Origin of the sequence: Carnobacterium gallinarum DSM 4847, assembly GCF_000744375.1 — a bacterium.
Classification (GTDB): Bacteria; Bacillota; Bacilli; order Lactobacillales; family Carnobacteriaceae; genus Carnobacterium; species Carnobacterium gallinarum.
Map to the genome: position 1 here is coordinate 865,072 of NZ_JQLU01000005.1, position 57,671 is coordinate 922,742.

Below are 57,671 nucleotides of genomic sequence, written 5' to 3' on the forward strand. Positions count from 1 at the left end.
CATTTGCATAGTGCGGCAATTCAAGAAAATATCGATGTTAAAGACAATACAAAATCTGTTTTCTCACCTGTTATTCAGCCAGAAAATGGTTATTTCTACCCACTTGAAGAAGCTGGAATTGGCGTGACTTTTGACGAAGAAAAAGCGTTGCAATTCCCAATCGAGTATCGTCCACATGAATGGACTCAAAGCCGCATTCCTGATGGAACAATTATTACACCCTAAAACCAGATAAAAACAGTCGACAAAACACCCTTAGTAGGATGTTTATCGACTGTTTTTTGATAGCATTTGTCTTGAGCGATGTTGTTCTTCATTAAACGGAGTAATATAGGTACATTTGTAATCAAGAGCAATGATTTCACTCATTTCAAAAATAGAGCCATTACTTAAGATACCACGATTGATAATCTTCATAGCTGCCGTTCCTTTTTTTTGCATTAATAATTCAGCTAACTTTTTATCAATCGATAGTGGCTCATACGTAGTTAAATAATGAGAAATCTTGTATTTCTGCGCCTTAACATAAGATTGAATCGACTGCTCCACATCCTCCAAAGTTAGATGAGCAAAGAGTTTTTTCGGCATCCGTGACGTTTCTACTTGGACAATCTGATAGTTCACTATCCGAATTCGCTGAAACACCCAAACTTCATCCGTTCCAACTAATCCAAAAACTTGTTGATCCTCTTGCGTAGCCAATTCCTTCTCTAAATAAATGACTTTTGATTTGATATTCTCGTATGGGTTCTCCGTCAATGAATTATAGATAAGCGGATTATTGCGAATATTCTTCTTAATAAAAATTCCAGAGCCTTGCACAACTTTAATAATCCCAATATTCTTCAATCGCTTCAATGCTTCATGCACTGTATGACGTGAAACATTATACTGGGTTGCTAGACTACGTTCAGTAGGCAATTTTAAATCTTCAAAAGTAAATTGATAAATCTTACTCAGCAAATCATGGACAATAAAATCCTTTTTCTTCATTGACTCCCTCCTAACAACATCGCTAAGGCTTCAAATTAATCTCTATATTTATACGTTAATCCTTTTAAAAAATTACGGGCATAACGATCGCCACATTCTTTATAATTTCGATGTCCTTCTTTACGTAAAACAGCACTCAATTCACTATTTGATAGAATCACTCCTGTTGAATCCAAAATGTCCAGTATATCATCACTAGTTAACGAAAGAGCAATTTTCAACTTTTTAAGCATCACATTATTAACATTGCGATCATTTTTAATCATTGCTTGCGGCTTTTCATTGTTTTCTGCACTCTCAGGTCTAGGACCTCTTTTAAGTGTAATTAGCCCATTTAAGAAGGCCTCAAAGGTTTGATTATCACACTTCTTCAGGTAATCATTTTCAGCAAATTCATCTTCATTATTTTCATTACTACCCTTTACCTTCGTCAGCATTTGGCTAACCTCATCTTTACTCAAGTCCACATCACTTAGTGCAAATATTTCCACCATTTCTTCATCTTTAAGATTTAAAGCATAACGCAATCTCGTTAATCGATCATTATTATTCATCTAATTCCTCCAAGTGTCAACTGTTTTAAACGCAAATTATTTAGTTAAAATTTGCGTGGGATGTGTTTAGTATACCATATTCTAAATTGAGTGTTCTATGATTCTATAATGTAAATCCTATTCATTAGCTGAAACTCCATCAAGTTTTATTTTTTCCTTAATCAGTGAATCTAGTCAAATATTAATAAATATCTATTTTGAAACGGATACCACATCAAATGAACCGAATCAAATCAGTTCATTTGATCCAGAGATTGCTACACTTCAAGAGGAACTCAATGTAAAAACAAACAAATTGACGAACTACAGAATTTACTTAATCAGCAACAACAACTGCATCTCATGGAACAAAAGAAAATGCACCTTTTGTTGGACGAAACCAACCAAGAATTCGAGAAAAAAATGATGATGATGATCATTTTTTTGTTGCAAAGTTTTAAAAATTATCAACTTTAAAACATGGGATCAATGTCCCCTTACAGGTCATGGTTCTTGATAAAATAGGGATTATGCAAACCTTATAGACATTCCCTAGTTTTTCGTTATTTAATAAAAATATAATCTAAACTTAGAATGAAATTTTGAGCCATAAGCATTAATTCGTATAAAAAAGAACAACGAGCTTCTTTATAAAAAAATATTTCCGTGTTAAAATACTTATATATTAAGTACTTGGCCCCATCCTCAATAACAAAAAAGAGGAGAGATAATCCATGTTAAAATATATAATTGCTAGCGGGATTGCCCTAAGCTTTTTCTATTTACTATCCGAACTATTTCTCAATGTCTTATCAAATATGCTAAAGACTAAGAAAGAACTAGGAATTTCACTAACAACTCAAATAGTAAATAAAAAAAACAGACAAGGATAACTACTCCTTGTCTGTTTTTTTAGGTTAAATTTTTTTGTGCATAATAGTAAAACCCTTGAAGAATATACCCTTGCTTCTTATACATAATTCTTGGAGTATCCTCTGAATCAGAAATTAAAAAAACTTCTTTTCCATTTTTTCTCATAGCATATTGCATTGCGAAAATTTGCATACTTGTCCCTACTTTTTGATGCTGATATTTTTCATTTACATTAAATCCATCAAGTTCAATATAATCGTCTGTTTCATGAAGGTATAATATACCAATAATTTTATCATTAAATTTCGCAATAATTATTTCTGTCCTTTCGTCTAAAAATTGCTTTGGAATAAAATTATTTTGTTTAAAATTAGCATAATTGATTCCAAAGGGTAAAGCAATTTCATATCCATATTTTCCTGCTTCTGTTAAAGTTTTATTGTTTACAAAAGAAATAGATATATCTTCTCTTATTACTTTATTCATAGTTAAAAAAACTTCTGGCTTAACTGAGTAGACTTCTTGTACCTGTATATCGTATCCATTTTCTGAAAGGACACGATATATGTTTGGATCAATTGGAATATTGAAAGGAAATGTTAATAGACTATTTAATTGATTATTTTTTTCAAGTCGTTGAACATACTCTTTTTCTATTTTTATTAATTCTTCAGTGCTTATATTTTGATTGAAGGATAATAAATTATTAAAATATTGTAGTTTTGCATCTTTATCATAATAGATATCAAATCTATCATTTGTTTCTTTTTTTGAAAATCCATAATAAAATATATTTTTCATTTTTTTCTCCATATCTTTTTAGTTTAGATTTTTTAGATTGCTTTTATAATTTAGTTACCATTCGAACAAATAAACCTAAGTCGTATGATTTTTCAAAAATAAGAGATAGAATAAGCTAGTAAATAATACAAGAACAACACCTAAAATAACAAAAACAAAAGAAACATTAAAAATTGAGAATAGGATTGTTATTATTGACGTACCAACAAACATTATCAAAGCTGTTAAAGTATTTACCCCAGAAATTAAAGTCGTTCTTATTTTATCATTTGATAACTCTTGAATTACAATATTTAATGATGTGTCTACAAATTCAAAGCTAAATCTTATTATAAGTAATGACAATACTATTAATGTGAAATTTGAAAATGAAAGCAATAAAAAACCTGAAGATAACAATAATAAAAACCATCTAATAGCAGTATTTCGACCCATTTTTTTAGATATTCTTTCAATTGAAAATGATGAAATAATAGCAGAAAGAAGACCTAATGAAATTACAATAGATGAACCAAAAGGAGAAAAACTCTTATTCGCTAACAATAACTGCGTAAAATTTAATAATACTGACATAATTCCTTGGAAAATTGCGATAGTTATTAGTAAGTATCTTATGTTCTTCTTTTTCAAAACTTCTTTAAGATTATCAAACAAACAACTTATTGTTATGGTTTTGTTTATTTTATTTTTATTTTCTTTGGAAATTTTTATTCCCACTAAAATGAAAATAGATATTATTTGAGTGAAAATTCCAAGTATAAAAATACTTGACCATGATATTGTAGTCAAATATCCTCCAAAAATCGAGCTCAAAGTCATACCTATTATTGAATAAGCGGTATATTTACCTATTTTACTCTGATACGTTTGCTTAGGATTATGTTGATGAAGTAAAGTTTGGTCGCTTCCTGAAATTAGTGCTAATCCAATTCCATATGACATAAATCCAAACATAAGAAATCCAATATTAATATTAAATAACATCATTAATAAATATAGAGATATAAATAAGTGTCCAACATACATCACTTTTTTTGCTCCAAATTTGTCTGTAAGTACTCCTGAAGGTAATTCTGAAATAAACATAACTAAAGTTAGTATTGTTTGTAAAAAACCTATTTGTACAATTGAGTAGTTATTATGTTTCAAATAATTTAACCATATAGTTCTCTCAAAAAACAAAGAAGCCCAAAATCCATATATATATATATTATTCATAAGTTTAATATTCAAGTAGAAAAACTCCTTAAATTTTCTTTTGTACTTTTTATAAAATCTGTTAAATCAATATTTAGAAAAATTGTTAAAATTTCTTCATCACTATATTGAGCCCCTATTTTAGCAACCTTTAATAAATCTTGATAGCCCGTTTTCTTAGTCTTTATATATTTTGCTAGTAAAAATGTAACAACGTAACTACTATCATAAAATGGCTTGAAAATATGAGCTTGTTTTACCCAATTAACGCTATTTTTGTTATTAGAATCAAAATCTTCACATTTTCCATATACTAGCTTTGATATTTTTTCGTAATTATTAGAGAATTTCTTTGAATTTAACAATCCAGGACTAAGGTCACGAAAATTTTTAATTTCAAATTCTGTATTCATTATTGGTTTAATAATATTATCTTTGAATCTAACTAACTCTCTTTCTTTAATAAAACTATTCATGTTTGGTTCGTCTGAATAGGTATTAATTAAATATTCATTTACTTCATTTTCCATAATTTGAGAGTAAAGTTCAGTGATAAGTACACTATGCTGCGTATTGAGAAAATTTACGTTGCGAGATTGATAATTTATTATTGCACCGATGCTTTCATGTGCTAATGTATATAATCCATTTAAATCATTAGTCCAGTTTAAAAGAATATAAGGGTGAACCTCATACACATTTATAGAGAATCCTCCTGTCCTTTTTTCTTTTTTTGAATGCCAATCTATCCAACGTTCATTAATCATTTTTCTAAAAATAAGTGCCCAGTCATTACTGATTTTTCTGTAAATTTTTTCAAGTATTTCAATTGCTTTTTCTTTAGAAATAATATAATCACTATATTTTTTTTCATAATACAAATCACTGTAGCTTATTTTTTTTAATCCTGTCATTTTTTTTTGATAATTTACAATTTCTTGACTAATCGCAGTTTCATATAGTATGAAACTACTTATTTCTTTATAAAAAATACCAAGACTACTAGATAAAAATTTTTCATAATAATTTGAGAAACCTTCATTTTGACTATCTAAATTGAACTTTATTACTACAATTTTATATAAATATGCTACTTGATCTTTAATGTCTAAGTAAAAATCTAAAAATTGATTATACGTTTTTTTTCTAATTTCTTGATTGTCATGCATCAAAAAAAACAATTGATTAGTGTGATATAATTCTATCGTAGATTCATTACTTTGAATACTACCAATACTATTCTTTGTATACATTATTTTTTGATATTCGGTATACGGAGAAATCTGTTGAAATAGTGTATTTCCATCTTTGCTCTCAGTTAACAGTCCAGTTAAAAATTTTTTATAATATTTAAAGTATTCAACTTTTTTTAACTCTGTAATGTAATCATATGAATATTTTGTAAGTATATTTTTTTTAAAGTCTACTACAAGCTGATCAAAAATATCATAGGATTTTGTTGCTAAATCAAATTTTCGTTTCACAGAATTTTCGTTGTTACTTATTGAAAACTGAAGAAATGCAAAGCAATAAATTTTATTTAATTTACTGTATGTTTTCTCAATATTTTTAAAATTATCTAGAAGGTCTACTTCTAGGTAATTTGATTTATGTTCCCAATATTCAAAAGATTCATTGCATTCATTAATCGCATGATAAAATGAATCAGTGGAGTTAAATATATCGTTTAAATTCCAATCATAGTCTATTGTCATAGTAATACTCCTTCATAACTATAGGTTTTAAAATTTCTAAAACTAGTTGTAAATCTTTATTTCTGTTAAAAGTATTTTTCACTACATCAATAAAAAAAGTTTCTGTTAAATTTGATTTATCTCCAATAATATTTAAATAACCTTTATACTCTTCCCACATAATATGTCCTAATAAATTTGTAGCTGTCTCGAAAACTGATTTTTGATCACTGTTGTGATCAATTAATTTAAGAAGATTTTGATATCCACTAGTGTTTTCGTAATCTACATGCTGATTTTCAATCATTCCTAAACTTGATACAAATGGATGTTCTACAGCCATAGCACTTCTAATAAATAATAATTTTTTTTCTTTTTTTAAGAAGTGATTGTATAATAATTTAGTGCCTCCAATCCCACGAATTTTAGGATGTAATATGATTCTGTATATAATTCTTAGTGAGTCATTAATATTAATTAAGTCAGTTTCAGTTACTGTATCAGTATATGGCGAAGTAGTAATGGCAATTCCCATTAACTTTTTTTTATAGTAAAGAGAATAGAACTTTGCTTTTCTTCTTATTAAAGTACCCTCTTTAACATCTCCAAAGTAATGATATCTTTCTAAAAGCTGTAGATCATCATAATTGCCTTTCAAAATTTCAAAATCTCTTTCAAAAAGATTAGAGTTAGTGTCTTTCTTCTTTTTATATATTTCAATTCTATTAAAATCATCAAAGCGAATTACTGTATCTGGTAGTATATAATCTTCAATATCATCATTTGCAGTTATGATAACAACCCTTTTTTTACTCTTACTAATAAATTTTTGAAACATATAACTCACAATTTTTGCTGTATCTCTATCTAAAAATGCTGAATACTCATCTATTAATATTTTTTCATGTTCTCTAGTCATTGCAAATGCTAGCTCAAATCTAAATTTTTGACCCGTAGATAAATATTTGTAAGGTGTTAAATATAGATACGCTTCTGATAATCCTGCCATATTTAATGTAGCTAGTGCTTCTGAAAAATCTAGTTCGAGTGCATCAATTATTGGAATATTTCGGTTAAAAGTATTCTCAATTTCTTTATATTTATATGTTTTTTGAATTAATCTGCCTAGGATGCTCTTTCCAGTTCCAGAAGCTCCTGTTATATATCATATTTGGGAGTCTTCCAAATATGATAAATCTGGTTTTTTAAATATTTCTTTTTCTTTAGGAACAACTCCAAACATTTTTTCTATTTTTTCTGTATTTTCTGACTTTAAATATCTAGTAATTTTAAAATTCATTTAAATGCTCCTTAAAAAATAAGTATCATTCTCATCTACTTCTAATTGTCTATTTTCATATTTGCAGTTATATCGGTGATATAGATTACCAATCGGAATATACTGAGAGTGTGCTTTCAAAAAATTATTAATTTCAATTTTTTCTAAAATATTTAGTGCATATATATCAAAATTATTTAATAATTTTAAATAATCGTCGATTATTTCTTCTTCAAAAAAAGGTATATAACTCATAAGTAATGAAAAGTCATTTAAAACTGTTGTTGTAAATAAATTGTAAAACAAGTCTATTTCTTTGTTTTTTTCAATTGATTTATTTATGTTTTCTAATTCTATTGCAATTATATTTATATTATAGTCTTTAAAAATACTTGATATAATCTCAAAATTAGGATAAAAATCAACAACTCCAATAGTAATATTTTTTTTCTGATATTTACTCTCATCCCCAATTGACTTTTTGGGATATTGTTTTAATTTGTTATCCATTAAAAAAAAATAGTTATCAGCTTTGTTAATATTAAATTCATTAAACTCAAATTCGTGAAGTAAATTTTGAAGGGTAATCTTCATTTTTTTAGCTCTATTACTTACCAGTACGATTCCAGCATGTATATTAGATTTTCTATAAATCTGTGTACCTACAAGAGTATCTAATAATATAGGGTTAAATAAAGTCGTAGGAGTTACTTCAATTACACTATTTTCGTATTTTTCTACAGCATCGATTGGTGAATTAGTAAGTATTAATTGTAATTTTTTAGAAAAAAAGAGAGGATACATTTCATTATTGTTGTAGCAAAATAAATCCGTTTCTAAAGGTACGAAGGGCCCAGTCCCAATAGGAAGTATTTTTTTTTTGCAATCTAGATACACTGGGGTATAACCTATATTTGAAAGTAACATTTCTACATCAACGGGATACTGCAAAGTTATGTTAATAATATTTTTCTTTATAGATAAACCTATTTTATTAAATGAGCATTTTTCATTTCGAGCATCTTTCCAGTTTTTAATCCAATCAAATTCTTTAGAAAATAAGGGACAATGATAAAATATATATTTCCAAGTATCAATAATATCTCTTGGTTCTACTTCTTTTCCATTTGACCATTTTATATCTTTTTTTAAAACAATACTCCACTCTAACTTATTATGTTTATAAACTCTTGCTAGAGATTGATTTTCTTGTTTTGAAACAATAGGTATATAAAAAAGTCCAACCAAGCTTTTTGTTGCATAATCAAAGGATGAAAAAGGGATTAAATTAACTGGAAATACATCTACGCCAATATTCATTTACAATTCCTCACATTCAAGATGATAGTTTTCAAAGTTCAAATAATTGATTCTACTTTGTTCACATTGCTTATTATTGGTCCAAAAATTTAATATTTCATTTGCCATAATAGAGCCAATTATCATATTGGTAGAACTTATAGAACCAATCATTGGTTTTCCACGGTCATTATTTTCTTGATATTTAATCAGATTTGCAATTTTTTTATTTTCTGACAATATGTTTGTAAAATGTCCAGTTCTAAGTCCCACACCTCCTGTTATGAAAGGAATATCAAGACTTATAGCTCTTTTTGCAATAATACTAACTATATTAGTTGGAGTGTCAGCAGCATTAACTATCAAGTCAAATTCTTTTCCAAAAAAAATTTCATCGATTGTCTCATCTGTAATGAATGTTTTTGAAATGTTTACATTAATTTTAGAATCATATTTAAATAAATATTTCTGTACAACTTCAACTTTGCTATTGTTTATATCTTTTGGTGTGAAATATAACTGCCGATTCAAGTTGGAAAAATCTACTTTGTCTTTATCAACTAAAGTAAATTCCATAACCCCCATCGCAACTAAATTTTGCAATATGATAGTACCTAAACCGCCCAGTCCAATTATAATAACATGCTTTTTCTTTATTGAGTCTTGGTATGTACTTTTTTTATAATGTTTATTAATGTCTTCGAAAAAATACTCATTCTTAATAAATCTATCATCCACATATTTGACACTTTCAGTAATTAAATTTTCTTTTTTTAAAAAATTAACATATTCTTTTTCTGTTTTTTTTTTTGTATTAATATCAATCAAATTACCATTAGTAATGTATTTATAAAATTGTGAAAATTCATCAACTATTGTAAATTTCTTTGTTCCTAATTGAACAATGGTTTTGTTTTGGTTTCTGTATACTACTACTGCTTCTTTCAATCTATACATTTTATTAACTCCTTACGTAAATAAAACAATGAGTCAATTAATAAATACTAATCGACTCATTACTTTCATTTGATACCATAACACTTAATAAAAAAATTAAGAGCGCTCAATCATTTCACGTACATCTTCGCGTTCGATTTCCATATTGCATACCTCCTTTTATTAAATAATATGTAATAGAAAACTTAAAATAAAACAAGTTTTTTAATGCAATTCTAATTTTACAGAAAATTCGCAACATTGTCAATATCATGTATGCCCAATCACAAGACTATTTGAAGGAAATGGGGATGACCGCTGTCACACTGACTGGCGAATTAACCGGTGCATATGATGTTTACCGTCTATTCACTGGAAAAGATCCAGTAACTGGTGATAAAGTAGGTCGTTTAGAAGCGGGACTTTAGACAGCAATCTTATTATTACCACAAGCCAAAATGGTGATGGCAGCAAAGGAATTAAAAGCTGGAAACAAAGCACTTAAAGGGTTAAATTTGACAGAAAAAGAATTGAACCTGTTGAATAAGGTTGGGTATTTTGAGGATGTTGGGAAGCTTGAAAAGTTAGTGGGACTGATTTTCAAAACCAAATGAACTCGTGATGTATAGAAGCTTATTTCAAGTGGTAAAAGAAGGCAAAAAAACTATGAATGAAACGAAATCATTTCATTCATAGCCACTCTCATTTTAGCTCATCAGTCCTTATTGACAAAGAGTCTTTTTTTGTGGAGTATACCTTTTAAATTAAATCTCTTCTATATTTCCTCAACTTTTAACTCATAACAACAATAACAAAGCTGCTGCTGCGCCACCTGAATCATCGCCATCATAACTACCTATGGCTTTTTTATTAAATAAACCTGTTCCTTTGTATATCTTCCCATCTTCATAGCTACCAACTGCATCTTTCCCAAATAGCCCCTTGCCTTCATAAATCTTGCCATCTTTATAACTACCGACTTCTTCCTTACCAAACAAGCCTGATCCTTTGTAAATCTTGCCTTTTCCGTAAGAACCAATCACATCTTTGCTGAAAAATCCTGTTCCTTCGTAAATCTTATGATCGTCATAAATACCAATCGCATCTTTATTAAATAGTCCCGTTCCCTTATAAATCTTCGCCATAATCCACACTCCTTTTCACTTACATTTACTTTCTTAAGTTTAGCATAAAATAAGTGAAACGTTATAGTGGAGATTTATGATTTTTACTATCTCTTACAAGACTCACAGAAAATCCTAAAAAATTTAGCCTTTTAAATGAGTATCAAAACCAACTAGATACTCTTTGACTACGAAAATATTTAGTTAATCTTTATTTACATATTTTCTGTATTAATCACAACGTAATCAGAATTACGAACGGTATATTTTGCCGTTGGACTATCAGGATAAGACGCATTTCCATCAAAATTAATAATCTCAGTGGTTTCAGGTCCTTTAATAAATTGAGTATAGCTTCCACCAGCTCCACTAATATTAGTAAAGTGTAAAGTCATTTTATTTCCAGTTGTTCCATCTGCAACAACACTCCATAGATCACGACGATAATTATCCCATGAAATATCTTTGCTAATGTCATTATTTGTATTTTTATACGTGCTTTCGTAAAAATCAATTGCTTCATCAATACCACTCCATGTAGACGCTGTGGCTTTATTTATTGTAAATCCAATAACTTGTTGATTTGTCGGAACGGTTTCATTCTTCAGATAGTCTTGATATGCAGCATCTTCTACTGTTACTCCATCCATACCGGTGTCTGTTTTTTTCAATAAAAGAGCATGGGCAATTCCATCGTTATTGCTGATTGTTACAACTGTATAGCCGTTTTTGTCAACATTTTCACTAACTACATAAGTGAAATTCGTTTCACCATTCACTATTAGTTTTCCATTATTGAAATTCCAATCACTTTTCTCTTGATCCTCTTTTCCAGCCGCACTCCAAGATCCTTCAACACTCAACTCATTTTTAATAGCTTTTGCTGTAACACTACTTTCAACTTGACTCGAAACAGAACTACTCATCTCTCTTGAACTTTCTTTACTTGTTTTCATTTCTGAACTACTTACATTTCTATCCTCTTTTGTTCCATTATTACATGCAGCTAAAGTTACTAATGTTCCTCCCAAAAAAAGTACTGATGCCAACTTCATTTTCATTACAAACACTCCTTTTATTAAAGTATCTTATACCCATAATTATAACAAGTTTAAGTGAGATTAAATATAGACTATCACTTTGTAAATAGTTAAATTTCCGGCTTATTTCTTAATAAATGCAAACGTTTTATAAACAAAATCTTTCATCACGTTTTACTACTCCGATATTCACTTGGGGATTCTCCCATCTCTTTCTTAAAAACTTTTGCAAAATAATTGCTAGTTGAGAACCCAACTCGCTCCGCAACTTGGTTAATTGCTAATTCTGGATTATTTCGCAACAGGATTAAAGATTGAAAAATACGATATCTTTTCAAAAAAGCCATTGGCGATTCACCATAATAACGATCAAATTCCCGAATAATTTTGTACTTTGATACATGAAAATATTTCGCCAGCTCATCCAAATAAATATCCGAAGCAAAATCATCGACTAAATATTGATAGACTTCTTCTATAAATTCTGGTCTTTCACGCCTCCGCGCGTCCATGCTGCACTTCATCACTTCAAGAACCAATTCATAGGCAATTTTGGCATTTTCAAAAATTGGCAAATCCTCTTGGCTTAACTGTCTTTTGATAAAATGAAGTAACAGCTTCTTTAAGGAATTATCTGATGGTAATGTAACAAGTGGCTCAATTGAATTTAACAAAAATGTGCCGATTTCTTTGGAAAATTCAATATAAATAAATTCCCATTCATCCTCAGATTGCTTGTAGTAACTGTGATGACTCGGTACAGGAACTAAAAAGAAAGAATCTTGCTCCTGACAATAACGCTTCCTCCCCACATCTAAAAAACCTTTTCCACTAAGAGTATATTGCAAAATATAATGGGTATCTTGTCTATTCATGCCTTCCCAATAATACTCTTCTTTTTGTTGACTGTAGCCTATTCCTTTAATGAAAGGCAATCGATGTGTATCTAAATAATGAAATAGTTGATTAAATATTTCTGGAAAATCCTGCAATTTTTTACCCTCCAATAAAATTACTTACTCTTGTTCCTATCCTATATTTCTTTTATGCTTACGTTAATAAATAAAACTAAGGAGATTATTATGCCTATTACAGTCGAAAAAAACGAGACTTTATTTCATTTAAAAAACTCATCTGTCAGTTATGTTATTGAAATCCTTCATAATAAATATATTACCCATCGCTATTGGGGAAGTGTTCTTTCATCTTATCATGGTTCCAACGAAATTCAAATGATTGACCGCGGCTTTGCGACAAATCCAATTCCAACGTTGCGAGATTTCTCTTTAAATAGTTTGCCATTAGAATACAGCACACAAGGAAATGGCGATCACCGAATTGCAGGCTATCAAATTCGATTAGAAAATGGAACAAACGTGACTGATTTTTCCTATGTTGATTATCAAGTGATCCAAGGCAAACCTAAGCTCACAGGACTCCCCGCTACTTTTGGAAATCAGCAAGATGTGACAACCTTGGAACTGACGCTGGAAGATGCTATTAGTCAGTTAAAAATGATTTTGTCTTATCATCTTTTTGAAAATCTTCCGGTCATCACCCGAACCGTTCGTTTTGAAAATCAAAGTCAACAATCTGTCTTTTTAGAAAATACAGCTAGTTTGATGATAGATCTACCGTCCCAACAATTTGATTTGATTACCCTTGATGGCTCTCATACAAATGAAGCTGGAATTACCCGCACCCCAATTCGTTCAGGCATTCAAAAAATAGAGAGTTCTAGAGGAACAAGTAGTCCACAACATCAACCATTTATGGCGTTAACTGCTCCTGAAACGACTGAATTCTCTGGTGAGGTTCGAGCCTTCCATCTTATTTATAGTGGAAATTTTTCAGCGCAAGTCGAGGCGGAGCAGTATGGTTCTAGTCGAGTGGTTATTGGGATTCACGAAGGAACTTTTGAATGGCAATTAAACCCGCAAGAAACCTTCCAAACCCCTGAAGCCGTTCTTGTTTATAGTGAAACTGGGTTAAACGCGATGTCACAAACTTTCCATCAACTGTATCAAAATCATCTTGCACCTACTTATTTTAAAGAGAAAGAACGTCCGATTTTACTAAATACATGGGAAGCTAACTATTTTGATTTAAATGAAGCCTCTTTAGACAAGCTAGCAAATGCTGCTGCGGAAATGGGAATTGAATTATTCGTTTTAGATGATGGTTGGTTTGGAAAACGCCAAGACGACACAAGTTCTTTAGGGGATTGGACAACGGATTTAACAAAATTACCTCATGGAATTGAAGGATTAGCCGAAAAAATTAGACAAAAAGGAATGGAATTTGGTTTATGGTTTGAACCTGAAATGATTTCTAAAAATAGCTATTTATACGATTTACATCCTGATTGGGCCTTGCAAGTTCCTCATTATCCTATGACGGAAGGACGTCGTCAATTTGTTTTAGATTTATCCAGAATTGATGTACAAGATTATTTGATTGATGTCTTGTCTAGTTATTTAGACAGCGGGAGAATCAGTTATATTAAATGGGATATGAATCGTCATTTAACTGAAGTTGCCAGTCAATTGTTGACTTCGGTACAGCAAAAAGAGGTCTCTCATCGTTATGTATTAGGGCTTTATCGAATCTTGGAAAGCCTGACAACCAAATACCCTCACTGTCTTTTTGAAAATTGTTCCAGTGGTGGTGGACGTTTTGATCCTGGGATGATGCATTATATGGCTCAAACTTGGACTAGCGATAATACCGATGCCTTGAGCCGAACCTTGATTCAGTATGGCTATAGCTTCCTTTATCCCCCAATTATGATGGGCGCCCATGTTTCTCAAGTTCCCAATCACCAAGTTGGACGAATCACGTCACTAGAAACTCGCGGACATATTGCTATGAGTGGAAATTTAGGGTATGAATTAGACTTCACCCAACTTGATTTAAACGAAAAGCAAGAGATTCACTCACAAATAAGCTTTTATAAACAGATGCGTCCACTATTTCAATTTGGACAATTCTTTCGACTACAAATGCCAAATACCTTTTTTGCCTCAAGTTGGCTATTCTTAAATGAAGATGAAGCAATCATTATCTATTTTAACGGATTAGCTCGCCCCTCTGTTCCAGTTCAGTATCTACCATTACATTATTTAGATGAGTCTTCTGACTATGTAAATCAGGCAACGGGTGAGACTTTTAGTGGGAGTGAATTAAATAAAGCGGGCCTTACGATTCCAAGAATAAAAGAAGATTTCAAAACATTGCTTTTTCATTTTAAAAAAAAAGGATTAACCGAGTATAAGCCCTATAAAATCCAATTAAATATGGATTTTATAAGGCTTTTTTATAAACTAAGACCTCTTTATCTTCTATCTTTGTAGTGACCCCTTCGCTGGTTTGTGAATCGGAGTTTATCCCCAAGGTGCATTTCCAAATGGGGAAATAACAATAATTTCAAACTCCATAAATAATCCTCCTTATCAAAACATATTATTTTAAAAATTTCTATATTATATGTTATATGATACAATATAAACAATAAAAATAATAGGGGGGGTAACTTGATAAGATGAATTCTTTAGGAGATAAAATACGATTAAAACGTTTAGAAAAAAGTTTAAGTCAAGAAGAGCTAGCATTTGGAATTTGTACTCAAGGAAGCATTAGTAATCTAGAAAACAATGCTCGCATGCCTAGTTTAAGTATCTTATTACAGGTTGGTCAACGATTAAATATGGACTTAACAGAACTTATGAACTATATAATAGATATAGAAACACCTAGCAATCGATTATTTACACAACTGCAGATTTTGCGAAGTCAATTTAAAAATGAAGAAGCTTATGATTTTGTCCGAAACCAGATAATCGTTAGTAATTTAAAAACAGATTATGAACTTAAACGCTACTATTATTATTACGCAATAACCGACTTGACTTGGACTAAAAACTTTTCAGATATTCACTATAATTTTCACTTAGCATTGGACATTAAATTAGAAAAAACGCTTGATTTTTTAGATATTTTAATAACGAATGGAATCGGATTGGCCTATTATATGGAATCAGAAAAAGTGAAGGCACTCACTTATTTTGAAAGATCACTTGAACAGCTGGATGATTTTTTCCTGACTACTCATTCAAGCTCAAATATGGATACAATTGAAATTTGTAAGATTTATTATACAACCGCTAAATTTTATTCAGACATTAAAGAATACCAAAAAGCATTAGATCTGTGCCTATCGGGAATTAATTTGCAACAAGAACGACACTTAAATTACGACTTGGATAGACTCTATTATGAAAAAGCCTTTAATTTGTTTAAAATCGGAAATCATGCAGAAGCCAAAATAAATTATTCTTACGCTCATACATTAGCAGCGATCAATCAAAATGACATTTTGTTAACAGTGATTGAGCAAGATAGAACGGATTTCCAACTTAAGAATTAACTCATTTACGTATGACAAAAATAGATAACTGAATTTTTTATACTTCAAAACAGATGTGGTGAACATTCCTTATCTGTTTTTTCTGTCTGTAACTCAGATAGAAAATAACAGAAATATATATATTATATAATTTAGATTGTAGATAAAAAATAACAAATATCCTGCCTTTTTATAGCCATGTGGCTAATTTTTTAAATTTGTAGCAGTAAACGTAAGCACGGCATGAATTCCTTGTACATCTGCAACTATTTATCCAATCGTTTCTTATCTCTTTTTATACCACTCTTTGTTACAACTTTATGAACATATAATTAATTATATTAAATAATTAAAAATTATACAAAAAAATAACAATGTATCGTTTTTAAAATATGATATTATTATATATGAACAAATCACTATATTATAGAATTGGAGGAGAAAAAATGAAAAAAGGTATATTTTATTTAGTTGTTATGTGTATGTGTTTAAGTGTTGGGGTAATGCATGTACAAGCCCAGACTCCAGATACCCTATTAAAAGAAGTAACTAGCATACCAAAACCTACATGGATTTTTAATTCTGGTATGAGTAAAGGAATGTATCATGATCGTCAAGATTTAGGTTTTATATTAAAAGAAAATACTGTTTTATCGGTAAGGCAGGTCAATCCAAATTTTAAAGAAAATTTGACTGTCCGATTGTTAGGCAATGACTCTAAAACTGAAAAAAGTGTAAGTGTTGGACTTAATTGGACTCAGATTAGTAGTACGGAGCCCTTGATTCCATTTGTTGATACTCCTTATGGAAGTGCTTCGCCCAAATTAGAGTATAAAATAGAAAGTTCAATACCTCAAAAACCTTTACCTATATATCAATATAAAACGAGCGAAGATGATTTTTTTAACGCTTGGGATCAATTTGATGGTGATTATGCTTTAGTTAAAGGAAATGACTTCCAACTATTAATTCCCAAAAGAGATAAAGAAATGGTACGAAATTTAAATAATTTTGCTTCTTTAGATGAGCTTATTGACTATTACAATGACATATTTGCATATTATAATCAGATGGCTGGATTTGATGATTCTTCAGTGGAAAATCAAAATGGCCAAAATCGCTATTTTTTAAAAGCAGATCTTAATGGTCCTGGGGGAGCTTACTATGGACCAAACTGGACAGCCAATAGTTATGCTACCATAGACATGTGGCTAACCAAAAACCATTGGGGTACTTTACATGAAATTGCACATGGATATCAAACCGGATTTGACGGTATGGGAATGTATACAGGAGAAGTTTCAAATAATTTATTTGGAGCTCAGTATCAATACGAAAAATATGGAAAAGAAGCAGATCAAACAGGCTGGTTATTTGAGTATGGAAATAAAGAAAATGTAGAAAATGATTTATATAAAAAAATGATTGTCAATCAAGGAACGTATGATTCAGCCAATTTACGAGAAAAACTTATTTTACTGACAATGTTGAAACAAAAAGCAGGCAATGATGCGTTCACAAAAATGTATCAAGGATACCGTAAATTAGCGAACCAACCTGATTTTGATAAAGCGGATTATTTATTACCTGATTTACTAAATAAATATTATAGCGAAACGAGCAGACAAGATTTTACCCCAGCCTTAAAAAAATGGGGATTAACTATTGATGAAAGCCAATCTGCAAAAAATCGTTTTGCGGGCTACCCTGCAGTGGCTTCACTAGCTGACCTTGTTCCTGAAAGTCAACTAAGTCGTGCTCGTGAGTTATTGGACGATTCTATTCTAATTAATTCAAATTTTGAAATGGTACAAAATCAGGATATAGCAAGTCTTAACTTGAGTGGAAATCTAACGCTTCAATTAAAATCTAACGATATTCAGGATTTAAAGGGAATCAAAATTACCCTGAAAGATGGAACTAAGGAAGTGGCTTCACAAATAATTGATGGAGAACAAATTAGTTTTAAAGATATTCCAAATGGAATTTATAGCTTGAAATTCTCAGGTGGGAAAATGTCAGATTATGTTCCTGATAATTTTTATGTTTATGTAAAAGAGAATGAAAATGAAACAACAATTGCATTGAATGAAATTAAAATAAGCAACCTAGCAAATCAGACAATCCAATTTTTAGGATTAGGAGATAAACTATTCGGAACATTTTCTACAAATTTAAATAATCAAGAAGCTTTATTTTCTATAAATGATACTAGTCCGCATAGTTATTTTAGTGGGAAACTCTATTCACAACTAGTTGTATATAAGGATACTGGGCTTGTAACATATGAAAAATCAGTAGAAGGAACCAATGCAGTAGTTAGTAATGATCAACTTTCTCTAAGTGAAGGAGATTATATAAAAATTTATCATGCAGAATCAGATGATAGACTTCTTTCATCAGACAATATTATAGATATAAATCAAAGATCGAACCATTGGATAATGACAAAATGGGGATTACAAAATCAAACATTGCAAAATGATCCACAGCAAGATCTTATAAAAAAAATTGATTCAAAGGGAACTAGTTTGCTAGAGGAAGAAGAAAAGACCCCTATTCCTTATGAAGAATCAACAGATAAAAAACAACTTTTGTCTGCCATTAAACTATTGGACGAACCGTACAAAACTCAATTTATGAATAAATTTTCTTCTTTATTTAAATAGAACTAGTAGGTAATGTAAAAAAGTAGAAGATAGATTTATAATCTATCTTCTACTTTTTATGTAGGATTATAACCTATACAGCATTATGCCACATACATATATAATTGAAAAAAATAGATAACTGAATTTTTTATATTGCAAAACAGATGTGGTGAACATTCCTTATCTGTTTTTTCTGTCTGTCAATCAGATAGAAAATAATACAAACCTATATATTATATATTTATTACACATAGAAACAATAAATTTATTTACAATTTATAACAACCGTGGTTTAATTTAGTTAAACAGACAGAAAAGGAGTGAACACATTGGGAGAAATTACAACTCATTCTGAAACGGCTGAAAGCTTTTCTACTCGATTTACAAACCATTCCACTACAATGAAAAATAAAGGAACGGATTTAACGAAGTTGCCTTCATTTGGTTATTAATCTGGTCGTTCATGTAATGATTTAGGGTCACTGCTCTCTAAATTTGCAAGTGCAGTGAATCATGTGAGTGGCGCGATTCAGAATGATGCGGAGAATATTTTGAAGATTAACCAGACATTTATTGAAAAAGATCAAGAAAATGAGAAGCGTTTTGACGGATAAACAACAGCTACAGAAAAAAATAGTTGATTCTTCTGAAAAATTAAGTCAATTGCTCCGCAAAACCAATGACTTAGATCAATTATATGAAGATATCGAAGGACTCAAAATCAAAGAATTTGAGTTGTTAGACGAAGAACAGCAAATTTTCAGAGGGACTGAATATGCAAGTATTATTGACCAAACAATCGCTGAGATTGAAGTTGAAACGCAGTATGCACAAAAGAAGATTAAACAGTTGATCGCGGATACAGAAGAGGACTATTATCGAGAAAAGAAAGCTTACAGTCAATTAGAAGATGACCTTCATTTTGTGAAGAATGGAGGGACACTAAAATGACTAAAATGGATATTGGGGAATACAAACATTTACTTGGCCAAATGAAAGAGTTAAAATTAACATTAGGCTTGAGTTTTACTGGAACCAACGGAACAATTGAAGAATTTTCAGGAGATACGAAGTTAAAGGGCGTTGCCTGGTCTTCCACGAAGTCTTATTTTTCAGCAGGGTATACACCAATATTGGATGGCTTAAGTGATGTATTTTATACAACGATTACAAGGCTAGAAAATTTTATCCGTGCCTTTGAAAGTGAAGTCACCACTTCAGGAGTAAAGTTAGATTTGGACCATTTACAAGATTTACAACGTAGACGTGATGAGTTACAAAGAGATAAAACGAATTGGTTGCATCAAATTGCTGAACAAGCTTCAAAAATACCTGGGTTAGGTCATTTATTTAATGATTATAGCGTTCTACAAGCCGAGAAAAAAGTTCAGTTAATGGAAGATTTTCAAGAGTTCATTCATCGACATGATAGTGACTTTTCAGAACTAAATGGGTTGATTGAGCAAGTATTGTTAGGGTTGGATGAACTAGGTAAACAACGTTCATTTAACGGAGACAGACAAGGATATAGTCCGATTCATTTTATGAATCTAAATTGGTCAAAAAACTTAGATCATTACCATAAAAAACATAGGGATGATGTGAAAAAGACCCAGCAGAAAGATAGGGAAAACTTTAAGAATATGGCAGAGGTTGCTGGTGGTGCGGCGGCGATGGAGTCGTTTGGGACAAATGTTGCTCTTGCAAATACGGGACCGTCATTATATTCAGCTGGGGAAAACTATTACTCCGGACCAAGAGTAAAAGGTGGAAACAGTGGTAAAGTAAACAATGAACCAACAGCACCTAAAAAAACAACTCCAATGAATAATTTTAAGTTTAGCGCAAATGCCCAAAATCATTTGAAAAATGTTGAAAAAATCACAACTAGAAATGGTGTGAGTGGTGGCCACAATGGAAGTGAATTTAATAAAGTTTTCACAGAACAAGGTTTGGAATTAGAAAATGTAATTGTGAGTAAGAAGAAACATCCTTTTATTGAGGGAATTTATGAAGTTGTTTATCAAATTCCTAAAAAAGGACCAACAGGTGAAATTGCTGATCCAATATCATACAAAGTAATGAGAGATCCTAAAACCCTTTATGATCCAAATGTTATTAGTGATGAACTAATCTTCCATTGGGGTTCAGAGGCGATTCAGCAAGGAGTAATTCAGCCTGACGGGCGTTCTATTATTGGAAAAGCACCAAACGGGTTAAGATTTAAAGGTTACCTAGATACTAATGGAATTGTTACGAATTTCTTTCCAATGCTTGATTAAAAATTTAAGGAGTGAAATGAATGGACGCAGAATATATCCTAATAACTGATAAAAATGAAGTTGATGCTTTAATGTTAACCTACTTCATTATGGTAGACCGAAGTTATTTAAAACGAGCATTCGAGAATTTTTCAAAAAAAGAAGGGTTTGGGATAGAATTTATAAGTATTCTTTTTAAAGATGATTTAGATGAATATGATCATAGTAAATTATCAAAACCTTTAGATGATAGACATGTACTGTTAACGGCTGATAAACCAGCTGCAGATGAAAACTGTGAAGCTTATATTAGTTTTGAAAATTTATACGAGTACCTTCAAGAAAGAGTGAATGTTGTTATTGCTGAAGACAGTAGTGAGAAGGAAGAATTGTTAGAACTTTTATTATCTGTTAAAGCAACCTTGGAGGTCTAGTAGATAAAATTAAGTAATGTACCTAAAGAAGTATATATTTATTTAGTGGATAACAGTTAAAAAACCTGACAACTAGAGATAATTATTCAAATTTAAGTTTCCCCTTTGGACACTGGAAAGAATAAAAATGAAATTATATATGGATAATTATTATGAAGGTTTTGAAGGAAAGCCAGAGATTGATATTTATGCGTTTGTAAGCAATGAAAAAGTAGGTATCGAAATGTGGGATGGTTATTTTGATGAAATAATGAGAAAAGTACAACCTGTGAATGATAAATGGCAATCTTTAGCATATTATTATAATTTATATGAAGGTTGGTATGAACAAAGTTTCTGAAATAAAATACTTTGTTGATAATATTGGTATACTTAGAGTAGGTGAAATTGATCCTATTACTAACGAAATTATATTCATTCCTATAAAAATTATAAATCTTAATAATTAAGGAGAATGAAATGTTTGAAAATTTGAGTAATTCAGAAATAGTTTTAAACACAATCAAAAATAATGAAGATCGATTTTTATTTAAAGAGATAGTAGGCGTAGAGTACAAAATAGATTTAGATTATGATAATGACTCGAAGCATTATTTAATATTGTCATTTATTTACAGTAATTTGGATCAAAGTATTGAATATTTAGCTAAAATTAAGTATACCGAAGTCAGCGAATTAGTATTGAACAAAGTGAACAGAATTCCAATTGGTGGTAGGCTGATTGTACAAGATAACAAGAAAAATGGTTGGGCAAGTAATCAAAGGTTTCATATTCATGATGATAGCGGCTATGGGGAAAATGATGGTTTTCAGTATCTTAACTTTTACTGTTCAAAAATGGAAGCTACATCAATTGAACCATTTGCGAGAAAAATAGATTTAGACTCAGACGAAGAAGTGTAGTTTGCGTAGATAGAAAGTTGAATTGTGTACGCTTTGAATCGAGAATAATCACAAATATACATTATTCTTATGAATCAGTCCTGAGAATATTTAGGATTGGTTCTTTTTATCCATCAAAAAGAAGGAGGAAATTAAATGAATGAAACTTGGAATAAGTGGTATAAAGAAGATATTCCAGACGGACCGTACGAATTAAATAAAATAATTTATGATTCAGAGGGATTAACATTAGAATTAATAAATAAAAAACATAAGATAACAGCAGTATTCAAAGATCATGTTATTTCATTTAGAACATCAGATGAAGGCGATAGATGGAAGACAATTGATGAAATTATAGGTACACATGAAGAAAATATTTTTGAAAACAACTTATTTTATACAGTAAATAATTCTAAATTTAGCGAGTGGATAGAACATGATTCATTTGGAAGTAGATCAAAATCAAGTTTTACCCATTTCGTAATACTTACTCATAATGATATTACGGATGTATTGACTGTCGGCGAACCTTTAGTATCTATTAAAGAGTTAGGATAGACTTATTAATAGTTATTTTGAAAATAGTAGTGAAATTGATCAAAAATCTAGACGAACTAATTGATGCAATTATCTCGTTTTTGCAAGATAATAGCTTAACAGATATATATCTATTGAATACAATTAACTAAAAATAAACTTAGTCTGAAAATCAATATTTTTTTGTATATTCAAATGATTTTTCAAATATACCTAATATGTCAAAAAATGAACTATTAAATAGTTTACCTAAGGGTTGGGGTTATACTGAAAATAATGGTTTTGTTCATGTTAGAGATCAGCAGGGTGTTATACGATTACGTATAGATCCCCCAGATAATCAGACTTTATATGACCATGTTCACTTATTTAAGTCAGATTTTAAACCACTAGATATTAATGGAAATGTAGTAAATAAAAAAAGCTCAGAAGCTCATATTCCATACAAAAAATAGGAGGATTCACTTATGAAAATTAGTACTTTACAAGAACAAATTAATCAAATGGACTATTGGGATAGCCAAATTTTAGATTTTTCTATCAATTATTTTGGAGATGAAGTGTCTATTGCAATTGAAAATGATGATGAAACCGACTATGTTTTAAAACTTTTAACTTGTTATAGTGTTAGTTATGAAAATGATGCTAGAAACCGCTGGAATAATTTAGATGTGAGAAATATGTCAAGAGAGCAACTAGGTTATTTTGCACATGATATAAGTGTAAAAGAAAGCTCAATAGAAAACTTTATTGAAATTGACTTACAATTACCATCTCTTTTTGCTAAAGTAACGTGTAAAAATATTGAAATAACTAAGATAGAACATGCTGATAAAAATTATTTTTGGAATAACAACACTAAATAATATTAAAAGTAAATTCAGATTTTAGTTATGAAAAATGAACTTTTTCTAAATGTGAGAATGATGTAGCTTAAATAACGATGAAGAAAAAAATGAGTGAAGAATATCAAGTGATTAAAAATAATACTGATGTTGATAAAATTGCGCTAACCTATTTTAGTTTTATTGATGGACAATAGTTGATAGAGCAAGTGTTGATGGACATATCTCTTACAATAACTAAAATTGAGGAAAAGTTGAAATGAAAATTGAGAAAATGCAAGAAGACATAAATGCTACCAATTACTGGGATGCTGAAATTTTGGATTTCAGAATCAACTTTTTTGGTGATGAGATTGAATTAATATTTGAAGATACTAAAGATTTTGATTACAGTATCAAATTTATTCATTGTTACAAATTATCTTATGAAGATACTGATCAGCTTGATCGCTCTACTGACAGATTGACTCGTAATTTTACAAGAGGGCAATTAGGCTACTACGCTCATGATATTTCCATTTCAGACAGTAGTATAGATGAATTTATTGATGCAAAGCTAACTATAGCACCGTTGTTTGCTAATATAACTTTTAAGATGATGGAAGTTAATCGTATTCCACATGTAGAATCAGATTATTTCTGGAATAAGAATGGCGCCTAATTAATAATGAGAATAAACTATGATTTAATAGAGATAAAAAAAAGGAATACAAGGAATGAAGACAATGATAAATAATAAATTGTTTGATGGCTATGAGGGTGAAGCAGAACTTACTTTTACAGCTAATGAGAATAAACTTATTATTTGGAATGGGTATTTTGAAACTATTTTAGATAATTTATTAGATTGTGAGGTAGAAAAAAGAGGAATAATAACAGAATATTTTGCTCATGAAGGTTGGTATGATGATTCACCTTGGTTAATTGAGGATGTAAATTTAACTATTGGTCAGTTGAAATATTTCGATAGTAGTAAAATTAATCAAAATTCGTTGAAAAAAGATTTAGATGAACTAATTGATGTGATTATCTCATTTTTGCAAGACAATAGTTTAACGGATATATATATTGAGTACAATTAACTAATAATATGGTTAGTCTGAAAATCACTATTTTTTTGTACTATTCTCAATAGTTACTAAAGGTAAAATAGCAATGGATACTATCGTTGTGATACATACTGCTATTTTGTGAATTTAATTTCTGCTTTTTTTATAATGCTTGATTAAAAATTTAAGGAGTGAAATGAATGGATGCAGAATATATCCTACTAACTGATAAAAATGAAGTTGATGCTTTAATGTTAACCTACTTCATCATGGTAGACATGTACTGTTAAGGGCTGATAAACCAGCTGCAGATGAAAACTGTGAAGCTTATATTAGTTTTGAAAATTTATACGAGTACCTTCAAGAAAGAACTAATGTTGTTATTTCTGAAGATAGTAGCGAGAAGGACGAATGGTTAGAACTTTTATTATCTGTTAAAACAACCTTAGAGGTCTAGTAGATAAAATTAAGGAATGTACCTAAAGAAGTGTATATTTCTTTAGGGGATAACAGTTAAAAAACCTGACAACTAGCGATAGTTATTCAAATTTAAGTTTCCCCTTTGGACACTGGAAAGAATAGAAAGGAAATTGTATATGGATAATTATTATGAAGATTTTGAAGGAAATCCAGAGATTGATATTTATGCATTTGTAAACAATGAAAAAGTAGGTATTCAAATGTGGGATGGTTATTTTGATGAAATAATGAGAAAAGTACAACCTGTGAATGGTAAATGGCAATCTTTAGCATATTATTATAATTTATATGAAGGTTGGTATGATGATAGCCCTTGGCAAATTCCAAACAATGAAGAAGCATTAAGTCAATTTAAATCAATTGATAGATCAGATTTAGATACTATACCTCAAGAAATATTAACAAAAATAATGAAGTTACTAGAAAAAAATAGGAATCAAGTTATCTTTATAGAGTATAGTTGAAAATAATGACTTGTAATGTCGGTTCATTAAAGCTTCACAATTTATACTTTTCAAATGAAAAATGGTTGCTATCCCCCACTTGATTGGAAAGGATTGAATTAATTATGAAAACAAACTTAACAAAAAGAGAGGCCTATACTATTGCGAATGAGTATATTGAAAAATATAAGTTAACAAAAAATCTATCAACTGATAGTGATGAATGTGTTGTTTTTTATGAAAATGTGTTTGGTATTATAGGTTATGCATGGGTTGTCGCAGTTAAATATCCAGCTTCTTTTATGCCAGACGAATTTGATGAAACCTCTTATTTTATTTCAGATGAGAGTAAACAAGTTGAATTTGTAATAGGGCACGGCGGAGTCTACCTTACTAATCATCTTACAGAAAACGATACGGGTAAACCTGATGAGTGGGATTTGTTGGATGAGGACTTTTATGTTTAAAAATTTAAAAAACTACAAGAAACCCATTTTTACAAATGCTGATTTCTTGCAGTTTTTTATTTTTATTTAACTGATTTCCATCTAAACTAGCAGTGTTATCCACTCACATTCTTACTTTATTACAACATTGCACCACTATTCGTTTGGGTTAAAGCAATTAGCTGATCTCCTGCCTTAACTTCTTTTCCAGTTATTCGCTCCACATTAGCATAAGACAATGTATTTGTGATTATCACCATAACTGTTGAATCGTAGCCTTTATTAGCTAATAGAGCTAAATCAAAAGTTCCTATTTGGTCGCCTTTTTTCACTCTTTGACCATTAGTAACAGCAGTAGTAAACCCTTCTCCTTTTAACTCAACTGTGTCCAGTCCAACATGAATCAACACTTCACTGCCCTTGTCTGTCTTCATCCCGTATGCATGCGCTAAGGTCACAGTTATGACACCATCTGCCGGCGCATAGACAATTCCCTCACTTGGTTTAACTGCTGCTCCTTTACCCATTAATTCAGCAGAAAAGATCTTGTCATTCACTTGTTTTAAACTTTCAACTTCTCCTGCAACAGGGGCATAAATCATTTCATCTCGGACTACTCCTGCTTCACTTGTTGGATCTTCATTAATTTCTTCAGCAACGACATTGTAAGTTCCTGTAGCTGTTTCAACCGCCATCACTTTTTTGCCGTAAATATAAGTCATTGCAAAAGCTAACACAAAACTGATAATGCTACAAACAATAAACATCGGAATTGAATTTGCAGAAATTGAGATAAATCCAATCACACTTGCTGGTCCCATCGCAACCGATAATACATGGAATAAACCAATAAACGCTGACGCAATTCCAGCTGCGATCATACCACAAATGAAAGGAAATTTTAGTTTCAAATTAACACCAAAAATAGCTGGTTCGGTAATTCCTAATAATGCGGAAATACTCGCAGAAGACGCCAAACTTTTTTGTTTATCATTTTTTGTAATAAAGAAGATTGCCAAACAAGCTGCTCCTTGAGCAATATTGGCCATTGAAGCGATTGGGAAAATAAAAGAACCACCTGTTTTTGCTACATCTGCCAGTAAGGTTGTTTCAATTGCTGGAAAGCTTTGATGCAACCCCGTAATGACAATTGGAGAATAAAACAAACCGAAAATACCCATTCCTAGGAAACCTGTTGTATCATATAACCATACTAAACCGTTGGTTAAACCATCGCTAACAATTCGCATAGCGGGTCCGACTAGAATAAAGGTTAAAAAGCCTGTAATAATAATGGCTAACATTGGGGTAAACGTAAAATCAAACGCTTTTGAAATACGTTTATGGAAGAATTTTTCTAATGTTGCTACTATCCAGGAAACTGCTAGCACTGGTAAAACAGAACCTTGATAACCGGCTTGTGCTACATCCATTCCAAGAATATTCCAGTAAGGCATTGAACCATCTGTAATTGCATTCGCAACACCATATCCATTGATAAGACTTGGCATAACCATGATCATTCCCATGGTTGCACCTAGATAAGGATTGCCTCCAAAACGTTTTGTAGCTGAGAATCCAACTAGAATAGGTAAAAAAGCAAATGGAGCCGAAGCCATCAAGTTAATAATGTCTGCTAAGTCTTTAACTGCAGGTATATTTTCTACAATTGAGGTTGGGCCGAATAAATTCTGAGCGGTTAACACATTGTTTAATGCCATTAACAAACCACCGGCTACTAAGGCCGGAACAATTGGAACGAATATATCAGATAAGACTTTAATAAAAGCCATAATTGGGTTTACTTTTTTACCTTCTAATGCAACGGCTTTCAAATCATCTGTTGATGCTTCCTTAGCTCCAGTTAAAGCCGTCAATTCTGCATAAACATTATCTACATCCCCTGGTCCAATAATAATCTGAAATTGACCATTGGTTTGAAAAGTTCCTTTTACATCCTCAATCGCATCTAATTTTTCTTGATTCACTTGGGTTTCATCTTTTAATACTAATCGTAATCGGGTTGCACAATGAGCGGCTGCTTGGATATTATTCTCACCCAAAGCCTCATTTATTTCTTTTGCAACTTGTTTATGGTTCATGCTAGTTCCTCCTTTTGAAATCGTTTTTATAGTTATATCATACATCATTTTAATTTTATGTCAAACGTTTATCATAAAAAAACATAAAGATAAAACTAATTAATGCATTTTCATTTAAATAAAGAATTAAATATGATAAACGTTTGACATGTTTTGTAATTTGACGTATTCTATATAGAAAGATACCGCTTTCTATATGGAGGAGATTTTCATGATGACACAACTTACTAACTGGACGACTGAATTACGCTACCAACCTTATCAAAGCTGGAGTCCAGAATATATAAAAAACTTACTAAGCAAGGTTCAACAATCAGATTGGCGTCTGGCTTATCATATTCAACCACAATCTGGATTACTAAACGATCCTAATGGTTTTTCTTATTTTAACAATCAATGGCACTTATTTTATCAGGCGTTTCCTTATGGACCTGTTCACGGTATTAAATCTTGGGTTCATATGATTTCTGATGATTTAGTCCATTGGAATTATCAAGGGATTCCACTCCTTCCAGATAGCCAAAATGATAGCCACGGGGTTTATTCAGGCTCTGCTTTGCCCATTGACGATAAGTTATTCTTAATGTATACCGGTAATATTCGCAATCACGAATGGGAGCGAAAAGCCTTGCAATTAGGAGCTTGGATGAATCAAGAGAATCAGGTTACGAAAATCGAAACACCATTAATTCTAACAGATACAGAACGTTATACCCAAAATTTTCGTGATCCACAACTATTCTCTTATGAAGATAGCTATTTAGCCATTATTGGCGCCCAAGATACAGAACTTCAAGGGAAAATTGCGGTCTTTGAGTCAACAAACCTGACCGATTGGCAATGGCTAGGTAATTTAACTTATACGGATTTACCAATGGGTTTTATGGTGGAATGTCCTAATTTAGTTTTTATTGAAAATCAACCCGTTTTATTATTTTGTCCACAGGGATTAGCGACCTCTGACTTAAGTTATCAAAATATCTATCCAAACACGTATATCCTAGGTAGCTCCTTTACTAAAAAGACGTTGACTATTGAAGATGCAACGACACTTAGAAATCTCGATGAGGGCTTTGATGTTTACGCAACTCAAGCTTTCAATGCTCCTGATGGGCGCGCATTATGTGTCAGTTGGATTGGTTTGCCCGAAATTGACTATCCTACCTATGAAGAAGGCTGGCTACATTGCTTAAGTTTAGTCAAGGAACTGACAATTAAAGATGGTGAACTTTATCAATATCCAGTCCAAGAACTAAAAAAACTTAGAACGAATCAGCGTTCATTTTCTGGTAAGTTAGCGAAGAACGAACAAGAATTAATCTCAAATACTTCTTTTACCTACGAAGCTGAATTAAAGCTTCCGAAAAATGAGATTGGAGAATTGAAACTTTTTGCTGATTCGCTGATAAATCAGTATTTACGCTTATATTTTGATACAGTATCTGGTAAACTAACGGTAGATCGATCAAAATCTGGAGTGCCCTTTGCAGAAGAGTTTGGAGTAACTCGAGAGATTGATTTGCCAAGTCATACAGAGCTTACTCTTACTATTTTTGTAGACCATTCTGTATGTGAGATTTTTATTAACCATGGATTTAAAGTAATCACCCTACGACTTTTCCCAGATGAAACTCAAACAAGCTTGCTAATTTCTGGTATAAATTCAGGAGAGTATCGCGGGGAAATATGGGAGCTAAATCGCTCATTAACTCCTTAAAGAAAGGATAACTATGACTATTAAATTAACCGATGTCGCTAAAAAAGCTGGCGTTTCTGCTACAACCGTTTCTCGAGTCATTAATAATTATGGCTATCTAAGTCAAAAAACTATCGACAAAGTTCACTGGGCAATGAATGAATTAAACTATCAACCTAATTCACTAGCCCGCTCCTTACAAGGTAAATCAACTAAATTAATTGGCGTCATCTTTCCTTCCGTTGGCAATCCTTTTTACGGTGAATTAATTGAAAAAATTGAAAATAAATTATTTGAAAAAGGCTATAAAGTTATTCTATGTAATAGTGCTGATAATAAAGAAAAAGAGCAAGAATATCTACGAATGTTGGCGGCTAACAAAGTGGACGGCATTATAGCTGGCGCTCATAATCTTGGAATTAAAGAATATGAAAATGTTAGTCTACCCATTGTTTCCTTTGATCGCTTCCTAGCAGATAGTATCCCGATTGTTGGTGGTGATAATTTCCAAGGTGGACAAATTGCTACCCAAGCATTAATTCAGAGTGGTGGGAAAAATGTAGCAATTTTTACTGGAACAAATCAATCTAATTCACCGACAAATAGTCGTTTAGAAGGTTATCTAGATACTATCCAGCGTTTCCAATTGGAACCTCATGTATTTGAATTCGATGGACAGCATTCACCCGCCTTGAAATCGTTAGAAATCAGAAAAATTCTAAAAGAAGAAACCGTTGATAGCATTTTTTGTACCGATGACATGACAGCGATTTTAACGATGAATGAAGCTAAAAATTTAAACTTAACTTTGCCTGATGATCTGAAACTTGTTGGGTACGATGGAACGTCATTCATTCAAACTTACTTTCCTCAGCTCACAACTATTGTTCAACCAATTGACGACTGTGCAATGTTATTAATTGATCTGTTATTGCAACGAATTGCCGATAAGGAAGCACCCTTAGAGCGAGAATATACTTTACCTGTAAAACTGATCCAAGGACGCTCAACTTAAATAAAAAACAACCAAAACAATAAGTTTTGGTTGTTTTTTTATTTAAGATTTTACTCGACTTCCTAAACTTATTTGACTAAATGTCAGTCAAGCTATAGCGAGACTCTTCATCTAAAGCATTTTAACAAACAGTAACCCTTCTATTTTCCTATTAAAAATCTGCTTAGTTATAGACACACTAAAAAAATACGTTCAAGAAAAGCCTTTTTAGAATCAAGATTTAGAAAAAGCGATTGCAATTATATTGAATCCCTGTTATTATCAACTTGAATCGATTCAAATCATTGAGTACACTGCACTTCAATTTGTTTGTTTACTAAACTAACTTCAAAAAGGGAGAACTTTACTATGAATTTTATTGACAACTTATCAGAGAAACTATTACCTATTGCTTCAAAAGTGAACAACCAGCGTCATCTTGGCGCTATTCGAGATAGCTTTATTGTAACGATGCCTTTAATTATGGCAGCATCCTTCTTTATTCTTTTAAATGCTGTTGTTTTTTCAAATGAATTTGTGATGAAAATTATTGATCTAAGTGCCTTAGCCGGTTTAGCGGGGATTGTAAATAATGGTTCTATGGGAATTTTAGCTATTCTAGTCTGTTATAATATTGGATTTAATTTAGCAACTTGGTATGTAAAATCTGGCAGAATTAATAACCCTGGATTTAGTCCTACTCATGCGGGTGGTTTGAGTTTAGCTTTAATGTTTATGATGATGCCTTTAAATAGTGTTGTCACTCTGGCTGATGGAAAAACTGCTGAAGTTGCAGGTGTATATCTGCAGGGGCTGACCTCTTCCTCTGGTTTATTCTTGGCAATGCTGGCTGCTTTGTTAGGGACTGAATTATTTGTCGCTTTATCACGTTTTAAAAAGTTACGTATTTCAATGCCTGATAGTGTTCCTCCTGCCGTTGCTACTTCGTTTAATTCTTTAATTCCAGAAGTGTTAGTAATTATTATTTTTGTAATCGTTATCTTCACACTGGATCAAACAACAGGCTTAACTGTTCCACAAATTGTTGACACTATTATTCAAACTCCATTAAAAGGCTTTGTCCTTTCTGCTCCTGGAATGTTATTTTTACAATTCATCTCAGATACTCTATGGGTCTTTGGGATGCACGGTTCAAGTATCTTATCTCCAATCAAATCAGCTCCAATGTTAGAAGCCATCCAAGAAAATATGACTGCTTTTGAAGCTGGAAAACATATTCCAAATATTGTCACTGAGCCTTTTATTGGTAGTTTTGGGCTGTTAGGTGGCGGTGGCTGTATCTTACCTTTAATCTTTGCAATTTTTATTGTTTCAAAAAGAAAAGAACAAAAAGATATTGCGAAGTTAGGTTTAGCTCCAAGTTTGTTTAATATTGCAGAACCTATTATGTTTGGTTTACCAGTTGTGATGAATCCTATTTTCTTAATTCCTTGTGCATTAATTCCATCCATTAACCTAATTATTGCTTATCTTGCTACAAGTGCCGGCTTAATTGGACGGACAGTTGCGGCGGCACCATGGATTACACCGCCCGTTATTCAAGCTTGGGTATCGACTGGTGGAAATATTCCAGCTGCCTTATTAGCCATCATCTTATTGGTTCTAGATGTTATCTTATTTATCCCATTTGTTTTAGCAAGCAATAAAGCAGCTAAAATCGAAGCAATTTAATTAACGAAAGGACTGTTATGAAAATGGCTAACTATAAAAATCCTGAATTAACGATTCATGAACGAATTACTGATTTAATGGCACGAATGACCTTAGAAGAAAAAGTCGGACAAGTCAATCAACACCTTTATGGTTGGAAAACCTATGCTAAACTCGATAATACTTTTGAACTGACAGATTACTTAAAAGATCATGTCGCTCTTGGCGGTGGACTAGGCGCACTCTATGGTTTATTTAGAGCAGATCCTTGGTCACAGGTTAATGAGAAAAACGGGGTCCCTGCTGAAGATAGCTGGCGACTTGCAAATAAAATTCAACACTATGTCATTACCCATTCTCGCTTAAGCATTCCAGTTTTATTTGCTGAGGAGTGTCCACATGGTCATCAAGGCTTAGGTAGCGTTTCCTATCCAACAAATATCGGAAAGGGAAATTCCTTTAATCGTGCGTTAATTGAGGAAACTTCACGGAATATGGCAGAAGAATTAGCGATGAAAGGCGTGCATCTAGCCCTAGTCTCTTCATTAGACTTAAGCCGTGATCCTCGTTGGGGCAGAACGGAAGAATGTTATGGGGAAGATCCTTATCTAGCAGCGGCTTTTAACCACTCGATTGTTAAAGGCTTTCAACAAGATTTAATCACCGATGCGCAAGATTTTGTACATCAAACGGTTGGAGAAATTAATCGCCAACCTTCGCAGATTGGCGTCGTTTTGAAGCATTGTATTGCTCAAGGTGATGCAATTGGCGGACATAATTCAGGAGCCGTTTCGATTGGCGAACGTGATTTTATGGAACTTTATTATCCGCTGCTTAAAAGCACCAAAAATGCGGTCGGTGTGATGGCTGCTTACAATGATCTAGACGGCGTTCCTTGTCATTCTAATCATTATTTATTGGAAACTTTATTGCGAAAAGAAATTGGCTATCAAGGGATTGTCATGGCTGACGGAACTGCTTTAGATCGCCTAAATAGTATTTATGGTTCAGACGAATTATCCGCTAAAAATGCTCTTTTTGCTGGCGTAGACTTAAGCCTTTGGGATCAAACTTATTTAAGCATTGTAAGTGGTGTAGAACAAAATATTATCCCGATGGAACTTCTTGATAAAGCTGTTTACCGTGTCCTAAGTATCAAATTTTTATTAGGCTTATTTGAAAATCCATATGTAGAAGCTCCAAGTCAAGCTACTTTAGAAAAAATAAAAACGTATCCTCTAGATAATAAAAAAATGGCTTTAGAAAGTATAACGCTATTAAAAAATAACGGAATATTGCCTTTAAAAGATGAAGCGAAAAAAATTGCTGTCATTGGTCCGAACGCTGATGCCATCTATAATCAGCTTGGTGACTATACTGCTCCCCAAACAGAAAAGATGCAACAGCAGACTATTTTTAGAGAGTTAATCAAAGCTTTTCCGACATCCAGTGTTGAGTATGCTCTAGGTTGTGAAATTCGGAATCTAGCTAATCAGGAATCTCATATTCAAGCAGCCGTAGAGTTAGCCGCTAAAAGTGATTTAATTATTTTAGTTCTTGGTGGATCAAGTGCCAGAAATTTTAATATGGAGTTTCTAAGTAACGGTGCGGTTTCTTCTAAGGGAGTCAATATGGATTCTGGCGAAAATGTCGATTTGTCTAGTCTAGCTCTCGGTGGTAAGCAGATGGACTTATTCACCGAGTTACAAACGTTAAATAAACCGATTGTCACTGTCTTAATTCAAGGTCGGCCACATGATATTGAAACAGTTTGTATGAATTCTGATGCAGTTTTAACAGCTTGGTATCCTGGTCAAGAAGGCGGAAGTGCCATTGCAGCTCTTCTGACTGGCGAAGAAAGTCCAAGTGGCAAATTAAGTCTTAGCTATCCACGAAATAGCGGGCAACTTCCAGTCTATTATTATCAACGGGATATTGCAATGAAAGAAGATTATTATGACTTAAAAGGCAGTCCGCTTCTTCCCTTCGGATTTGGTCAAACTTATACTCGTTTTGAGTATCAAAAAATAACAGTAAATAACTCAAATTTAACAAAAAATGATTTAGAAAATGGACAACACCTTCATTTAACTGTTTCAATTAAAAATACTGGTTCTTACGATGCAAAAGAAACTATTTTATTATTTGTAAAGCTAGCTGGTGGATCAGTCATTCAACGTAAAAAAATATTACGCGGCTTTGAAAAATATTATTTTAAAAAAGGAGAAGCCCAAGATATTGATTTTTATCTAAGCTATGAGGACTTATGTTACTATGATGCTGATCAACGTTTTAAATTAGCCGAATCTTTCACCATTTTGATGGATTGCTTACAAGAACCCTTCTCTTTCCATTCCTCTACAAACTAACCTACTAAATAAACCCACAGCCAGTATCAGAGTTTTTGATACTGGCTGTGGGTTTATTTAGATACATAAGCTAATTCTTCAGGGTATCTAAATAACTTATTTGAATTAATTTACTTTTGCCCCATCCTTTCGCCATCACTATCCAATCATTGATTCTAAAGCAAGAATAATCATCTCATTAAAGGTTGTTTGTCGTTCTTCCACAGAAGTTTGTTCACCTGTAATCAGGTGATCACTAACTGTCAACAAAGATAAGGCTGCTACACCAAATTTTGCTGCCATATAGTATAGTCCTGCTGTTTCCATTTCAACGCCTAATACTCCATACTTGCCTAAGCGCAGGAAATCTTCTTTATCTTTATAGAAAGAATCATCCGATAGAACATTTCCAACATGGATAGACATCTTTTTTTCTCTTCCTAAATGGTAGGCACGATCAATTAATTCAAATGAGCCAATTTGCGGAAAATCATAGGTTGGAAAATCATTTCTGATCATTGATGAATTCGTAGCAGCCGCTTGTGCAATCAAGATATCTCTCATAGCAATTTTTTCTTGAAGCGCGCCACAGGTTCCAATACGAGTTAACTTTTTAACATTGTAATCATTGATCAATTCATGGATATAAATAACTGCTGAAGGCATACCCATTCCTGTTCCTTGAACTGAAATTGGAATACCTTTATAGGTACCTGTGTAGCCCAACATGCCTCTAACTTGGTTGTAACAAACAGCATTTTCCAAAAAAGTTTCAGCAATATACTTTGCTCGCAATGGATCCCCGGGTAATAGGACACGTTCAGCTATGTCTTCTTTCTTTGCTTCAATATGAAAACTCATAAAATCCCTCCTAAGCATTCTTTTTGTATCCGTTTTCCAAACTAATATAACACAAAGCATTTATCAGTTCCGTTAGAAAGATAACAATAGAAATATGAGCTATTTCACAATTTTACTGTTATAAACGCCATTTAAGCAAACGCTTTCAAAATGTAGAATAAAAATAAAAGTACGTTATTTCCACTTTCTTAAATCTTGAAATTCTTCTGCCTCATCACAAATTAGAAATAATTTTTTCTTGTCGATAATATGCAAGTATTTCCCTCTAAATTCAATAATTTTTTCATGTTGAAACTCACTGAGTGTTTTAGAAACTGATTCACGAGAAACGCCTAACATATCAGCAAAAAGCGATTGATTAATCTTCATATCGATTTTGGAAAGTCCGTCATTCGTAGTGCCAAAATTGTAATAAAAATCAACAATTAAATTGGCTACCTTCCTACGAACATCGAAAAAGGTTAAGTAACGAATCAGTCGATTTAAACGTCGAGTACGATTGGCTAAAATAGAATACGTTCTTTTTAAAATAACAGGATGCGTATCAATTAAGAAAAGAAAGTTCTTTTTAGAGATCGTCAATAAGGTCACATCAGAAAGTGCCTCCACAGTAGAAAGACGATAGTCAACATCGGAAAGTGCTTCTGTTTCACCAATTACATCGCCAGGTGTTGCAATACCAAGAATTATTTCTTTACCGTCATGCATTCGGTAGATTTTGAGTAAGCCCGAATGAATAAAGTAGATTTCTTCAGTATCATCATTTTCAAACATTAGGATGTGATTTTTCTTATACTTTCTAGTTCTAAAAAAGTGTTCGTAGGCAGCGAGTTCTTCATTCGATAGATCTGAAAAAATTTCAATATTTTTTAGGTTTTCAATCACTTGAAACATCCTTTCAAAAAACACTATTTAGACTGATTGTATCATTTAATAACAGTACTGGGAATGTAGATATTTAAGTTATTCAAAAATACTGAAGAAAAAAGGACTATGGAAATGAATTTAACTAGGGTCTGAAAAATTGAATTAGATGAAGTGATAGCCTTGAATGGAGTGTATAGTAATTGGAAAACGGCCTACTGCCAATGCTTTTGACAATCTAGATAGTCATACTGGAAGTAAATTATTTTGAAAATAAAAACCAAGCATTTACACTAATTTAAATAAAAATAAGGATGTAGGAATGCGATAGAAGGAGTGATTTTTTGAAAAATTTGTTAGAAACAAGGGTTCATATTACCGAGGGAGGTTCAACAATCAGAAAAGAAGGTTTAGCGGGAATCACAACTTTTATAGCTAACTCTTATATTGTTGCTGTTAATGGAACTATTTTAAGTATGACAGGGATGTCTTATGGAGGGATCACAATCTCTACAGGATTAACGGCTTTCGTTGGATGTATGCTTATAGCAAATGCTCCATTGGTTTTAGTCCCTGGTATGGGTGATAATGTCTTTTTTGTCTTTGTTTTAGTCGCATCATTTGGATTAACTTGGCAGCAAAGTTTAACGGCTACACTAATGGCTAATCCAACCGTTTTCACTGAAGAGTTGATTCTAGATGCCTAAATAACGCAACTAACAGAGCGATGTCGCCAACATGCAATCAATCGCCTTAATTATGGATATCAAACCAATTAATATCACCGGAATCAAAGAAAGTGATCTGGCAATTTTATGAGGCAACGCCTCGATAATGCCCTTGACGCTCTATCAAAAACTCCTTATGAAGAGAGGCTTCTACAATTAACTATGTGTCAAAAACAAGCGTACTTCTTTTGTTCTATTCAACATACAGCTGTAAATTTGGTACCTATTCAAAAAATCATCCTTATTTTACAACGAAAATAAAAAAAGCCAATCATGGATTCGGCTTAAAGAATATCGAAAAGGTTGTAAAAAATATCAAAGACATTTTGAAATTCAACAAACCTCTACCGAATTTAAATTGTGTGTTTTTGTTAAAAACAACTAAAAAATGTGTTTGGCTAGAAAACGATAAGATCTAGTAGATGAACTTTATAGTATTCCTCATTAGCTTAGTGGTTCTAGCTAGTCTAACACTTTTTCTTCATAACTATAAACCATTCCATAAAATTAATTTTAGTAGTAATCTAAATTGATTAGACAACAATAAAAAATAGATGAAACTATTGAAAAGTATTCATATTACAATCGGATTCTTTTCAATAATCCTCAGCATATTTCACTATCATTCCTCATATTCATCAAAAATTGGATCACCATATAGCATGCTCCCAGACAACGCCATGTAAAGTTCTTCTAGATAAGCCATCTCTGAATTATCGTTACCTGAACTACTACCATCAGATTGCGGGGCCAACGTATAAATATCTTTTTGAAGAAATTCATTTTTAGGATTGACCTTTTTAAATTTTTTATCGCCTTTTTCAACTAAAATTGCTGTTTTTCCATCAGGAAGAGGTGTTGAATAGTTATCTTCAACCTTTTTTTGATCATTTTCTTCCTCTTCAGGCTTTTTAACATCCTTTTCCCTTGGGGTATAACCAGGTGGTAAGGGAGTTACCTCAACTGTCGGATTTAATGGATCCACTGGCGATACATTCTGGCTATCATATTTATCATGGTCTAACTTATATACATACGCACTATCTTCAGCATGAGCTACTTCAGGGTTATCCAGAACTAAGATTCTAACTGAAAATAAACAACCGACTAATAAGGAGCAGCGTGCATAGTTTTTTGGTTTAGGATAAAACACGAGCTACCTCTCCTTTTTTTAATAGTTTATCATTTCTAGCCTTTGCAATACATTTTCCAAAAACTGCCCAGTCTCCCGCTGTTGGCGGTGCACTCCAAACAATCACTTTTAACTTATCGCGCATATCATTTAAGGTGTAATCACAAAGCAAAATGTCAATATCATCTGTTAACTGATTACTAATTTCAATATTGATAAAGTCGAATGTTTGGATATTCCGATAAATAAAATTGTTGTAATTCTCACCTAGCGTAAAATCAATACACACTTTAATCGGAATCGAGAAAAAGGATGTCGGCAGCAAATTAATTAGTAAAAATAGATATCGATTTAATAAATGAATATCATTTTGTGTAACTAACTGTAGTTTCTTAGATTTGGCTGCTTTTGCAATTAAGTAATGACAAAACTCTAATACTTCTGGATAATTTTCTTCGACAAACCTAGCTTGGACAAGAACATCTAATTCAGTTTGCATACGTTTAAACGTTAAAATAGGATAATGAATTTTCATTAAGCCATTCGTTAAGTCCTCGCTCAAAGACTCATCTTCTATTTCACCAAAATAGGTTTGAAATTCTGTTATAAAAAATTTTGTAAATAAATCTGGTTCCATTTGCTCAACAACTAATGGAAATTCATTTAAGCCCTTAATAAATTGGACCAGTAAGTCAGCATCATACTGATTAATTTTTTCATTAAATGAAAGGTGATGAGCTTCCTTAATTATTTTATTTAAGTACTTATCTTCAGAATATCTTTCCATCATTGGTTTTATTTTAATGTTTTTTTTATTTTCAGTTCTAATTTGACAGATACTTACAAAATAAAGCAACTTAATTTTACTTGCTTGTGTTAAATAAATCCCTGTTTTTTCTTCAACATTTTTAACAAAATGTAGCACTTGTTTTTTAAAATTTGTCGAAAATGGATAATAATCGTTCCCATAAACATATGTGTAAAGATTACTCATATAAACTCGAATTGCTACTTCATCTCCTGCTAGCTTAAAACGAGAGGAAAGTTTAATGCCTAATTCTTCCAGAGTTGCTTTCAATTGATTTACCTTGTTGTAAACCTTTGTCCGACTTGTATAAAAAAGCTTGGCATACTCTGATGAGTTTGTAAAAGTTTCTTCAAAAACATCTTGAATAATTTGGAAGCCAAGTGAATTTTTCACATAAATATTTTTTAAAACTTCTGTTGAAAAACTGATATTTTTTTTAAGTTTAAATGTTTGATTGGACTTCTCAATATGGATGTCATCACTTAACTGATAACTTTCAATATCTTGCTTTAACTCTTCAAATGTACTAAATAGGATAAACTCCGATACATCCATTCGTTTTTTTATATCTGCAATGGACACTTTTTGTTGAAAATTCTCTTCAATCGTAGTTATCAAAAGTAGTTTGCGAATATCTGTCTTAGATAAAAAACTATGCATTCATCTCCGCTCCCCTTTCATTTCAAAATGCTTATCTTGCTTTATATTAATTTAATTCAAAGAAACCCCAACCTAATCTGTAATTGGAATTTTACACTATTATTCTTTTTATTGTTTTGCTTTTAATTCTTGCTCTCTTCTTTTTTTACGACGAGCCAATTTCTTTTTACGAGCTAATAATTGTTTACGTTCTTCTTCTTCTTTTTTCTTTTTTTGTTTAATAATAAAGAAAATTAATATTCCTACTATTAGAATTAATAATAGCCCAACTAAAACATAAATCCAAGTATTATTTTTTTTAATAGTAACATCTGTCTGATTATATTTCTTCGCATCTTCTGATTTGATTGTAAAATCTTTAGTAAATGACCAGCTATCTTCCTTAGCATCGACATTTAAAGTTAATGTATAATCACCAGCTTCTAGTCGTTGTCCCTCTAGCGCAATTGGATAGTCAAAATTTGAATTAGGTGCCATTTGCATGTTTTTTTTACTACTTTCATAAACTGTTTCTTTTGCACCTTTTTTAGTTACTTTCGCATCAATATTCATACTATTTATATAGGTTGATTCAACATTTTGAAGATTTGCATTGATTACATTACGAAGATTAATCTGAGAAGGTTCAACGTTATTTAATTCTAATTTAGGTTTCACTTCTTGATCTGTTTGATTCAACAATAATGCCACAACATATGCATATTTATTGTTAATTGCTAAGCCTTGACCATCCTGATTTGAACCTTCAGAATCTGCAGAATCAGCTTTTTCTTTAATTGTAATTCCTCCCGACAAAATACCGTCAAATTTAGTTTCAGGCATTTTAATTGTTAGCGGAACTTTTACTAAACTCTTAGCTGGAATAGTTATTTCATTACTAACCGTTACAATTTTTTTCAAGTCAATTGGCAAAGTACTATCTGTTTTCGTCTTTGTTTCGCCATACTCTACAACTCCATTTATATTAGTAATTGCAGTATTAACACTCGGCTCTACTGTAACATCTTTTTCAGTATCATTTCTTAAATTCATTTCAATAGTTTGTTCGCTATTCGGTTCAACTCTTAAATCAAAATACGTTTTTGTTTTATCACGCTGATTTTCTGGAATAATTGCTTCCACTGCGAAATTTAATTCAGCTGCTTGTCCATTAGATGGAATTTGGATCATTCCCATAAGTAATAACGCTATAAGTAAAATTATATTTTTAACTGTTTTTTTCATGATTCTGCCTCTTTCCAATATTAGTTGAAAAGCATCGACATTTTTGCCGATGCATTTCAACGAGAATTTAATTTAGTTGATTATGGTTGTGGTGTATCAGATAGTGTCCATGTTAATCCAGTTACATATTCTTCTGCATATTTTGTAGTATTTCCTGGTACTGCTAATGAGATACTTGTTGCTCCCTCAGCAGCGTCACTTCCGAAACGATAAACCCAAGTTCCAGCACCTTCGCCAGTTTTAGCTCCTAAAATATTTTCAGCAACTCCATCGCCATTAGCATCGATTGTTAGATCGAAATTAGCTTTAGCGATTGATGGTGCTAATGAAGTTGATACTGAATCTACTTGACCATTAGCAACAGAAATCAAAGCTCCATCTAATGTACCGCTTGCTGATTTAAATTGTGTATCTTGTTTTAATTGAACAGTCCAACCGTTTGTTCCCCCACGTTTATCTGTTACTTGTAAATAGTTTGGACGTAGGCTACCGTCTGATAATACTTGTGCTTTAGCATTATAAGTTACATCTTTAGTTGTAATTTTTTGCTCATCGAAACCAAATGATGATGCGAAATCAATACTTAATGGTCCATTAGTTCCTGGATTTGGATCTGTGATTCCATCTGGATCTTTCGGTGTTACTTCACTACCTGGTGCAGTTGGATCAACTGGTGGTGTAATTGCTGTATCTGGAACGAATTTTACTTTTGCATTTGAATTATATACGCCTACATCTGCAGCTGATGCAGTTGTTCCTCCGATTGTTAAAGCTAATAATGCTACTGCCCCTGCAGTGATAAATGTTTGTTTTTTCATTTTTTATTTCTCCTCTTTTATGTTAGTTTTTTTATTTTGTATGAATTCGTAAATTTTTAGTTTTAATTAAAAGTTACTTGCTGGTACGTCACCTAAAGTCCAAGTTAATTCTGTTGCATATTTTACTGCATCTTTTGGTGTAGTTCCTGGAATTGATAATGTGATTGCTTTATTCTTCTTAACTGTTACGCCATCAACTTCAGTATCTTCAATTGTACCGAAAACATCTAACCAAGTTAAAGCTCCTGAACCAACTTCAGCATTCATGATAGGTGAAGCTGCACCTGTTGGGTCTAGTGTAACATCTTTTACAGTTGGAGCGGTTGTTAACGCTTCACTAACTGCTACACCATTTGTGAATGAAATCGCTGCACCTGTTAATTCTTTGTTAGTTGTTGTTGCATTTGTAAATTGACCTTCTTGTTTCACAGTCAATGACCATCCACTATTTGTTCCACGAGTATCTGTTACTTGAACATAGTTTGGTTTTAATGTACCATCATCTAATTTTTGTGGTTCTGCAAAATAAGTCATATCTTTATTCGTAATTTTGTTTTGACCAAAGCTCACGCTTGAAGCATAGTCAATACTTAATGGTCCAGCTGTTCCTGGTTCTGGTGTTTTTCCATCTGGAGTAATCGGAGTTACTTCTGTTCCAGGAAGTGTTGGATCAACCGGTGGTGTAATACCAGTATTAGGTACAAATTCAACCGAACCTGTTGATTTGTATGTTCCTGCATCTGCTGCTAATGCCACTGATGTTGTGCTTAGTGCTGTTAATACGATTGCTGATGTTGCGATAATTTTAGTTAATTTCATTTTTATTTCCTCCTAGTTTGTAATAAAATAGTATACTTCCAATTAAAAAAACTAATACCTGTCAACCACATATGTTGATTTTGTAATTCTCCAGTTTGTGGCAACCGATTTAAGTTTGGTGTAGCTGGATTTACCGTTACTGGTAATTTTCCATTTGGTTTTGGTTCTGGTTTTGGTTCTGGTTCTGGTGTTTCTTTTGGGTACTCATACGTCCCATAAAAACTAATATCTCCAGTTGAGTTGTAACCTTGAGTTGATTCTGCGAATACCTCTTTGAAAGGAAGAATACTGAACAAAATTACAACTGAAAAAATAAAGCTTTTGCTTAAGGTGTTCATATGTCTCCTCCTTTTAAGGGGCATCCTGTAAAGTCCAAGTGATAGAGCCGGTATATTCTTCTGGATATACTTCTTCTGTCTGAACATTAAGTGATAAGCCATCACCATTTGGTATCCAGCTATCAGAAATGTTTACAGGTACACTGCCTGTGTTGGTATCTTCATAAATAGTAATCAAGTCTGTTCCTAAATCTTGTTGAATACCATTGTTTGTATATTTTAAAGCATTTGGTAAAGTTTTATTTGTTGAACTAGTCAAGATTTGATCCATTTTTGCAGTTAACAGCCATGGCGATTTAGTTAATCGTGTATCTTGGATAGTTAAACTCCCCACCATTGATTGAATTGGGTATTTCTTAGATCCAGAAACTATTTTCAAATCGTCGCCAAAATCAATCGTACTTGGTGCAGAAGTAAAAATTAAACTTCCATCAAGGACATCTGTTTGAGTTGTATTCGATGCGACCATATCGGCAACCCAATTATTTGTATAGTTCCCACTTGCTTCAGCTTTTGAAGAAATAATACTAGCTAGAGCTACATTGTCTTTTACCGTTCCTTTATAACTCAAGGTAAGGTTTTTAGACCAGTCAAGTTGATCTGCTTCCGTGATAGTAGCCGTTAGAACTTTGTTGGCTTCATCATAAACAACATTTCCTTTTGCACTTCCATCATCTGTTACCAATGTAAAATCGCCAATATCTGTCAATTTATCGTCAATTGGTATAGTGATTGTGAAGGCTTTATAGAAGACTGCTGGTGTTTCTTCAGCTAATTGACTACTTAATTGTGTTTTAAATTGAATTCTTTCAGTCAAGGTAGCTGTAGCACCTGAACTTCCATCAAGTTTTTCAACAGATTGAATTAGTTTAAAACGATTTTGCTTGTAAACAAAAGTTACATCTTGTGGCTGATCTTCAATGACACCCGATGCTGCTCCTTGTGTTCTTAAATACTCATAACCATTCAAAGGAATCGAGCTTTCAGAGTAAGGATTTCCAACATCATCTACAATAACTTTGTCTTCAGCAAGTTTATTCCCAACTTCATCTTGGTAATGTACATTTACTGTTCCAATTCCAGGTGTAACTGAAACTTGAATTTCTTTACTGACATTGCCAAATGTAAAGATAACTGGGTAAGTTCCAACAGCTTCTTTCATTTTCGATACATCAACAGTTAACGTACTTAAATCTGTCAGTTGAGTCCCTGTTGCTAAATCCCACGCTTCTGTACCTGATAACGATTGAATAAACGTTTTTAATTCAGCTTCCGTTTGTGGATATTGTGGCAACTTAAAGGTTACATTTTTCCCACGTAGTGCTGTGGTTCCAGATGTAGCTGTGTCTTCATCCCTAATGAATATCGGAACTTTAACTGGTGTTGTATGACCTGCTTTATCTGTTAAGATCACTTCATACATTGGCAATACTGGACCAGCTTGATTCATATCAGGTTGAGGAAGGCTTCCAGCACTAACCGTTACTCCTGCACCAGCTGTATTATCTGACTTATCTTTGATGTCTTTTACAAATGGTGTAAAGTCTGTCGGGAATTGACTTCCTTTATCAAAAACTTGGATCACTCCAGTTCCTTCTGGCGGCGTTACATCCTGTACCTTAACAGCACTGGAAATCTTTGTTCTAAAGTCTAAGTTAGCTGTTGCAGTTACATCAATATACGGTTTGATAAAACCATTAGGAATATCAATACTGTATTTTCCATCTGCACTTGCTATTCCCTCCAAAGTCTTGCTCACACCTTCTTCAGTGTAATCAATAAAGACCTTTGAACCTTTTGTTGCTGTACCTGTAACTTTGTCTTGTGCATCTGTGATTGGATCCAACGTCACGTCAATTGCTCCAAGAGAAATAACTTTTGCTGTTCCCAGATTGAAATCAGTTCCATTCATTCCTGCATTCGTTGAAGTAATTGTTGTTGTTGTTCCACCGTTTGTTGTTAAATCAGTTAACACATTTGATTTATCTGGCATGGTCCAATTGAATAGTGCTGTATCATTACGATCCCCTGTACCAGCCACTCTCCAATAATTCACGCCAATTGCATCGATATGCATTTTACCAGTAGACATTGTAGACCAATCAAACATTCGTTGACTTGTTTTATTGTATAACAAGACACTTAATGGATTATCAAAGTTTAAGCTTGTTCCAGCATAATTGCCTTCAAACCTTGCAAAATACCCACTACCACCAGTTGCCTTCATTGATAATCGAGCTCCTGGCGCTACGTAGACATCCTCTGCTAATCTTAAAACCGGTTGATCTCCACCAGTTTTTTCAAATTCAACATCGGCATCTTCTGCAACATGTAAATACTTACCTGGGTTATTTCTAAATAATCCATTGTTAGTAGTAATTTTAACTTTAGCATTCTTCTCAATATCCATTGCAATTGCATTAGTACCATTACGATAGAACATTCCATTTCCTTTTGAATCAATTAATACATTAGAGTTCTCTTTGATAGTAAAGGAATTCTCTGATCCTCCTGACAAACCTAGCCAGAACATACTATCTCCTACAGACGTATGATTAATCGTAATATTTCCATCTAGAATTACATTTCGAGCTTCCGCTACTTCTTGATTAGATGCTGAACCCGATTGCACTTGTGCAATCGTAATCGTTGTATTCCCTAGATATTTGGTTATACCATTTACATTATGAGTAATCTGAGGTCCTTGGTAGTCAACATTCGTGTAGGACAAGGTCACTTCATTAGTGCTATCTTGGACATTCATCGGACCATAATAATTCAGTCCAATAATTTTTATATCCTCAAATCCATAATCTTTAGGATCTGAGTTGGAATTACTAACGTAGATATTATCCGTTCCTCCAATAGTTCCATTTCTTTCAGTCAAAGTATGAATTTCTCCTGTTAATGGATTTTTACCAGAGATACGCATATATTTTTTTTCATTTGGAACTTTAGTTCGAGTTGTTAAGTTGAAGCTATTGCTGAGATAAATTTGAGTAATTAGAGGATCCTTAATGGCTGTGCTTAGTTCGGCATCATTTGCTGCAATTGCTGTTTCTGGTCCAAATGCAGTTATTATACTGCTTTGAGCAATTGGTTGAGCTTCCTTGCTTTCAACAACCGGTTCCTCTTCTGGTTTGATCTCTGCTGTCGCTTCTTCTTTCACTTCTTCTTTGGTTGCTTCTGTTACTTCAATTTTAAGTGGTTCAGATTCATTCAATTGATTGTTGACTGTCTTAGTTGCAACTAATTGATAGGTTCCAATTTCTTCAGGAACTAGAGAAACCTCTAATTTGCCTGCTTTGCTGGATTCATTCCAATTAATCGAAAGATTTCTGTTAACTTCATCGAACGAAATTACTGCTATGTTATTTCCATCATTAAGTTGTTTTGTTCCCAATTCATCAAACTTTAATCCCATTGGTAATGGAATCAATGTTTCAGAAACATGCTTTGTTGGTATGATGGCTGATTCCGCTTCTGCACTTAAATCAATTTCATCTGATTGTGTAGCTTCCGTATCCATTACTGTTACTAAAAATGGATCATTGGTAGATAGTTCACTCTTCACCACAGATAAATTCAATCCTGTATCAGCTAAAATTCCAGCGTTATCATTTGTTGAATAATATATTTTTCCTAAAACTATGAATAATACAACCAAAGAAAAAACAGCAATTTTATTATAGGTTGTACTCTTTTTTTTGTTTATTGATTTTTCAGATCTTTTCAACTTTATTCACTCCTCCTTTCATTTTATTAGTCAAATTTTAATTTTAGCTATTCGCTTACTAACGTACAAAATAAATTAGGTCGACTGCTTAAATTTTACTGTTTTGCTCCGCCTCCTTTTGACAAGTTAAATAATATCAAAAAAATAACAGGAAACAAATTTTTTCTGTTCATATTTCTTCACTATATTCCCAAATTTTTTGTAAAAAAGTGGTAAATCCCATTGGAATAAAGCTTTATTGGTTATATTTTTATTAATATGTACTTTTACAAAACAATGAAAACGAGCGTTTTTTTAGTTATTTATATCTAAAAAAAAAATAAAAAACACTTATAATCACTCAATATATATTACGTATCTCTTTCACTTCTAAATCTACTATAGTTATTTAAAAACACAAGATATTAATTAATCCCATTATTTCTCTTTCCTTTGTTCATTGAATTTAATTAATCCTATTGTAATGAACTAGATTCAATTAAAATATTTAAATATAACTTATTTTAAATTCTATTCACTAAAAAAATAAACTTAATATATAGAATTATTTTACGTTTATGTTTTATAAATAATATAGATTTAAGTAAAGTTTCTTCTATATTAAGAACTGTTTTTAGTGTACTAAAATAAGAGTGTAAGATAAACTCCAAAACAGGTTTGTCTTACACTCTCAATTCGTCTAAATATTTGTTTCATAGCCTCTTCATTCTATTTATGTTAAATCGCCAAAACGGCAATTAATGAGATAGCTAATAAAATCTGGATCACTCCCACTGCCAATCCATAAAACAAGAAACGTTTCCCTTCTTTAAAGAATTTTTTAAAGTCCAGACGTAACCCAATAGCTGCCAAAGCCGTAATCTCAAACCAACTACTAAAAAAATGTGCAGTTTCGCTGACAAATCTAGGCAACTGAATCACACTGTTCAGCGTACAACAAATTAAAAACCCAACTACATACCATGGTAAAGCCGAACCTTTTTTTGTCACATCAGTTGATTCAACTGATGATGTTTCTTGTTTTCCTTCTTTAAATTTGCTAAAAAGATAAACAATTACCACTAACAACATAATGCGCATAATTTTGAATAACATTGAAAACTCGACAACTTTCCCATCAAGCATACTTGCACTGGCAACAACTTGTCCAACAGACTGTAACGTTCCACCAACTAAAGCACTTTTAGCCAGGTAATTCGATCCATATAAAGCTAGACTAATGAACGGTAAGGTAAGCATTAGAATGGTTCCTAGTAAGTTCACTAAGGTAATGATCTGTCCCTTTTCCTCTTCCTTTGCTTGAATAGAAGGCGCAATGGATGCAATTGCAGAAGAACCACAAACCGCATTGCCACCTGCCATTAAAAGGGACATATTTTCTGAAAAAAGCATTTTTCGACCAAGCCAATAAGTAATAATAATGGTTCCTGACATTTGTAGAATAGTAAATAGTCCACCTTTGATACCAATATGAGCAATAGTCTGAAAGGTTACTGTAATCCCTAATAAAACTACCGAATATTCTAACAGCTTGCCTTCTGCTACTTTTGTGCCATCATTTAGAAGTGGATGTCGAATAAAGGTATTTCCTAATAAAATACCTAAGAGAATTGCAATCGTCGCTGCGCCAAGGGTTGGCAGCCAAATCGCAAGTATTTTACTTAAAACTGCTACGAGAAAAGCTGTTATCAAGCCCGGAAGTATCTGTTTACTTTTACTGAATAATATACTGAATTTTGGTTGAATCATCTATCTATCATCTTCTTTCGTTTATTCTATCTATCACCTAGTATAGCGAAATCTTTTACATTTGATAAATAGATAGTTAAAATAGTAAATATAACTAAAACGAATGGAAAGGATTACTATGTTTAAACTATTGACTACTTTTAAGGCTGTATATGAGACAAAAAACTTTTCAACAGCCGCGGAACAATTATTTATTTCTCAACCAGCCGTCTCTAACCAAATTAAACAATTAGAAGAAGAATTAAACACACCACTATTTTATCGAAATGGACGGAAAGAAATTGCCCCTACTAAACCAGCAGAAGTCCTTTACCTCCGTTTATTGAATTTGTCTGATGACTGGAAAGAAACGCTATCAGCGATGAACAATCAAGAAATTCTTTCTGAAAAATGTACAATTATAGCCTCCAATACCTTCTCAAGCTATTATTTACCACAATTAATAGTTGCTTTAACTAAAAAATTCCCAGAACTCACCTTTACATTAGAAATGCATAACTCTGAGGAAGTTGTTGAAAAAATTAAAAAGCATGAAGCTGATTTTGGCTTTATTGAAAAACCCTTATTAACTGGTGATATTCCACGAATAAAAATTCTGACAGATAAACTTGTTCTTGCTGGTGATCTTTCAAGTAGTCTTTGGTTGATTCGTGAACCCAGTTCTGGCGTGTTTCATTATACTGAACGGTATTTTTTAGAACAAAATATCCAACCTCAAAAAATGATTATCAAAAACAATGAGCTAATTATTAAGTGTTTGACTATGGGATTAGGCAAATCAATTGTCTCAAAAAAAGCTGTCCCAAAAGGTATGCCCAGTCAAGAGCTTGGTGAAAATTACCAACGCGCCTTTTACTTCATTAACAGACAACATTTAAAATCTAAGCAGTTACAACAAGTTGCCGAGTTTGCGACTTCATTTTATCAAACAAAAAAAAGCTAGAATACAATTCCCTCTGTACTCTAGCTTACGCTTTTAAAACAAATTGTTTCTGCTAATTTCGTTTCATTTTATTTTCTAAATAGTCAATCAAACTCTCATACTCAACTTTACGATAATCTGTCACGTCAAATTCATGAAGCTCACCTAATCGGAACGACTCATACCCCCTAGCCTCAATGATAGCTTTGAATTCATCCCGTGTAATCTGATTGTCTGCCTTACTTCGATCTTCCAAATGGTCGCCATAATGATAACTTTGCATTAAATGACTAAGATGTCGTTCTGGCTCTAGATCTCGTTGCTGACGCCTTTGCCACAAAACTTCAAAGTCTGCCACTAAACGAATCGTTATCACTTCATAATGATAACGATTCGCATATTCAGCTAGTTTATGCTTTTGCTTATTGCTAAAAGGATATTCTGACACAATCATCCGCTTGCCCGCTTCCAGATATAAAGCCAAGACACCATAATAAAATTGCCAAACTCGTTTTTCTAATTCAGCCTTTTCTTCTAATGAATTAAATCCAACTGAATCAGCAAATAATTCTTTGCCTTCATCAGGCGTAATCAAAAACAAATCAGGAATTTGCCTTTTTATCTGCTGAATCAAAAAGGTCTTCCCTGTTCCCGGGCTACCTGCTAACAAAATCAAATATTTTTTCATTTATTTAACGGGCTATCCACATTCATAAATAAACCAATTTTGTGTTTAATAATTGATTTGCAGACGTCATTAGCTGGAATCACATTATGTCGCAAAGACTGATTAATACTTGTTTCAGCAAAGGATTCTTGCGCTGTCTTTGTCCAATTGACCAAAAGTTCTGTTCCCACATTAAACTTACGAATCCCATGATTTATCAGCTCTGGATAATCCTCTTCCTTCACACCTGTCCCGCCATGAATAACCAAAGGAATATGAACAACTGCATGAATCTCTTTTAACAATGGAATATTGACTTCCGTTTTTGACTTAAACTGTCCATGATTGGTCCCAATCGCAATCGCCAACGCGTCAACACCTGTTGCAGCTACAAACTCTACTGCATCTGCTGGTTTTGTATAAACTTTATCATTTTCTTCCACATGGATGCCTTCCTCAGTCCCGCCAATCGTCCCTAACTCACCTTCAACAGAAACGCCTCGCTTATGGGCATACTCAACCACAGCTTTCGTCTTTAAGATGTTTTCTTTAAATGGCAAATGTGAACCATCATACATCACCGACGTATAGCCACTATCGATTGCCGCCTTAATGTCGTCAAAATCCCTTGCATGATCTAAATGTAACACAGCATCCACCATTTCATTGTCTGCAATTGTCCTCACAACTGAAACTAGAACACTATATCCAATGTACTTAGCCGTGTCTACACTTGTTTGAATAATAATTGGCGAGCCCATTTCTTTTGCTGCTTCAATCATTTCTGGCAACATCTCTAAATTATGCGTGTTAAATGCCCCTACTGTAAAATTCAATTCCGTTGCTGTTTTTGTAACCTCTTTTAACGTTGTATACATATTAACTATCCCCATTCTCTCTTTATTTATGAACCACTAATCGTAACTTCTTTGGCAATCTGACGCATTTCATCCATTTTAGTCATCCATTTATCAATTCCTGCATCGTCCCCATTTTCAGCCGCTTTTTTACGTTCTTGATTGTACAAACTCATTAATTTTTTATACCCATCCCCAATACTTTTTTGATAGCTTAGACTTTTTTCTAAAGCTTCAATTCCTTGATTTATCGCAGGTAATTGTGCAAATAGCAAACCTAGTTCTTCATATTTTTTAGCCAGTACTACAGAATCTTTGATACTGCTAGCTTCTAACTTATCAATTTCTTGTTGAATCCGAACACTATCTGCTTGAATTATAGCTACTTCTTCAGCAGTTAGAGAAAGGTCTGCTTCTTGAAATTTAGGCTTCACAGTTTTCTTCTTAAAAAATTCAAACATTCCCTTGCTCCTTTCTAAAATGCTTTGAGAATCGGACTAAGCAACCAAGCATATAATAGCGCCGCTGCTACTGTATCTACATCTGTTGCGGTTGCATTGATAAAACCCATACTATTAAAAATAGTGACTAATAAAGCTGGAAGCAAGGTAATAAAGAAACCATGAGCAATACCGCCGATAATAGCACCGCGTCTTCCTCCCACGGCATTCCCGAAAATCCCCGCTGTTCCTCCAGCAAAAAAGTTCGTTAGCATTCCGGGTAAAATCATTGCTAAACCAAAAGTCGGCAAGATAAACATAGCTAGTATTGTGCCAATTGTTGTTGTAATAAAGCCTAAAATAACAGCATTTGGACTATAAGGGAAGAATACTGGACAATCTAGCGCTGGGATTGCATTTGGAACAAGTTTCATAGCAATTCCTCGGAATGCTGGCACGATTTCTCCTAATAATAACCGCACACCTGCAAGTAGCACATAAACCCCTACAACAAACTGAATGGCTTGTAAAAAGGCAAACATCACATAATTTTGATTTCCAGATAACGTTGCTCCAAACTCTTCACCAGCGAATAAAGCAGTGACCACATATAACGGAACCATGACTACCATCACCGATAAATACGTATCCTGTAGAAATTCAAAAGCTTTTGGCAATTTTAAATCTTCAACTGATTTTTTATTTTCACCACGTTCTCCAACAAGCCAAGCCACTCCAGCTTCAAATAAATACCCAATAGTACAAAAATGTCCTAAAGCAATATCATTTGATCCAGTAATTTTCCGGATAAAGGGTTGTGCCACAGCAGGCATTGCAACAGCAAAGACACCCCCAACAAACCCGCCTACCAGAATTAATAGAATTCCTCGTAAACCTGAAAAGTAACCAAATACTGTCGTCATTGTTGCCATCCATAAAATAGCTTGCCCTGTTAAGAAAATATATTTCCATTTTGTAAAACGAGCAATTAAAATGTTAAAAACAAAAATAGCTAAAAAGGTTAACGCAATATCTCGACCTAAGCCAAGCTCATTCATTGCTTGACCATTAATCGCCTCAATTGAAGGGATAATTCCCTGCATTTTAAAACCTTCATTAAATATTTCTCCAAAATACGTTAAACTACCTACAATAATACTAGAGCCTGCACTTAAAACTTGAAATCCTAATAACGTTTTCAACGAACCTGATATGACTTGCCCAACTGATTTTTTCTGAAGAATCAAGCCTAACATCGCAATTAAACTAATCGTAATCGATGCCTGCGTTAAAATATTTTCAATGATAAAATTAATGACTACCATTCCAAATCTCCTCCTCACTATTTAGAAATCAAAGTACACCTTTCGCCTGTAAAACGGGGGTGATTTTTTCATTTATTTCTACTTTTGAGACAATATTTTTCAAATAAATAATCGCTATTTTTTCTTCATCAATACTGAATTTTTCAAACTGTGATTTAAAGTTTTCAGCTGTAATAATAATATCGGGTTGCATTGAAACCGCCGACGAAATATCTGTATGCTCTAACTTAGCATCTACACCTTTCTCATTTAAAACATCCTCTGCCGCCATTTGAGCCGCAAAACTACTACCTAAACCTGCACCACAGACAAATAAAATCGTTAATTTTTTCATAATCCTTCTCCCCTATCTGATTTTAATTAGATTCCATATAAAATTTCTTTAAACGCTTCAACATCTTTACAACTAATCAACCTTTCCACCTTCGCTTCATCATGAATCAACTCAATTAAGCTTTTCATAATATTTAGATGAGAATAAGAATCCGTTGCTGCCAAACAAAAAATAATTTTGACGGGATCATTTTCTTCATGTCCAAAAACAATCGGCTCTCGAAACGTTGCTACACTAATTCCTAATTGATTGACGCCATCCTCTGGTCTTGCATGTGCTAGCGCTAGATGTTTGCCAATGACAATATATGGACCAAATTCTTGAACAGATGCTATCATTGCTTTTACATAAGACTCCGTAATCACCTTCTCTTGCAACAACGGGATAGAAACGCGTTGAATCGCTTCCTCCCAGTTCTGACACTCTTCTAACAACAAGATATCACTATCCTTTAAGACATCCTTCAACATTGGTTGTAACTCCTTTTTGTTTATTTTCAAGTGATTTTTATCAAATAAATTCTCTAATGATTGATACATAGCCCCTGTTACTTCACCCCCGTTTTCTTGAATCAAGGTTAATACGGTGTGAAAAAAATCTGTAGAATCATTTGTTTGGTTCACTAATCGCTTTAATTGGGTATGCTGCATTAAAAAATCTTGAATATTTTTTTGTGCACTATCTTTAATAATCGGATCTAAAACTAAAACTGGCTTTTCCTGATACTTCAGATTTAAGGTTGAAAAAACAACATCGACATCCAATTTTGTTATCCTATCTATCTCACCTGAACTCAAAACAGCACTAACATCAATAGCAAATAATTCCTTTAAATTCTCCGCCAATAGCTTCCCTGTCGCTAATCCATGATTGCAAACAACAACTGCTTTATATACATGCTTAAACTCTTGGTTAATTGCACTAACAGATATCGAAAAATGAATGGTTAAAAAAGCAATCTCATCTTCAATTAGTTTTTTCTTTGATATGCGTTCAATAGTTGGTGCAAATTTCTCAATCGCTTGATAAATAGTTCCATAATTCAACTTAATGGTCTCTTTTAACGGATTAAAAATCTGAATATCACTTTTCACTCGATTAATCAACCCTACCATGTGCTTATAAAGACCTTCATGTAAGCTTTCTTCCTTTCTAGAAAAAGGAATCTTAGTTTCTTCTTCCACAGCTTGAATCAGCTGGATTGACAATAGTTGCGCCTGAACCCATTCAATTGAATTGCTCATACTTCTAGTGTTAAAGGTTTCTAACGTAAAAACGATATACTTTAATTCCATAACAGGTGGCACAAATCCAAAATCCTCACAAAGGGCATTAATAAATAACCGAATCTCATTTTGTGGTGTATCGATACTGTCCCACGAAGAGTGAGCAATCAAGTCTTGTCGCAAAAAACGACTTAACCAAACAGCAGTGAACAGGACTAAATGATTGCGATACAAATCTTCATACGGTGAAATTGACTGAGTATAAAATCCATCAATTCTTCGGAGAGCTTCCTTTGGAATATAACGAAATAAACTTTTGTCAAAATTAGTCATTCCTTCATCACCTAAATCTAAATAATTAAGCACGTCGATTGATTTATTGATGATGTCATATATCATCGTCCGAATTGTTCGCTCTACTCCTCTTAAGATAATTCCTTCCTTTGGAATACTTAAAACCTCAATCCCATATTCCCATAAGGTCCGTCTAACGCGCCGCATATCCTCATCCATAGTACTTTTAGAAATTTGGTATTCTGCTTCTTTTTGATAAATAAAAATTGGTTTTTCATCTAAAGAAAAAGCTAAAATCAAATCAAAAATTCTTTCCTCTCGTGATAAGTAAACGGATTCATTTTGCTCTTTAAAAAAATTAGATAACGTACACCTTTCATAAGAATCAAGAGTTAAAAACATGCCTCTGTTCCGAATCGTCTTAATAGTTGGTAGTTGTTGACCTGCTAAAAATTCATTAATCTCCTTAATATTATTTCTAAGTGTTCGACAACTCACTTGAAATTCTTCACTGAGTTCATTGAGTGCCAGTGGATAATTTGCCATCATAAAACGCATTAAAATTTGTAAGGTTCTATCTTTCATAGCCGCTATCTCCTTGTCTGATTTCATTATACTGTCCTATTCATTGCCTTGTTAGTAGACATTATTGCCAAATAATAATGCAGAAATGTAAACGCAACCAAAAAACATTCCTGATTTTATCATAACAAAAAAGCAGCTAAGAAAAATTCTTCTTAGCTGCTTGATTGATAAAAATTTCAACATTCATAAAAAAATAGAAACATTTCTATATAAACCATTCTCTGTTCAACAGATTGTATTTTCCATTAAACGAACCTTAATAGTTGAGTCTAACTTATTTTCACCCTTTATTTATTCGTCGTTTCACTACCACCCAGACACAACTGATAAAGGTTAAAAACGAGATACCGATGGAAAGTTTTTGTAAAGTTGTCTCCTGATAGCTAACTGTCACTTGACCTTTACCTTTTAAATCCACCGAAACTAAGCCAGTATTAGGATCACGATTTACTTTAAGCAACTCATTCGTGTTTGCAACCTTGGCTTGATAACCATAATAATAAATAAAAGGAATGATTACCGTAGTTGTCTCCGTGTCCTTGACTTGATAATCAAAGGAGTAGCTTGAAAATTCTGATTGCTGATTGTTTATCTGAACTCGCTCCGCATCATAAATTAAAGGACGCTCCTTAGCTTTCCGCAGTTCTCTATAGTTTGTTTCATCTGGTAAATATTCACGCCCTGCCCCAATAAAATAACTATTTGGCTGATTGTAGTTTTGATAACTGATCACACGTTGCTTTTCTGTCACAAACCCTCTTGTTCCATAAGCTAATGCAGATAAAAGCGTAAGTGCAATTAATAAATAATAACTGACGGGCTTTTTCTGGAAAATAGCAAATTGATCGTCCGCAATTAAATACGTCACTAACAATGTGATAAATGACAAAAAACGCCATGGAAACTGGATAGTATTGATTACAGTTTGATCAAAAAATCCCCAAGGAAAAATAGTCGTTGTGAGAATAAAGAAAAATACCGCTAACAAGATACTATCTCGATTTTTAATTTTGCCTTTTTTTATCACCAAAATAATAGCATAACTAATTAAAGCAACTAATAAAATAACACCAATATTACCTGATTTTGCATGAAAAATTGCATTAACTGAACTATTTCTTATTAAATCAATTATATCTAATCCTCTTGTAGAAATCCGAACTAATGGATTTGTCGTCACTTGGAATTTCGTATGCAAAAATTGTTCTAAAATAGGGAGCAGGAAGAATAGCAATAGCAAAACCGTTAATGTTCCAGCTTTTATTACAGCCAAAATAACCTTTTTAGTAAAGAATGTTTTAGCATTTAAAATGCTAAATAACAAAATAAAGACAGCCATCATTTCAACTGAAATAATGTGTGCCAATCCGATTCCTGTCATACCTATAGTCAGCAACCACCAACGAGGTTCTGATTTATTTTTCAATTCATATAAACTGGCTAGCACAAGTGGAAAGAACGTCATTGCTAACACTTCACCAATTGCTTGTCGGCTAATTAAATCTTGCAACCGATAAATTGATAGTGTATATAATAATGAAAACAAGTAGCTATTTTTCATTGAAAAGCCCATGATTTTTCCAGATATATACGTCACGACAAATGTGGCTAGATTAAGCAAAACGGTAAATACAATATAGGCTGTTGCTAAGGGGAGACCAGCTACTCTTAATAACGCTGGAATATATAAATAAAAATCTGAGTAAAACAAGCTAGAAGCATAGCCATAGCCACCAATAAAAAAATAATTCACCTTAGGAAACCAAATTCCATTTTGAATTGATTGGGCCAATCCTTCAATTCGATTTTGATGGAAGCGATAGTCATCTCCCGTCAAAATCTGACCTTTATTTAGATAAACTGGGGCAATCACTAAAATACTAAATAAAAGGAAGCTAAGTCCTATAAATAGTTCAGGATGCCTCCTTAGCTGATAGTCAATTTTCCGAATCATTCAGCAGCACCTCAACTTTACTTTATAATTAAATAACAAATACTTATTTTTTATTATGAAGCAAAATCTAAGATTAGTAAAATAATATGCATTTGATAAAAGAACGTGCAAAAAGTAGATGTATTTTTTGCGTCTATTTATTCACTACTTTACTGGTTCTCATCGAACCAGTCTGCTACTTGTACAACACTTATACCTCTTTCTGGCGTCCACTCAATCTTAGATACTAATTTTCCATTACTATATCTAGCAATTGTTGGTGTATATTGAATATCATATAATGATTTAAAATTTTCCCATGCAGGTTTATTCTC

General features: G+C 32.6%; 56 protein-coding genes and 1 pseudogene (2 of these 57 only partly in view). 26 read left to right on the forward strand and 31 right to left on the reverse strand.

The genetic code is table 11. The features are described from left to right. Window positions 1–225, forward strand: the end of a protein-coding gene (locus BR43_RS08840) for an enolase C-terminal domain-like protein (RefSeq protein ID WP_034561268.1). 975 nt of this gene lie to the left of the window's left edge; 225 of the gene's 1,200 nt are visible here — the last part of the coding sequence; its start codon lies off the left edge, out of view; it ends in the stop codon at window positions 223–225. A gap of 42 nt (window positions 226–267) precedes the next feature. Here the strand turns inward: BR43_RS08840 and BR43_RS08845 are convergent, their stop codons facing one another. From BR43_RS08845 to BR43_RS08880, 9 genes are all read right to left on the reverse strand, one after another. Continuing rightward, entirely contained in the window at window positions 268–993 is a 726-nt protein-coding gene (locus BR43_RS08845) for a GntR family transcriptional regulator (RefSeq protein WP_034561271.1), read from the reverse strand. Window positions 994–1,028: 35 nt separating this feature from the next. Then, on the reverse strand, window positions 1,029–1,547 hold the full coding sequence (locus tag BR43_RS08850; RefSeq protein WP_034561272.1) for a YehS family protein: 519 nt from the start codon (window positions 1,545–1,547) through the stop codon (window positions 1,029–1,031). Between the two features lie 891 nt (window positions 1,548–2,438). After that, complete coding sequence (locus BR43_RS08855; RefSeq protein ID WP_034561275.1) at window positions 2,439–3,200, reverse strand: GNAT family N-acetyltransferase; 762 nt, start codon at window positions 3,198–3,200, stop codon at window positions 2,439–2,441. Between the two features lie 75 nt (window positions 3,201–3,275). Further along, window positions 3,276–4,433, reverse strand: coding sequence for an MFS transporter (locus tag BR43_RS08860; protein ID WP_245617843.1), 1,158 nt, complete (start codon window positions 4,431–4,433; stop codon window positions 3,276–3,278). Further along, the gene (locus tag BR43_RS19885; RefSeq protein WP_034561276.1) at window positions 4,430–6,112 is read right to left on the reverse strand and encodes a gluzincin family metallopeptidase; all 1,683 of its coding nucleotides are present in this window, start codon (window positions 6,110–6,112) and stop codon (window positions 4,430–4,432) included. Before BR43_RS19885 ends, BR43_RS08860 begins: the two co-directional genes overlap by 4 nt. Beyond that, a complete protein-coding gene (locus BR43_RS08870; protein WP_245617844.1) occupies window positions 6,096–7,100 on the reverse strand; it encodes a hypothetical protein in 1,005 nt (334 codons plus the stop codon). The genes BR43_RS19885 and BR43_RS08870 overlap by 17 nt, the downstream gene beginning before the upstream one ends. Before the next feature lie 156 nt (window positions 7,101–7,256). After that, complete coding sequence (locus tag BR43_RS20610; RefSeq protein WP_281173962.1) at window positions 7,257–7,391, reverse strand: hypothetical protein; 135 nt, start codon at window positions 7,389–7,391, stop codon at window positions 7,257–7,259. After that, a complete protein-coding gene (locus tag BR43_RS08875; RefSeq protein ID WP_034561277.1) occupies window positions 7,392–8,690 on the reverse strand; it encodes a periplasmic substrate-binding domain-containing protein in 1,299 nt (432 codons plus the stop codon). Next, window positions 8,691–9,626: a ThiF family adenylyltransferase gene (locus BR43_RS08880; RefSeq protein ID WP_084679843.1), complete on the reverse strand. Its 936-nt coding sequence runs from the start codon at window positions 9,624–9,626 to the stop codon at window positions 8,691–8,693. 251 nt (window positions 9,627–9,877) lie between these two features. On the opposite strand from BR43_RS08880, the gene BR43_RS19550 reads away from it, so the two are divergent. Both BR43_RS19550 and BR43_RS20175 read left to right on the forward strand, forming a co-directional pair. After that, entirely contained in the window at window positions 9,878–10,033 is a 156-nt protein-coding gene (locus BR43_RS19550) for a pre-toxin TG domain-containing protein (protein WP_084679847.1), read from the forward strand. A 36-nt stretch (window positions 10,034–10,069) separates the two neighbouring features. After that, complete coding sequence (locus tag BR43_RS20175; protein WP_169741036.1) at window positions 10,070–10,219, forward strand: hypothetical protein; 150 nt, start codon at window positions 10,070–10,072, stop codon at window positions 10,217–10,219. Between the two features lie 183 nt (window positions 10,220–10,402). On the opposite strand, the gene BR43_RS08885 is transcribed toward BR43_RS20175, so the two are convergent. From BR43_RS08885 to BR43_RS08895, 3 genes are all read right to left on the reverse strand, one after another. Continuing rightward, window positions 10,403–10,750, reverse strand: a complete 348-nt coding sequence (locus BR43_RS08885; protein WP_034561280.1) for a hypothetical protein — start codon at window positions 10,748–10,750, stop codon at window positions 10,403–10,405. Between the two features lie 194 nt (window positions 10,751–10,944). Continuing rightward, window positions 10,945–11,790: a hypothetical protein gene (locus BR43_RS08890; protein ID WP_245617845.1), complete on the reverse strand. Its 846-nt coding sequence runs from the start codon at window positions 11,788–11,790 to the stop codon at window positions 10,945–10,947. A 146-nt stretch (window positions 11,791–11,936) separates the two neighbouring features. Continuing rightward, complete coding sequence (locus BR43_RS08895; protein WP_034561282.1) at window positions 11,937–12,761, reverse strand: AraC family transcriptional regulator; 825 nt, start codon at window positions 12,759–12,761, stop codon at window positions 11,937–11,939. 90 nt (window positions 12,762–12,851) lie between these two features. On the opposite strand from BR43_RS08895, the gene BR43_RS08900 reads away from it, so the two are divergent. The 16 genes and pseudogenes from BR43_RS08900 to BR43_RS08975 all read left to right on the forward strand — a co-directional run bounded on the left by BR43_RS08900 (window position 12,852) and on the right by BR43_RS08975 (window position 26,226). Next, a complete protein-coding gene (locus BR43_RS08900; RefSeq protein ID WP_084679850.1) occupies window positions 12,852–15,122 on the forward strand; it encodes an alpha-galactosidase in 2,271 nt (756 codons plus the stop codon). A gap of 188 nt (window positions 15,123–15,310) precedes the next feature. Beyond that, the gene (locus BR43_RS08905; protein ID WP_034561285.1) at window positions 15,311–16,195 is read left to right on the forward strand and encodes a helix-turn-helix domain-containing protein; all 885 of its coding nucleotides are present in this window, start codon (window positions 15,311–15,313) and stop codon (window positions 16,193–16,195) included. 425 nt (window positions 16,196–16,620) lie between these two features. Beyond that, entirely contained in the window at window positions 16,621–18,843 is a 2,223-nt protein-coding gene (locus tag BR43_RS08910) for a putative mucin/carbohydrate-binding domain-containing protein (RefSeq protein ID WP_034561287.1), read from the forward strand. 311 nt (window positions 18,844–19,154) lie between these two features. Continuing rightward, window positions 19,155–19,439: pseudogene (locus BR43_RS08915) on the forward strand (DUF3130 family protein). Beyond that, window positions 19,429–19,776 carry a hypothetical protein gene (locus BR43_RS08920; protein WP_034561289.1) on the forward strand — a complete coding sequence of 116 codons (348 nt, stop codon included), beginning with the start codon at window positions 19,429–19,431 and terminating at the stop codon, window positions 19,774–19,776. Before BR43_RS08915 ends, BR43_RS08920 begins: the two are co-directional and overlap by 11 nt. After that, complete coding sequence (locus BR43_RS19555) at window positions 19,773–21,107, forward strand: T7SS effector LXG polymorphic toxin (protein ID WP_084679853.1); 1,335 nt, start codon at window positions 19,773–19,775, stop codon at window positions 21,105–21,107. The genes BR43_RS08920 and BR43_RS19555 overlap by 4 nt, the downstream gene beginning before the upstream one ends. A gap of 20 nt (window positions 21,108–21,127) precedes the next feature. Continuing rightward, window positions 21,128–21,520, forward strand: a complete 393-nt coding sequence (locus BR43_RS08930) for a hypothetical protein (RefSeq protein ID WP_034561291.1) — start codon at window positions 21,128–21,130, stop codon at window positions 21,518–21,520. A gap of 127 nt (window positions 21,521–21,647) precedes the next feature. Continuing rightward, a complete protein-coding gene (locus BR43_RS19110; protein ID WP_051933884.1) occupies window positions 21,648–21,860 on the forward strand; it encodes a hypothetical protein in 213 nt (70 codons plus the stop codon). A gap of 119 nt (window positions 21,861–21,979) precedes the next feature. Then, window positions 21,980–22,423, forward strand: a complete 444-nt coding sequence (locus BR43_RS08940; protein ID WP_051933885.1) for a hypothetical protein — start codon at window positions 21,980–21,982, stop codon at window positions 22,421–22,423. Between the two features lie 135 nt (window positions 22,424–22,558). Beyond that, window positions 22,559–22,963 carry a hypothetical protein gene (locus tag BR43_RS08945; RefSeq protein WP_034561294.1) on the forward strand — a complete coding sequence of 135 codons (405 nt, stop codon included), beginning with the start codon at window positions 22,559–22,561 and terminating at the stop codon, window positions 22,961–22,963. A 197-nt stretch (window positions 22,964–23,160) separates the two neighbouring features. After that, window positions 23,161–23,397 carry a hypothetical protein gene (locus BR43_RS20180; protein WP_034561296.1) on the forward strand — a complete coding sequence of 79 codons (237 nt, stop codon included), beginning with the start codon at window positions 23,161–23,163 and terminating at the stop codon, window positions 23,395–23,397. Window positions 23,398–23,409: 12 nt separating this feature from the next. After that, window positions 23,410–23,808: a hypothetical protein gene (locus BR43_RS08955; protein WP_051933886.1), complete on the forward strand. Its 399-nt coding sequence runs from the start codon at window positions 23,410–23,412 to the stop codon at window positions 23,806–23,808. A gap of 238 nt (window positions 23,809–24,046) precedes the next feature. Next, window positions 24,047–24,448, forward strand: a complete 402-nt coding sequence (locus BR43_RS08960; protein WP_051933887.1) for a hypothetical protein — start codon at window positions 24,047–24,049, stop codon at window positions 24,446–24,448. A 55-nt stretch (window positions 24,449–24,503) separates the two neighbouring features. Beyond that, window positions 24,504–24,869, forward strand: a complete 366-nt coding sequence (locus BR43_RS08965) for a hypothetical protein (protein WP_245617846.1) — start codon at window positions 24,504–24,506, stop codon at window positions 24,867–24,869. A gap of 563 nt (window positions 24,870–25,432) precedes the next feature. Beyond that, entirely contained in the window at window positions 25,433–25,780 is a 348-nt protein-coding gene (locus BR43_RS08970; RefSeq protein ID WP_034561301.1) for a hypothetical protein, read from the forward strand. A 104-nt stretch (window positions 25,781–25,884) separates the two neighbouring features. Beyond that, entirely contained in the window at window positions 25,885–26,226 is a 342-nt protein-coding gene (locus tag BR43_RS08975; RefSeq protein ID WP_034561304.1) for a hypothetical protein, read from the forward strand. A gap of 119 nt (window positions 26,227–26,345) precedes the next feature. Here BR43_RS08975 and BR43_RS08980 read toward each other — a convergent pair whose 3' ends face one another. Beyond that, window positions 26,346–28,307: a sucrose-specific PTS transporter subunit IIBC gene (locus BR43_RS08980; protein ID WP_034561306.1), complete on the reverse strand. Its 1,962-nt coding sequence runs from the start codon at window positions 28,305–28,307 to the stop codon at window positions 26,346–26,348. 211 nt (window positions 28,308–28,518) lie between these two features. On the opposite strand from BR43_RS08980, the gene BR43_RS08985 reads away from it, so the two are divergent. From BR43_RS08985 to BR43_RS09000, 4 genes are all read left to right on the forward strand, one after another. Then, on the forward strand, window positions 28,519–30,024 hold the full coding sequence (locus tag BR43_RS08985) for a sucrose-6-phosphate hydrolase (protein WP_034561309.1): 1,506 nt from the start codon (window positions 28,519–28,521) through the stop codon (window positions 30,022–30,024). A 13-nt stretch (window positions 30,025–30,037) separates the two neighbouring features. Further along, window positions 30,038–31,018 (forward strand): LacI family DNA-binding transcriptional regulator, encoded by a 981-nt coding sequence (locus BR43_RS08990; RefSeq protein WP_034561312.1) that lies wholly within the window; start codon window positions 30,038–30,040, stop codon window positions 31,016–31,018. A gap of 348 nt (window positions 31,019–31,366) precedes the next feature. Continuing rightward, window positions 31,367–32,689: a PTS sugar transporter subunit IIC gene (locus BR43_RS08995; protein ID WP_034561315.1), complete on the forward strand. Its 1,323-nt coding sequence runs from the start codon at window positions 31,367–31,369 to the stop codon at window positions 32,687–32,689. A gap of 23 nt (window positions 32,690–32,712) precedes the next feature. Further along, window positions 32,713–35,037 (forward strand): glycoside hydrolase family 3 N-terminal domain-containing protein, encoded by a 2,325-nt coding sequence (locus tag BR43_RS09000; RefSeq protein ID WP_034561317.1) that lies wholly within the window; start codon window positions 32,713–32,715, stop codon window positions 35,035–35,037. A gap of 138 nt (window positions 35,038–35,175) precedes the next feature. On the opposite strand, the gene deoD is transcribed toward BR43_RS09000, so the two are convergent. Together deoD and BR43_RS09010 are read right to left on the reverse strand one after the other, a co-directional pair. Further along, entirely contained in the window at window positions 35,176–35,877 is a 702-nt protein-coding gene (gene deoD, locus BR43_RS09005) for a purine-nucleoside phosphorylase (RefSeq protein WP_034561319.1), read from the reverse strand. Between the two features lie 174 nt (window positions 35,878–36,051). Next, window positions 36,052–36,762 (reverse strand): Crp/Fnr family transcriptional regulator, encoded by a 711-nt coding sequence (locus BR43_RS09010; RefSeq protein ID WP_034561322.1) that lies wholly within the window; start codon window positions 36,760–36,762, stop codon window positions 36,052–36,054. 323 nt (window positions 36,763–37,085) lie between these two features. Between BR43_RS09010 and BR43_RS09015 the strand changes: the two genes are divergently transcribed. Continuing rightward, window positions 37,086–37,448, forward strand: coding sequence for a hypothetical protein (locus BR43_RS09015; protein WP_034561331.1), 363 nt, complete (start codon window positions 37,086–37,088; stop codon window positions 37,446–37,448). Window positions 37,449–37,633: 185 nt separating this feature from the next. Further along, complete coding sequence (locus tag BR43_RS20720; RefSeq protein WP_169741037.1) at window positions 37,634–37,888, forward strand: GHKL domain-containing protein; 255 nt, start codon at window positions 37,634–37,636, stop codon at window positions 37,886–37,888. Window positions 37,889–38,091: 203 nt separating this feature from the next. Here the strand turns inward: BR43_RS20720 and BR43_RS09020 are convergent, their stop codons facing one another. From BR43_RS09020 to BR43_RS09055, 8 genes are all read right to left on the reverse strand, one after another. After that, window positions 38,092–38,622 carry a hypothetical protein gene (locus BR43_RS09020; protein WP_034561337.1) on the reverse strand — a complete coding sequence of 177 codons (531 nt, stop codon included), beginning with the start codon at window positions 38,620–38,622 and terminating at the stop codon, window positions 38,092–38,094. Next, the gene (locus BR43_RS09025; protein WP_034561339.1) at window positions 38,609–40,069 is read right to left on the reverse strand and encodes an AcpB/EbpR/MafR family transcriptional regulator; all 1,461 of its coding nucleotides are present in this window, start codon (window positions 40,067–40,069) and stop codon (window positions 38,609–38,611) included. Before BR43_RS09025 ends, BR43_RS09020 begins: the two co-directional genes overlap by 14 nt. A 108-nt stretch (window positions 40,070–40,177) precedes the next feature. Next, complete coding sequence (locus tag BR43_RS09030; protein ID WP_034561342.1) at window positions 40,178–41,293, reverse strand: WxLIP family cell surface protein; 1,116 nt, start codon at window positions 41,291–41,293, stop codon at window positions 40,178–40,180. 80 nt (window positions 41,294–41,373) lie between these two features. Next, window positions 41,374–42,111: a WxL domain-containing protein gene (locus BR43_RS09035; protein WP_034561344.1), complete on the reverse strand. Its 738-nt coding sequence runs from the start codon at window positions 42,109–42,111 to the stop codon at window positions 41,374–41,376. A 66-nt stretch (window positions 42,112–42,177) separates the two neighbouring features. Beyond that, window positions 42,178–42,930, reverse strand: a complete 753-nt coding sequence (locus BR43_RS09040) for a WxL domain-containing protein (protein ID WP_034561347.1) — start codon at window positions 42,928–42,930, stop codon at window positions 42,178–42,180. A 2-nt stretch (window positions 42,931–42,932) separates the two neighbouring features. Continuing rightward, complete coding sequence (locus tag BR43_RS09045; protein WP_034561349.1) at window positions 42,933–43,268, reverse strand: EF2685/EF0750 family sortase-dependent surface protein; 336 nt, start codon at window positions 43,266–43,268, stop codon at window positions 42,933–42,935. Window positions 43,269–43,281: 13 nt separating this feature from the next. After that, window positions 43,282–47,004 (reverse strand): MucBP domain-containing protein, encoded by a 3,723-nt coding sequence (locus BR43_RS19115; protein WP_051933889.1) that lies wholly within the window; start codon window positions 47,002–47,004, stop codon window positions 43,282–43,284. A 717-nt stretch (window positions 47,005–47,721) separates the two neighbouring features. Beyond that, a complete protein-coding gene (locus BR43_RS09055) occupies window positions 47,722–48,753 on the reverse strand; it encodes a YeiH family protein (RefSeq protein WP_051933890.1) in 1,032 nt (343 codons plus the stop codon). Between the two features lie 118 nt (window positions 48,754–48,871). Here BR43_RS09055 and BR43_RS09060 point away from each other — a divergent pair, with 118 nt between their 5' ends. Then, a complete protein-coding gene (locus BR43_RS09060) occupies window positions 48,872–49,696 on the forward strand; it encodes a LysR family transcriptional regulator (RefSeq protein WP_034561351.1) in 825 nt (274 codons plus the stop codon). Window positions 49,697–49,748: 52 nt separating this feature from the next. Here BR43_RS09060 and BR43_RS09065 read toward each other — a convergent pair whose 3' ends face one another. The 8 genes from BR43_RS09065 to BR43_RS09100 all read right to left on the reverse strand — a co-directional run. Beyond that, a complete protein-coding gene (locus BR43_RS09065; protein ID WP_034561353.1) occupies window positions 49,749–50,363 on the reverse strand; it encodes an AAA family ATPase in 615 nt (204 codons plus the stop codon). Beyond that, window positions 50,360–51,220 (reverse strand): class II fructose-bisphosphate aldolase, encoded by an 861-nt coding sequence (locus BR43_RS09070; RefSeq protein WP_034561355.1) that lies wholly within the window; start codon window positions 51,218–51,220, stop codon window positions 50,360–50,362. The genes BR43_RS09065 and BR43_RS09070 overlap by 4 nt, the downstream gene beginning before the upstream one ends. A gap of 26 nt (window positions 51,221–51,246) precedes the next feature. Then, window positions 51,247–51,660, reverse strand: a complete 414-nt coding sequence (locus BR43_RS09075) for a hypothetical protein (RefSeq protein WP_034561357.1) — start codon at window positions 51,658–51,660, stop codon at window positions 51,247–51,249. 14 nt (window positions 51,661–51,674) lie between these two features. Next, window positions 51,675–52,964: a PTS sugar transporter subunit IIC gene (locus tag BR43_RS09080; protein WP_034561359.1), complete on the reverse strand. Its 1,290-nt coding sequence runs from the start codon at window positions 52,962–52,964 to the stop codon at window positions 51,675–51,677. A gap of 28 nt (window positions 52,965–52,992) precedes the next feature. After that, window positions 52,993–53,298: a PTS sugar transporter subunit IIB gene (locus tag BR43_RS09085; protein WP_034561362.1), complete on the reverse strand. Its 306-nt coding sequence runs from the start codon at window positions 53,296–53,298 to the stop codon at window positions 52,993–52,995. A gap of 26 nt (window positions 53,299–53,324) precedes the next feature. Beyond that, window positions 53,325–55,403 carry a BglG family transcription antiterminator gene (locus BR43_RS09090; protein WP_034561364.1) on the reverse strand — a complete coding sequence of 693 codons (2,079 nt, stop codon included), beginning with the start codon at window positions 55,401–55,403 and terminating at the stop codon, window positions 53,325–53,327. A gap of 280 nt (window positions 55,404–55,683) precedes the next feature. Then, window positions 55,684–57,357: a membrane protein gene (locus BR43_RS09095; RefSeq protein WP_034561366.1), complete on the reverse strand. Its 1,674-nt coding sequence runs from the start codon at window positions 57,355–57,357 to the stop codon at window positions 55,684–55,686. 149 nt (window positions 57,358–57,506) lie between these two features. Next, window positions 57,507–57,671 carry the end of a thioredoxin family protein gene (locus tag BR43_RS09100; RefSeq protein ID WP_034561368.1) on the reverse strand. Its footprint extends 321 nt past the window's final position, so only the last 165 of its 486 coding nucleotides appear in the window; its start codon lies off the right edge, out of view — the gene reads right to left on this strand; its stop codon occupies window positions 57,507–57,509.

Coding starts and splice junctions, on each gene's coding strand:
- BR43_RS08845 (WP_034561271.1), bottom strand. CDS start 993: ATGAAGAAAAAGGATTTTATTGTCCATGATTTGCTGAGTAAGATTTAT.
- BR43_RS08850 (WP_034561272.1), bottom strand. CDS start 1,547: ATGAATAATAATGATCGATTAACGAGATTGCGTTATGCTTTAAATCTT.
- BR43_RS08855 (WP_034561275.1), bottom strand. CDS start 3,200: ATGAAAAATATATTTTATTATGGATTTTCAAAAAAAGAAACAAATGAT.
- BR43_RS19885 (WP_034561276.1), bottom strand. CDS start 6,112: ATGACAATAGACTATGATTGGAATTTAAACGATATATTTAACTCCACT.
- BR43_RS08870 (WP_245617844.1), bottom strand. CDS start 7,100: ATGGCAGGATTATCAGAAGCGTATCTATATTTAACACCTTACAAATAT.
- BR43_RS20610 (WP_281173962.1), bottom strand. CDS start 7,391: ATGAATTTTAAAATTACTAGATATTTAAAGTCAGAAAATACAGAAAAA.
- BR43_RS08875 (WP_034561277.1), bottom strand. CDS start 8,690: ATGAATATTGGCGTAGATGTATTTCCAGTTAATTTAATCCCTTTTTCA.
- BR43_RS08880 (WP_084679843.1), bottom strand. CDS start 9,626: ATGTATAGATTGAAAGAAGCAGTAGTAGTATACAGAAACCAAAACAAA.
- BR43_RS19550 (WP_084679847.1), top strand. CDS start 9,878: ATGTATGCCCAATCACAAGACTATTTGAAGGAAATGGGGATGACCGCT.
- BR43_RS20175 (WP_169741036.1), top strand. CDS start 10,070: ATGGCAGCAAAGGAATTAAAAGCTGGAAACAAAGCACTTAAAGGGTTA.
- BR43_RS08885 (WP_034561280.1), bottom strand. CDS start 10,750: ATGGCGAAGATTTATAAGGGAACGGGACTATTTAATAAAGATGCGATT.
- BR43_RS08890 (WP_245617845.1), bottom strand. CDS start 11,790: ATGAAAATGAAGTTGGCATCAGTACTTTTTTTGGGAGGAACATTAGTA.
- BR43_RS08900 (WP_084679850.1), top strand. CDS start 12,852: ATGCCTATTACAGTCGAAAAAAACGAGACTTTATTTCATTTAAAAAAC.
- BR43_RS08905 (WP_034561285.1), top strand. CDS start 15,311: ATGAATTCTTTAGGAGATAAAATACGATTAAAACGTTTAGAAAAAAGT.
- BR43_RS08910 (WP_034561287.1), top strand. CDS start 16,621: ATGAAAAAAGGTATATTTTATTTAGTTGTTATGTGTATGTGTTTAAGT.
- BR43_RS19555 (WP_084679853.1), top strand. CDS start 19,773: ATGACTAAAATGGATATTGGGGAATACAAACATTTACTTGGCCAAATG.
- BR43_RS08930 (WP_034561291.1), top strand. CDS start 21,128: ATGGACGCAGAATATATCCTAATAACTGATAAAAATGAAGTTGATGCT.
- BR43_RS19110 (WP_051933884.1), top strand. CDS start 21,648: ATGAAATTATATATGGATAATTATTATGAAGGTTTTGAAGGAAAGCCA.
- BR43_RS08940 (WP_051933885.1), top strand. CDS start 21,980: ATGTTTGAAAATTTGAGTAATTCAGAAATAGTTTTAAACACAATCAAA.
- BR43_RS08945 (WP_034561294.1), top strand. CDS start 22,559: ATGAATGAAACTTGGAATAAGTGGTATAAAGAAGATATTCCAGACGGA.
- BR43_RS20180 (WP_034561296.1), top strand. CDS start 23,161: ATGTCAAAAAATGAACTATTAAATAGTTTACCTAAGGGTTGGGGTTAT.
- BR43_RS08955 (WP_051933886.1), top strand. CDS start 23,410: ATGAAAATTAGTACTTTACAAGAACAAATTAATCAAATGGACTATTGG.
- BR43_RS08960 (WP_051933887.1), top strand. CDS start 24,047: ATGAAAATTGAGAAAATGCAAGAAGACATAAATGCTACCAATTACTGG.
- BR43_RS08965 (WP_245617846.1), top strand. CDS start 24,504: ATGAAGACAATGATAAATAATAAATTGTTTGATGGCTATGAGGGTGAA.
- BR43_RS08970 (WP_034561301.1), top strand. CDS start 25,433: ATGGATAATTATTATGAAGATTTTGAAGGAAATCCAGAGATTGATATT.
- BR43_RS08975 (WP_034561304.1), top strand. CDS start 25,885: ATGAAAACAAACTTAACAAAAAGAGAGGCCTATACTATTGCGAATGAG.
- BR43_RS08980 (WP_034561306.1), bottom strand. CDS start 28,307: ATGAACCATAAACAAGTTGCAAAAGAAATAAATGAGGCTTTGGGTGAG.
- BR43_RS08985 (WP_034561309.1), top strand. CDS start 28,519: ATGATGACACAACTTACTAACTGGACGACTGAATTACGCTACCAACCT.
- BR43_RS08990 (WP_034561312.1), top strand. CDS start 30,038: ATGACTATTAAATTAACCGATGTCGCTAAAAAAGCTGGCGTTTCTGCT.
- BR43_RS08995 (WP_034561315.1), top strand. CDS start 31,367: ATGAATTTTATTGACAACTTATCAGAGAAACTATTACCTATTGCTTCA.
- BR43_RS09000 (WP_034561317.1), top strand. CDS start 32,713: ATGGCTAACTATAAAAATCCTGAATTAACGATTCATGAACGAATTACT.
- deoD (WP_034561319.1), bottom strand. CDS start 35,877: ATGAGTTTTCATATTGAAGCAAAGAAAGAAGACATAGCTGAACGTGTC.
- BR43_RS09025 (WP_034561339.1), bottom strand. CDS start 40,069: ATGCATAGTTTTTTATCTAAGACAGATATTCGCAAACTACTTTTGATA.
- BR43_RS09030 (WP_034561342.1), bottom strand. CDS start 41,293: ATGAAAAAAACAGTTAAAAATATAATTTTACTTATAGCGTTATTACTT.
- BR43_RS09035 (WP_034561344.1), bottom strand. CDS start 42,111: ATGAAAAAACAAACATTTATCACTGCAGGGGCAGTAGCATTATTAGCT.
- BR43_RS09040 (WP_034561347.1), bottom strand. CDS start 42,930: ATGAAATTAACTAAAATTATCGCAACATCAGCAATCGTATTAACAGCA.
- BR43_RS09045 (WP_034561349.1), bottom strand. CDS start 43,268: ATGAACACCTTAAGCAAAAGCTTTATTTTTTCAGTTGTAATTTTGTTC.
- BR43_RS09055 (WP_051933890.1), bottom strand. CDS start 48,753: ATGATTCAACCAAAATTCAGTATATTATTCAGTAAAAGTAAACAGATA.
- BR43_RS09060 (WP_034561351.1), top strand. CDS start 48,872: ATGTTTAAACTATTGACTACTTTTAAGGCTGTATATGAGACAAAAAAC.
- BR43_RS09065 (WP_034561353.1), bottom strand. CDS start 50,363: ATGAAAAAATATTTGATTTTGTTAGCAGGTAGCCCGGGAACAGGGAAG.
- BR43_RS09070 (WP_034561355.1), bottom strand. CDS start 51,220: ATGTATACAACGTTAAAAGAGGTTACAAAAACAGCAACGGAATTGAAT.
- BR43_RS09075 (WP_034561357.1), bottom strand. CDS start 51,660: ATGTTTGAATTTTTTAAGAAGAAAACTGTGAAGCCTAAATTTCAAGAA.
- BR43_RS09080 (WP_034561359.1), bottom strand. CDS start 52,964: ATGGTAGTCATTAATTTTATCATTGAAAATATTTTAACGCAGGCATCG.
- BR43_RS09085 (WP_034561362.1), bottom strand. CDS start 53,298: ATGAAAAAATTAACGATTTTATTTGTCTGTGGTGCAGGTTTAGGTAGT.
- BR43_RS09090 (WP_034561364.1), bottom strand. CDS start 55,403: ATGAAAGATAGAACCTTACAAATTTTAATGCGTTTTATGATGGCAAAT.
- BR43_RS09095 (WP_034561366.1), bottom strand. CDS start 57,357: ATGATTCGGAAAATTGACTATCAGCTAAGGAGGCATCCTGAACTATTT.